56 protein-coding genes, 1 other RNA gene and 2 other annotated features (2 of these 59 only partly in view) are annotated in these 57,671 nt (G+C 41.0%); of the genes, 5 read left to right on the forward strand and 52 right to left on the reverse strand.

Going from position 1 to position 57,671, the window contains the following annotated elements:
• The 6 genes from KSU66_RS07705 to KSU66_RS07730 all read right to left on the reverse strand — a co-directional run.
• On the reverse strand, positions 1 to 25 hold the 5' end (the start) of the coding sequence (locus KSU66_RS07705) for a THUMP domain-containing class I SAM-dependent RNA methyltransferase (protein WP_269050842.1). Its footprint begins 1,103 nt before the window's first position; 25 of the gene's 1,128 nt are visible here — the first part of the coding sequence; it begins with the start codon at positions 23 to 25; its stop codon lies beyond the left edge, outside the window.
• A 153-nt stretch (positions 26 to 178) separates the two neighbouring features.
• Positions 179 to 561, reverse strand: an RNA gene (gene rnpB / locus KSU66_RS07710) — RNase P RNA component class B.
• A 76-nt stretch (positions 562 to 637) separates the two neighbouring features.
• Positions 638 to 934 (reverse strand): cell division regulator GpsB, encoded by a 297-nt coding sequence (gpsB, locus tag KSU66_RS07715; RefSeq protein WP_269050843.1) that lies wholly within the window; start codon positions 932 to 934, stop codon positions 638 to 640.
• Positions 935 to 1,009: 75 nt separating this feature from the next.
• Positions 1,010 to 2,287, reverse strand: coding sequence for a ribonuclease H-like domain-containing protein (locus KSU66_RS07720; protein ID WP_269050844.1), 1,278 nt, complete (start codon positions 2,285 to 2,287; stop codon positions 1,010 to 1,012).
• Positions 2,277 to 4,559 (reverse strand): DEAD/DEAH box helicase, encoded by a 2,283-nt coding sequence (locus KSU66_RS07725; protein WP_269050845.1) that lies wholly within the window; start codon positions 4,557 to 4,559, stop codon positions 2,277 to 2,279. The genes KSU66_RS07720 and KSU66_RS07725 overlap by 11 nt, the downstream gene beginning before the upstream one ends.
• Positions 4,549 to 4,920: a YppE family protein gene (locus KSU66_RS07730; RefSeq protein WP_269050846.1), complete on the reverse strand. Its 372-nt coding sequence runs from the start codon at positions 4,918 to 4,920 to the stop codon at positions 4,549 to 4,551. The genes KSU66_RS07725 and KSU66_RS07730 overlap by 11 nt, the downstream gene beginning before the upstream one ends.
• Before the next feature lie 291 nt (positions 4,921 to 5,211).
• Between KSU66_RS07730 and recU the strand changes: the two genes are divergently transcribed.
• Complete coding sequence (gene recU / locus KSU66_RS07735) at positions 5,212 to 5,835, forward strand: Holliday junction resolvase RecU (protein WP_269050847.1); 624 nt, start codon at positions 5,212 to 5,214, stop codon at positions 5,833 to 5,835.
• An 8-nt stretch (positions 5,836 to 5,843) separates the two neighbouring features.
• Positions 5,844 to 8,474, forward strand: a complete 2,631-nt coding sequence (locus tag KSU66_RS07740; protein ID WP_269050848.1) for a PBP1A family penicillin-binding protein — start codon at positions 5,844 to 5,846, stop codon at positions 8,472 to 8,474.
• Positions 8,475 to 8,516: 42 nt separating this feature from the next.
• Here KSU66_RS07740 and KSU66_RS07745 read toward each other — a convergent pair whose 3' ends face one another.
• From KSU66_RS07745 to KSU66_RS07815, 15 genes are all read right to left on the reverse strand, one after another.
• Complete coding sequence (locus KSU66_RS07745) at positions 8,517 to 8,858, reverse strand: YpoC family protein (RefSeq protein ID WP_269050849.1); 342 nt, start codon at positions 8,856 to 8,858, stop codon at positions 8,517 to 8,519.
• A 1-nt stretch (position 8,859) separates the two neighbouring features.
• Positions 8,860 to 9,513, reverse strand: coding sequence for an endonuclease III (nth, locus tag KSU66_RS07750; RefSeq protein ID WP_269050850.1), 654 nt, complete (start codon positions 9,511 to 9,513; stop codon positions 8,860 to 8,862).
• Between the two features lie 9 nt (positions 9,514 to 9,522).
• Positions 9,523 to 10,236: a DnaD domain-containing protein gene (locus KSU66_RS07755; protein WP_269050851.1), complete on the reverse strand. Its 714-nt coding sequence runs from the start codon at positions 10,234 to 10,236 to the stop codon at positions 9,523 to 9,525.
• A gap of 135 nt (positions 10,237 to 10,371) precedes the next feature.
• A complete protein-coding gene (gene asnS, locus KSU66_RS07760) occupies positions 10,372 to 11,667 on the reverse strand; it encodes an asparagine--tRNA ligase (protein ID WP_269050852.1) in 1,296 nt (431 codons plus the stop codon).
• Positions 11,668 to 11,773: 106 nt separating this feature from the next.
• Positions 11,774 to 12,967, reverse strand: coding sequence for a pyridoxal phosphate-dependent aminotransferase (locus KSU66_RS07765; protein WP_269050853.1), 1,194 nt, complete (start codon positions 12,965 to 12,967; stop codon positions 11,774 to 11,776).
• Positions 12,968 to 13,029: 62 nt separating this feature from the next.
• Complete coding sequence (locus KSU66_RS07770) at positions 13,030 to 13,509, reverse strand: cell wall elongation regulator TseB-like domain-containing protein (protein WP_269050854.1); 480 nt, start codon at positions 13,507 to 13,509, stop codon at positions 13,030 to 13,032.
• 66 nt (positions 13,510 to 13,575) lie between these two features.
• A complete protein-coding gene (gene dinG, locus KSU66_RS07775; protein WP_269050855.1) occupies positions 13,576 to 16,359 on the reverse strand; it encodes an ATP-dependent DNA helicase DinG in 2,784 nt (927 codons plus the stop codon).
• 379 nt (positions 16,360 to 16,738) lie between these two features.
• Complete coding sequence (locus KSU66_RS07780; protein ID WP_269050856.1) at positions 16,739 to 18,406, reverse strand: SLC13 family permease; 1,668 nt, start codon at positions 18,404 to 18,406, stop codon at positions 16,739 to 16,741.
• 138 nt (positions 18,407 to 18,544) lie between these two features.
• Positions 18,545 to 19,261, reverse strand: a complete 717-nt coding sequence (locus tag KSU66_RS07785; protein WP_269050857.1) for a response regulator — start codon at positions 19,259 to 19,261, stop codon at positions 18,545 to 18,547.
• Positions 19,258 to 20,859 carry a DcuS/MalK family sensor histidine kinase gene (gene dcuS / locus KSU66_RS07790; protein ID WP_269050858.1) on the reverse strand — a complete coding sequence of 534 codons (1,602 nt, stop codon included), beginning with the start codon at positions 20,857 to 20,859 and terminating at the stop codon, positions 19,258 to 19,260. The genes KSU66_RS07785 and dcuS overlap by 4 nt, the downstream gene beginning before the upstream one ends.
• Positions 20,860 to 20,924: 65 nt before the next feature.
• On the reverse strand, positions 20,925 to 21,437 hold the full coding sequence (locus tag KSU66_RS07795) for an adenine phosphoribosyltransferase (RefSeq protein WP_269050859.1): 513 nt from the start codon (positions 21,435 to 21,437) through the stop codon (positions 20,925 to 20,927).
• Positions 21,434 to 23,776, reverse strand: coding sequence for a single-stranded-DNA-specific exonuclease RecJ (gene recJ, locus KSU66_RS07800; protein WP_269050860.1), 2,343 nt, complete (start codon positions 23,774 to 23,776; stop codon positions 21,434 to 21,436). Before recJ ends, KSU66_RS07795 begins: the two co-directional genes overlap by 4 nt.
• 124 nt (positions 23,777 to 23,900) lie before the next feature.
• Positions 23,901 to 24,245, reverse strand: a complete 345-nt coding sequence (locus tag KSU66_RS07805) for a LapA family protein (RefSeq protein ID WP_269050861.1) — start codon at positions 24,243 to 24,245, stop codon at positions 23,901 to 23,903.
• A 74-nt stretch (positions 24,246 to 24,319) separates the two neighbouring features.
• Entirely contained in the window at positions 24,320 to 26,590 is a 2,271-nt protein-coding gene (secDF, locus tag KSU66_RS07810) for a protein translocase subunit SecDF (RefSeq protein WP_269050862.1), read from the reverse strand.
• 116 nt (positions 26,591 to 26,706) lie between these two features.
• Positions 26,707 to 27,030, reverse strand: a complete 324-nt coding sequence (locus KSU66_RS07815) for a post-transcriptional regulator (protein ID WP_269050863.1) — start codon at positions 27,028 to 27,030, stop codon at positions 26,707 to 26,709.
• A 96-nt stretch (positions 27,031 to 27,126) separates the two neighbouring features.
• Here KSU66_RS07815 and KSU66_RS07820 point away from each other — a divergent pair, with 96 nt between their 5' ends.
• Positions 27,127 to 28,644: a putative polysaccharide biosynthesis protein gene (locus KSU66_RS07820; RefSeq protein ID WP_269050864.1), complete on the forward strand. Its 1,518-nt coding sequence runs from the start codon at positions 27,127 to 27,129 to the stop codon at positions 28,642 to 28,644.
• Here KSU66_RS07820 and KSU66_RS07825 read toward each other — a convergent pair.
• The 27 genes from KSU66_RS07825 to KSU66_RS07955 form a co-directional block, all read right to left on the reverse strand.
• Positions 28,638 to 29,279, reverse strand: coding sequence for a DUF421 domain-containing protein (locus tag KSU66_RS07825; RefSeq protein WP_269050865.1), 642 nt, complete (start codon positions 29,277 to 29,279; stop codon positions 28,638 to 28,640). The genes KSU66_RS07820 and KSU66_RS07825 overlap by 7 nt on opposite strands.
• A gap of 121 nt (positions 29,280 to 29,400) precedes the next feature.
• A complete protein-coding gene (yajC, locus tag KSU66_RS07830) occupies positions 29,401 to 29,661 on the reverse strand; it encodes a preprotein translocase subunit YajC (protein ID WP_269050866.1) in 261 nt (86 codons plus the stop codon).
• 38 nt (positions 29,662 to 29,699) lie between these two features.
• Positions 29,700 to 30,839, reverse strand: coding sequence for a tRNA guanosine(34) transglycosylase Tgt (gene tgt, locus KSU66_RS07835; protein ID WP_269050867.1), 1,140 nt, complete (start codon positions 30,837 to 30,839; stop codon positions 29,700 to 29,702).
• A 1-nt stretch (position 30,840) separates the two neighbouring features.
• On the reverse strand, positions 30,841 to 31,890 hold the full coding sequence (gene queA, locus KSU66_RS07840) for a tRNA preQ1(34) S-adenosylmethionine ribosyltransferase-isomerase QueA (RefSeq protein ID WP_269050868.1): 1,050 nt from the start codon (positions 31,888 to 31,890) through the stop codon (positions 30,841 to 30,843).
• A gap of 25 nt (positions 31,891 to 31,915) precedes the next feature.
• Entirely contained in the window at positions 31,916 to 32,926 is a 1,011-nt protein-coding gene (gene ruvB, locus KSU66_RS07845; RefSeq protein WP_269050869.1) for a Holliday junction branch migration DNA helicase RuvB, read from the reverse strand.
• A 34-nt stretch (positions 32,927 to 32,960) separates the two neighbouring features.
• Entirely contained in the window at positions 32,961 to 33,566 is a 606-nt protein-coding gene (gene ruvA, locus KSU66_RS07850; RefSeq protein ID WP_269050870.1) for a Holliday junction branch migration protein RuvA, read from the reverse strand.
• A 129-nt stretch (positions 33,567 to 33,695) separates the two neighbouring features.
• On the reverse strand, positions 33,696 to 34,418 hold the full coding sequence (locus KSU66_RS07855; protein ID WP_269050871.1) for a YebC/PmpR family DNA-binding transcriptional regulator: 723 nt from the start codon (positions 34,416 to 34,418) through the stop codon (positions 33,696 to 33,698).
• A gap of 12 nt (positions 34,419 to 34,430) precedes the next feature.
• A complete protein-coding gene (locus tag KSU66_RS07860) occupies positions 34,431 to 35,321 on the reverse strand; it encodes a phosphotransferase (protein ID WP_269050872.1) in 891 nt (296 codons plus the stop codon).
• Positions 35,308 to 36,429 (reverse strand): LysM peptidoglycan-binding domain-containing protein, encoded by a 1,122-nt coding sequence (locus tag KSU66_RS07865; protein WP_269050873.1) that lies wholly within the window; start codon positions 36,427 to 36,429, stop codon positions 35,308 to 35,310. Before KSU66_RS07865 ends, KSU66_RS07860 begins: the two co-directional genes overlap by 14 nt.
• Before the next feature lie 173 nt (positions 36,430 to 36,602).
• Positions 36,603 to 37,487 (reverse strand): prephenate dehydratase, encoded by an 885-nt coding sequence (gene pheA / locus KSU66_RS07870; RefSeq protein WP_269050874.1) that lies wholly within the window; start codon positions 37,485 to 37,487, stop codon positions 36,603 to 36,605.
• Between the two features lie 18 nt (positions 37,488 to 37,505).
• Positions 37,506 to 37,961 carry an ACT domain-containing protein gene (locus KSU66_RS07875; RefSeq protein WP_269050875.1) on the reverse strand — a complete coding sequence of 152 codons (456 nt, stop codon included), beginning with the start codon at positions 37,959 to 37,961 and terminating at the stop codon, positions 37,506 to 37,508.
• 35 nt (positions 37,962 to 37,996) lie between these two features.
• Entirely contained in the window at positions 37,997 to 39,286 is a 1,290-nt protein-coding gene (gene obgE / locus KSU66_RS07880) for a GTPase ObgE (protein WP_269050876.1), read from the reverse strand.
• An 11-nt stretch (positions 39,287 to 39,297) separates the two neighbouring features.
• Complete coding sequence (locus KSU66_RS07885) at positions 39,298 to 39,816, reverse strand: Spo0B domain-containing protein (RefSeq protein ID WP_269050877.1); 519 nt, start codon at positions 39,814 to 39,816, stop codon at positions 39,298 to 39,300.
• A gap of 101 nt (positions 39,817 to 39,917) precedes the next feature.
• Positions 39,918 to 40,208, reverse strand: a complete 291-nt coding sequence (gene rpmA / locus KSU66_RS07890) for a 50S ribosomal protein L27 (protein WP_269050878.1) — start codon at positions 40,206 to 40,208, stop codon at positions 39,918 to 39,920.
• A gap of 12 nt (positions 40,209 to 40,220) precedes the next feature.
• Positions 40,221 to 40,550, reverse strand: coding sequence for a ribosomal-processing cysteine protease Prp (locus KSU66_RS07895; RefSeq protein WP_269050879.1), 330 nt, complete (start codon positions 40,548 to 40,550; stop codon positions 40,221 to 40,223).
• A 7-nt stretch (positions 40,551 to 40,557) separates the two neighbouring features.
• A complete protein-coding gene (gene rplU, locus KSU66_RS07900) occupies positions 40,558 to 40,866 on the reverse strand; it encodes a 50S ribosomal protein L21 (RefSeq protein ID WP_269050880.1) in 309 nt (102 codons plus the stop codon).
• A 12-nt stretch (positions 40,867 to 40,878) separates the two neighbouring features.
• Positions 40,879 to 40,952: a sequence feature (ribosomal protein L21 leader region), on the reverse strand.
• A 41-nt stretch (positions 40,953 to 40,993) separates the two neighbouring features.
• Positions 40,994 to 41,608, reverse strand: coding sequence for a site-2 protease family protein (locus tag KSU66_RS07905; RefSeq protein ID WP_269050881.1), 615 nt, complete (start codon positions 41,606 to 41,608; stop codon positions 40,994 to 40,996).
• A 4-nt stretch (positions 41,609 to 41,612) separates the two neighbouring features.
• Positions 41,613 to 42,161 (reverse strand): hypothetical protein, encoded by a 549-nt coding sequence (locus tag KSU66_RS07910; protein WP_269050882.1) that lies wholly within the window; start codon positions 42,159 to 42,161, stop codon positions 41,613 to 41,615.
• 141 nt (positions 42,162 to 42,302) lie between these two features.
• On the reverse strand, positions 42,303 to 43,100 hold the full coding sequence (gene minD, locus KSU66_RS07915; RefSeq protein WP_269050883.1) for a septum site-determining protein MinD: 798 nt from the start codon (positions 43,098 to 43,100) through the stop codon (positions 42,303 to 42,305).
• Positions 43,101 to 43,102: 2 nt separating this feature from the next.
• Positions 43,103 to 43,774, reverse strand: a complete 672-nt coding sequence (gene minC, locus KSU66_RS07920; RefSeq protein ID WP_269050884.1) for a septum site-determining protein MinC — start codon at positions 43,772 to 43,774, stop codon at positions 43,103 to 43,105.
• A 24-nt stretch (positions 43,775 to 43,798) separates the two neighbouring features.
• Positions 43,799 to 44,323, reverse strand: a complete 525-nt coding sequence (gene mreD, locus KSU66_RS07925) for a rod shape-determining protein MreD (protein ID WP_269050885.1) — start codon at positions 44,321 to 44,323, stop codon at positions 43,799 to 43,801.
• A complete protein-coding gene (gene mreC, locus KSU66_RS07930; RefSeq protein WP_269050886.1) occupies positions 44,320 to 45,210 on the reverse strand; it encodes a rod shape-determining protein MreC in 891 nt (296 codons plus the stop codon). Before mreC ends, mreD begins: the two co-directional genes overlap by 4 nt.
• 22 nt (positions 45,211 to 45,232) lie before the next feature.
• Complete coding sequence (locus tag KSU66_RS07935; RefSeq protein ID WP_269050887.1) at positions 45,233 to 46,249, reverse strand: rod shape-determining protein; 1,017 nt, start codon at positions 46,247 to 46,249, stop codon at positions 45,233 to 45,235.
• Between the two features lie 91 nt (positions 46,250 to 46,340).
• Positions 46,341 to 47,039, reverse strand: a complete 699-nt coding sequence (gene radC / locus KSU66_RS07940) for a RadC family protein (RefSeq protein ID WP_269050888.1) — start codon at positions 47,037 to 47,039, stop codon at positions 46,341 to 46,343.
• Between the two features lie 182 nt (positions 47,040 to 47,221).
• Positions 47,222 to 47,878: a hypothetical protein gene (locus tag KSU66_RS07945; protein ID WP_269050889.1), complete on the reverse strand. Its 657-nt coding sequence runs from the start codon at positions 47,876 to 47,878 to the stop codon at positions 47,222 to 47,224.
• An 89-nt stretch (positions 47,879 to 47,967) separates the two neighbouring features.
• Positions 47,968 to 48,723 carry a prepilin peptidase gene (locus tag KSU66_RS07950; RefSeq protein WP_269050890.1) on the reverse strand — a complete coding sequence of 252 codons (756 nt, stop codon included), beginning with the start codon at positions 48,721 to 48,723 and terminating at the stop codon, positions 47,968 to 47,970.
• A gap of 43 nt (positions 48,724 to 48,766) precedes the next feature.
• Entirely contained in the window at positions 48,767 to 50,017 is a 1,251-nt protein-coding gene (locus KSU66_RS07955; protein WP_269050891.1) for a bifunctional folylpolyglutamate synthase/dihydrofolate synthase, read from the reverse strand.
• A 62-nt stretch (positions 50,018 to 50,079) separates the two neighbouring features.
• On the opposite strand from KSU66_RS07955, the gene KSU66_RS07960 reads away from it, so the two are divergent.
• Together KSU66_RS07960 and KSU66_RS07965 are read left to right on the forward strand one after the other, a co-directional pair.
• Positions 50,080 to 50,946, forward strand: coding sequence for an ATP-grasp domain-containing protein (locus KSU66_RS07960; protein ID WP_269050892.1), 867 nt, complete (start codon positions 50,080 to 50,082; stop codon positions 50,944 to 50,946).
• A complete protein-coding gene (locus tag KSU66_RS07965; protein ID WP_269050893.1) occupies positions 50,943 to 51,749 on the forward strand; it encodes an ATP-grasp domain-containing protein in 807 nt (268 codons plus the stop codon). Before KSU66_RS07960 ends, KSU66_RS07965 begins: the two co-directional genes overlap by 4 nt.
• 56 nt (positions 51,750 to 51,805) lie before the next feature.
• Here KSU66_RS07965 and KSU66_RS07970 read toward each other — a convergent pair whose 3' ends face one another.
• From KSU66_RS07970 to hemB, 4 genes are all read right to left on the reverse strand, one after another.
• On the reverse strand, positions 51,806 to 54,451 hold the full coding sequence (locus KSU66_RS07970; RefSeq protein ID WP_269050894.1) for a valine--tRNA ligase: 2,646 nt from the start codon (positions 54,449 to 54,451) through the stop codon (positions 51,806 to 51,808).
• A gap of 87 nt (positions 54,452 to 54,538) precedes the next feature.
• Positions 54,539 to 54,780 (reverse strand) — a binding site (T-box leader).
• A gap of 226 nt (positions 54,781 to 55,006) precedes the next feature.
• Entirely contained in the window at positions 55,007 to 55,618 is a 612-nt protein-coding gene (locus KSU66_RS07980; protein ID WP_269050896.1) for a hypothetical protein, read from the reverse strand.
• 107 nt (positions 55,619 to 55,725) lie between these two features.
• Complete coding sequence (hemL, locus tag KSU66_RS07985; protein WP_269050897.1) at positions 55,726 to 57,018, reverse strand: glutamate-1-semialdehyde 2,1-aminomutase; 1,293 nt, start codon at positions 57,016 to 57,018, stop codon at positions 55,726 to 55,728.
• Positions 57,019 to 57,671: the 3' portion of a porphobilinogen synthase gene (gene hemB, locus KSU66_RS07990; RefSeq protein ID WP_269050898.1), read on the reverse strand. Its footprint extends 328 nt past the window's final position; the window shows 653 of its 981 coding nt (coding positions 329-981); its start codon lies off the right edge, out of view; its stop codon occupies positions 57,019 to 57,021.

A 57,671-nucleotide genomic window follows, 5' to 3' on the forward strand; every position in this document is an offset into this window, starting at 1 on the left:
TAGCTACTAATTTAAATTTTTCCATCAATCGTCCAACCCCTGTCCCATTACATAAAAAAATGTTGCGATTCGTGTTTGTCTCTAAACATATATATCCAATTTTTTCGTTTATATTCCAAAAGAAAAGCTCCCCCAACAAATCGGAGAGCATTCGCATTAACATTTAAACCATAGGAAATTCGATAAGCCATGTTTTGTACCCGTGTACTCAAACGGCTTACGCCTCGTACTTAGGGTGGTAATCATCTATCTACAAGCATAGCTTGTCCCTTCCTAAGTTCAATTCCTTCGGAAGAGTGCCCCTACCATAGTTTGGGTTTCTCACTCGTGGGGTTTACCGCGTTCCATCCAATCCGTTTCCGAATTGACTACGTTTCTGTGGCACTGTTCAGAGAACCTCCGCCATATCCGAAGACTTAGACGTTATTCCCGCCGTCAATTCTACAAGAGAACTTCCTTAGCTTATTTTTTCACTAAGCACGAACACTACGGTCATCTCAGAGCCGTGTGAGCATGGACTTTCCTCTACAATGTCAAGCATTGCAGCGATTACCTAAATTTGCACTATGGTCTTTTTATTATACAATACTTTTTCTTTGTAAGCAATCATTCCGATTAGATTACTGTTCAATGCGCGTTACTCTTGGTCGAACAGTTTGCTTCCAAATACATGATTCTCAAGGTTTGAGATTCGTTTTAAAAGATCAAAGTTCGTTGTTCCGGCGCTTACCGCGGCTGGGCGTTTCTGCGCTGTCAACAATTCCTCTTTTAACTTTTCATTGTCATTTTGTAAATCACTAATTGTTTTTTTAAAAGTTTGGTAGTCTTGAATAATATCATCAAGAAATAGATCGACTTCTTCTTGATTATAGCCCCGCATACCAATTTTAAATTCTTTTTCGAGAATCGTTTTTGGATTTAGTTTTGTATCCATGAAAATCGCCCTTCCATCTATGTTACATATTGTCTATTGTAACATGTTTTCTTTGGTTTTGTCTTTTCATAGTATCTAAATAAGTAATGTTGTCGATTTTTGCGCTTCCCCGGGAAATAGTTTGCGCAATATTCTAATTTCCCGTTTAGAGAAATCATTTCCCGTACGGATTCTAAATCTATTTGTTAAGTCGACATCCTTTTCTATAAAGTATTGTGCTTTCCTCGTATACACCAACGCTTTTTCTAACTCTCCCAACCTATGCTCATACAGCTTGGCTAATTCCTCCAAAGCAATAATTCGTTGGCGTCCAGTTAACTTATCGGCCGCTATTAAAAATGAACGAACTGCCTCGGCATAAGATTGATCTCTTTTCATGATAAATCCAAAGTGAAAGTGTGTTACGGGATGGTCGGTTCCATATTCATCTATTACATTTTTAAAAATGTTTCTACTTCGATCATAAACCTTTAAATCAGAAAACCATTTGCCGATATTCGTATGCGTCACAGCTGTTTCCGGTTCGTTGACGTTGAGCACTAACTCGGTTGACCTAATATAAAGCGTGACAAGAGATAAAATATCCCACTCGTTATGCAAAAGTACTTTCATTAAGACTTCTGCGCGTCCGTTTTTCACAGCATCTTGATAAATAATTGGCGCCATATAACCCGGAATATCCCCTTCACGGATAAAACCAAGTTTCTCTTCTTCAATGGTGCTTAGATTGAACCCCCCGACTTCATCTTTCCATATACGCCGTGAGCCGTGCAGTAAATCAATTTGGGCATGAGTCAGTAGCGGAGGTAAAATTGTTCGATTCATTGTCCACCGAGTGGCTACTTGTGGTATGTCAAAGCTTTTTCCGTTATACGTAACAAGCGTCATCTCTTTATCCCATAACTTTGAAGCATACAAAAAGGCTGGCTCGTGGTCTGGTCCAGGCAGAACGTATTGTGTAAGTTTAAACGTTGTCCCAACCTGCTCAATAAAACCGAGCAAAAAAATAAGAGTCCCAGCACCTTTTAGTCCCGTCGTTTCTGTATCAAAGAACACAAGCTGCTTCGAAAAGTCGGGTGACAACGGATGGTCTTCACCCGACGTTCTCCATTTGTCCATTGCTGAGTTTAACTTGGCAAGGACTACATTTCCATGCTTATAATTCCCATCATATATATTTGTTTTTTTATACACGATTCCATGGATATTTTTTTCTTTTGTAAGCCCGGCGGCTAACCAGTCTTTTTCATAAGCAGGAGCCGGCGGGAGTTCTCTTTGTGTTTCGGGAGCCACGGTTCCCTTAGACTTCTTAAGTGACTTCTTCATTTGCATTAACTTTTGTTCATACGACACGGGTTTCTCCTCCCGCCAACGCTTGAAGAAGAACTTTCACTTCTTTTTTCATTCCAATCCCGGCTTCTTGTGCACCAATACAAACCGGACATCCTTCTTTACAACTGCAAGACGATACATGATCAGCTGCCTCGCATAAGAGTGCCTTCCAACGACTATAAATCTTTTCACTTAACCCTATACCGCCGGGATAGCTATCGTAAATGAAGATTGTCGGTCGATTCGTGTGCACCGCTTTTACTTGTGGAACAACGTGGATATCTGAGCGGTCGCACCTTACAAATAGCGGAATGAATGATTGAATTGCGTAAGCCACACCCGTCATCGCATCCGTTAAGCTAGCCTCTGTCCACCCTTTTGGTACATCGAACGAATACCAAGTAGATGATGTATGAAGTTCAACTGCTGGTAATGCAATGGGACCTGAACCGATATTATCATGTGTTGAAAAACGGATTTTCTTAAAAATTGTAGGCATTGCAAGAACCGCAATATCCCCGTAGGCAATTTCATCATCACCTATCGCTTCTGTTTCGTCTTCATTCATTATTTTAAGTTCTACAGCCAAATTGGCATCTGTAAAATAATCGACGTCTACTTCGGTTACATAAGCTTTCTTTTCTTCCCAATCCAGTTTCTCAACTTGGTATTGCGTTCCTTGATGGATGTAAATCGCCTCTTCGTGTAGAAGTGTAAGTGCACTAAATCGATCCATCTCTCCAATGACCACCGTGCCTTTTGGATGTGTTTTGTCGATAATGACGACGTTTTCCTGTGCAGCAGAGCGCAAACTTACGTCACCCGCCGGAAAGCGGTCCGTCATCCAATGCCATTTTTCCGTCGTACGTATTAATATTTCTTCACCTTCAAGAAAAGCTAGTAATTCCTGTACTTCAAATTCTCCGTACGTTTCTGTCAATGAAAAAGGCAATTCGAACGAAGCACATTTTAAGTGGTCCATTAAAATGAACATATTATCCGGATGAATTCTTGCTTCTTCCGCAGCTTGACCGAGTAAATAATCAGGATGTTCAATAATATACTGATCCAGTGCCACAGACTGTGCAACATAAATAATAAGCGCTTCCTCTTGGCGTCTGCCGGCCCGTCCAGCTTGTTGGAATGCGCTTGCAACATTTCCCGGGTAACCCGTCATCACACATGCTTGCAATTGTCCAATGTCGATGCCAAGCTCAAGTGCATTTGTACTTACGACCGTTCGAATCGAACCTTCACGAAGGCCTTTTTCGATTTTTCGGCGTTCAGAAGGCAAATAACCCCCTCTATATCCCATAACAGTTTCATCAAACAACTTCTTCTTTGTAAGTTCCTTCATATATGTAACGAGCATTTCAACCCGCACGCGACTCTTAGCAAATACAATTGTTTGAATTCCTTCCTTATAAAGTAAAGATGCAAGATCCCGAACTTCAAGGACTGCACTTCTACGAATACCAAACGTTGGATGAATAACTGGTGGATTGTAAAAAACAAAATGCTTTTTACCGGCCGGTGCTCCGTTATTTGAAATTAGTTTCATTTCCGTATTTGTCAGTGCTTCCGCAAGTTCTTGTGGATTTGCAATCGTCGCCGACGTACAAATAAAGACCGGATCGCTTCCATAGTAGTTGCATATCCGCTGAAGTCTTCGAAGTACGTGCGCAACATGGCTGCCGAAGACACCTTTATACGTATGCAATTCATCGATAATAATGTATTTCAGATTTTCAAATAAAGAAACCCACTTCGTATGATGAGGCAAGATTCCCGAATGTAGCATGTCCGGGTTCGTCAAAACGATATGACCCGATTTTCTTACTTTTGACCGTAAACCTGGGGCTGTATCCCCGTCAAATGTGTAACTTAAAATCGCTTCTTCACTTGCTTCAATTAATTCGTGAAGATCAGCCAATTGATCTTGAGCGAGTGCTTTTGTCGGAAATAAGTAAATAGCCCTTGAAGACTCGTCTTCTAAAATACTTTGCAAGACGGGTAAATGATAACAAAGTGATTTTCCTGAAGCTGTTGGGGTTACTGCGGTAAATGATTCCTTGGCATATGCCAGATCAAATGCTTCTTTTTGATGGCTGTATAACTTCTTGATTCCCTTTGCAGCTAATGCTTTTTTAATCGATGAATGAAGTACTTCGGGAAACGGTGCATAGTTTGCTTCTTTTTCAGGAAGGGTTCGCGTATGGATTACATTTTCTGAAAGTATCGGATCGGTTTTCAATTGTTCAAGGACAGTATGAATCGCCCCCTTACTTGTCATCTTTCGCGGCCTCCTCTTCGAGCGCATTCAGGAATGTTTTTAAAGTATATTCTGCGGAGCGAATTGAAAGGACAAAACGCTTTAGCCCTGTTTTTTTATAAAATGATTGAACGATAAATTGTTTCATGGCATCTGTTAATGCGTCTATCTGAACAGGATGCACATATTTTGGCTTTGCTACTTTCACCCATGCGTAAGATTCTTCCGCCCACTCATCAAGAAGTTGATGGTATTTATCCGCATATGGTTTTACTTCTATGAAAAAATCGGGATCTCGGTCGAGTTCCCTCATTTCTGTATGTCGGTCAAGGCACTCTTTGCAAACAGTTAATAGTTCCCTACACTTTTCTTCTAAACTCATCTTGAACACCTCTTCAGTACGTTTCTTCTATTTTATCAGATATAGCTTCAATTCACCATTCTTGAACGAACACGTATTCCGAATCTTTTAATTTATATTAGTTGGATCTGCTGTCTGAAAAGTTGAATTTCGAATGCAAATGGAACGTATTTTAGGTAGGAACGTCCTATCAAGTGAACCAAGGAGATCAAGGAAGATAACTTCCGCCATGGGAACATCATTTTTTCAAGGTTTATCATTCAGAATATATCTGGAGCGTATGTTATGATAAAGAGATGCGAGGTGGTAAAAATGACGATACGCTATCCGAACGGAAAGAAATATACTCCCGTTCAAACGACGAAACGTCAAAATTTGAAAAACTTATCTTTTAGTAACCGAGGAAAAACATTGGAAGATGAGTTAAACGAATCCAACGAATTTTACTTGAGTCGTGACATCGCTGTCATCCATAAAAAACCTATTCCCGTACAAATAGTGAAAGTTAGTTATCCGGCCAGAAGTGCAGCCCGTATAACGGAAGCGTACTTTGGAGCACCATCTACGACAGACTACAATGGTGTATGGAAAGGCACGTATATTGATTTTGAAGCGAAAGAAACCAAAACTAAAACGTCGTTTCCATTAAGCAATATCCATGAACACCAAATTCAACATATGAAAAATGTAACGAAACAAAATGGGACGGCATTTCTAATCGTTAAATTCTCTACATTGGATCGGTACTTTGTCGTGCCTTACGACGTTGTTGAAAGTAAATGGGAAAGAATGAAAACGGGCGGTAGAAAATCGATAACACTTGCTGAGTTCGAAGAAACATCTATTGAAATTAAACCTGGCTACATTCCAAGACTTGATTATTTAAAAGCATTGAATGGCATCATGGAATCCGCTAACGAAAAGATTGAAAGGTAGGTATAAATGTGAGCGACCAAATAAAGTCAAGAACCGAATTACGTAAAAGAAGAGAATTAGAACAAAAGAAAAATAAAAAACCAAAGAGCGGAAAAGGCATCTTCAAAAAAATATTTTTAATGCTTATCATCACGGGATTTTTATTCCTTGTCGGGGGCGCGGGATTATTTGCATTTTATGCAAGTTCAGCTCCCAAACTCGACGAAAAACTTTTAAGAGACCCTTTATCCTCTGAATTACTTGATATAAATCAGGAAGTGTTTTTAACGACCGGTATCGAAAAACGGGAATTTGTGCCCTATAGTGAAATACCAGATTTAATGAAAGAGGCAATACTCGCAACGGAAGATGTGCGATTTTATTCCCATCACGGAATGGACTTTTACAGGCTTGGCGGTGCAATACTGGCAAACTTCAAAAGTGGATTCGGTTCCCAAGGGGCGAGTACACTTACCCAGCAAGTAATTAAGAACTCATTCCTTTCAAGTGACAAAACGTTGAAAAGAAAAGCACAGGAAGCATGGCTCGCTTTCCAACTTGAAAGAAAATATGATAAAGATGAAATTTTCGAAATGTATTTTAATAAAATTCTAATGTCCAAAAACAATTTCGGTTTCGGAACAGCTGCCGATTACTTTTACGATAAACCTTTAAATGAACTTGAACTACATGAAATAGCGATGTTGGCAGGCCTTCCACAAAGCCCGAACGGCCATAGTCCATTCAACAATCCTGAACGTGCTGAAAAAAGGCGGAACGTTGTTCTTGGTCTTATGTATCAACATAAAAAAATAACGAAGGAAGAAATGGAATCAGCAAGGGCGATTCCAGTAACCGATAGCCTTGTACCTGAAGAAAATAGACTAGCAAATGCGAATACAAAATACCCAGCTTTTGTTGATTTAGTGCTAAATGAGCTTGAGGCTGCTGGTCTATCTGATGTCCTTTCCGAAGGTGTACGGATTCAAACGACGCTAGATCCTAATGCGCAGTCTATCGTTGAACGCGCGATAAATGATCCAGACTACTACGCCAACGATGAATTACAGGCCGGTCTTACAGTTCTTAATACAAAAACTGGTGGAATTGTAGCCGTTGGTGGTGGTCGCGATTATGCCGACCGCTCATGGAACTTTGCTTCTCGTGAATTGCGCCAACTCGGTTCGACTATGAAACCAATTATAGATTACGGTCCAGCTATTGAATATTTAAACTGGTCAACTGGACAAACAATAGTAGATGAACCTTACAATTATAAAGGTTCTAAGAAAATACCGGTTCGTAACGTAGATAGAAAGTTTAAAGGGTCAATGACTATTCGAGAAGCGCTTTACAATTCACGAAACGTACCCGCTGTAAAAACGTATGAAGAAGTCGGTCCTGGCAATGCTGTTGGATTTGCGGCCGGCCTTGGACTTCCCTCTTCAAATGAATTCCCATCCAACGCACTTGGTGGTGGAGATTCGTATTCAACGACACAACTTGCGGGCGCATATGCCGCATTCGGAAATAACGGTGTCTATACAGAACCACACTCTATAACAAATATTATTTATCGTGACGGAAAGACAAAACGCAATTTAACACCGAAGTCGACTGTTGCGATGAAAGACTCAACAGCTTATATGGTGACTGACATGCTACGCGATGTTTTCACAAAAGGAACGGGTAAAAAAGCCAATATTTCAGGCCTTGATATTGCTGGAAAAACGGGCACGACAAGCTACTCGGACAGCGAAGGTATAAATAACGGCGTGCCTGACGTATGGTTCGCGGGTTATTCACCTGACTACACAATTGCAGTTTGGGGCGGCTACCCTACCCGAAAAACACCGATGACGACGTTTCCTAAAGAAAGAGAAGTTCCCCAGCACTTATTTAGGGATGTAATGGCTGGAATTTCAGCGGGTAAAACAAAGTCACACTTCAAAAAGCCGTCTTCTGTTGAAGAAGTAACAATTGAATATCTTTCTGATCCACTTGTTCGCGCGAATGCATCGACTCCAGAAGCCAAAAAACGAACTGAGCTTTTTGTAAAAGGAAGTGCTCCAGTCAAAATCGCAAAAGAGGAAGTTATAAAAGTAACTGGACTTAATGCGCCAAGTGGCTTAACGGCAAATTACGATGCAGATTCACAATCAGTCCTATTAAATTGGAATCATAAAGCACCTGATTCAGAAACTACAAGTGAAGATGTTCAATTTAAAGTGTTGGTCCAAGTAGATGATGGTAACCCTAAAGAGATGACGAGGACGCAAGATACAAATGTAGTATTTAGCGGGGCAGAGGAAGGTAAAACATATACATTTTCTGTTATTGCTATAGCAGGTGAACTGGAAAGTGCACCAGCTTCCGTCTCACTGTTCGTCTCTTTGTTGGATGACCCCATAGTTGAAGATGATGAGAATATCGAGGATGAAATAATAGATCCAGTCCCAGATCCAAATCCAGTTCCGGACGAAGATATTGATACTGATGTTCCCGGAGATGGAGGAAACAACAATAACGGCAACAACAGTAATAGTGGTAACGGTAACAATAACAATGAAAATCCCGACACGCCAAACGATAATACGGATGGTCGGGAAGAAGAAACACCCGCTCCTGGGGATAGCGACGAAGAAGTCACTACCCCTTAGCAGAAAAAAGCTGAAGTCTAACGCATTTATAGCGTAAAGACTTCAGCTTTTCTTTTTAGTTATTGATAACCTTGCTGCTTTTTTTCTCGTTTCAGCATATAATGCGTCAAGCTGAATGTAAGAATAATGACTCCTAATACGAGCTTTTACAAATTCAAATCGTTCGTCTCCATTTAACGGGAAAAGAGTATACTCATAAAGCCCGCTACGCTCACCTTTTTCTTTCCCGCCAAATTCAAGAAGGTCAGAATAATTTTGAATTGCTTCTTCCATTAATGCAACGGCTTGCGGATCCCGAACAGCGAAAAATGCTTTAATTTGTTCTTTGATCGATTCCCATTTTTCATAGTAAGGAGCTACTTCTGTCTTGTCAAAACGGTTCACTTTATTCAGCCTCCGCTTTCATCCTTTTCTTACCTTCTCGACAAATCGATAACAAGGGACAAACACTACAACCAGGATTCTTTGCTTTGCAATGGTAACGACCGAAAAAAATTATTTGATGGTGTGTATCCGTCCAATTTTCTTTCGGGGTCCAACGCATAATTTTCTCTTCCACGACAAGCGGTGAATCTTTCCACCTGTTCATGCCTAAACGTTTTGCAACACGCTCTACATGCGTATCTACGGCGAGCGCCGGAATGCCAAATGCATTCGATACAACGACATTTGCCGTCTTTCTGCCAACGCCTGGAAAAGTCATCAGTATATCCCGATTCGCTGGTACTTCGCTATTGAATTGTTCAATAAGTATTTGACTAAGCCCTTGAATATTTTTCGCTTTGTTCCGATACAAACCAATCGAACGGATGTCAATTTGCAGTTCCTCAACGTCCACAGCTATATAATCTTCTGGCGTTTTGTATTTTTTAAAAAGTTCTGCAGTCACTCGATTGACGAGGACATCTGTGCATTGGGCAGATAATAATGTTGCAACCAATAGTTCAAACGGATTCTCATGCACTAATTCGCAATGTGCGTCCGGAAACATTCTTCCAAACTCTTCAAGACTAAATTCCCATAACTTCTTCGTTAGCATTCCCTCACCCTAATCTCGTTCTTCCAGCCAATTATAAAACGGGACTCGTTTTACTGTGGCCACTCTTTCCTTTTGTTGCGAAGGACGTATTCCTACACTACGAAATTTTTTCGTATGGCTTTCAACTTGGTCCAATGTTTTGACGTTCTTCTTTTTCCACTCGAAAAGAATTCGATCTATATACCTAAGACTTAGTTTTTCGGCAAGTACTGCTTCTTTTAATGCGGCTCGAATAATTTCGACAGAATGTCCATCATCATCTAGCCACATTGAAATAGATTCACTTTCCATTGGTGATAAAAAGCGGCCAAATTCCTGCTCAAATAATTTAAAAATCTCGCCTTCAGACATTTCTTGGTGACCCTTTTCTACCTCTTCCTCAGCTAGCACAACTTTATCTGTTAAGCGGCTCCACAAAGGGTGTAACGAGAAAGTTTCGTATAAGACACCAGATGCATCTTCACTTTGTCCAATTCGAAGAAAACCATGTTGCATTAAACGCTGTAAGATCATAGACACTTCGTTTTCCGTCAAGCTCATACGTTTTGAAAAATCGGATGGTGTTGGAAATTCATTTCCGGCGGCTTTAAAGGAGGTCATTTGCATGATAAGCATGGCATCTAAATCATTTATACCTAAACTTTTATAGTTGCTAAAAAACAATTGAGAAACATTCACATTTCCCTGTTCAATCCAAATTCGGAGTCGATCTTCGTGTTGCATGTCCGAACTCCTCTCTTATAATATACGTTCAAAAAGAGGATGGAAAAGGCCGAAGAGTACTAAGTAGCACAAAGTAAGCTACTGATGTAATCTTACAGCAATCTCCATCGAAATTTTTAAACAGTCTTTTCGATATTAAGGGTATAACCTATTTAATAACCGTGGGAATGGAATCGTTTCACGGACGTGCTCTGCACCTGAAATCCACGCTACCGTACGTTCTAATCCAAGACCAAAGCCCGAATGCGGAACTGCACCGTATTTACATGTATCAAGATACCAAGCGTATGCAGATTCGTCCAAATTATGCTCTTTGATGCGCTGTTTCATAAGCTCGTAATCATAAATACGTTCCGAACCACCGATAATTTCGCCGTATCCCTCAGGCGCGATTAAGTCCGCACATAAAACGACATCATCCCGTTCCGGATGTGGCTGCATATAAAATGGTTTTATCCCAATCGGATAGTGAGTGATGAATACCGGCATGTCGAAGCTTTCCGCGATTGCCGTCTCATGGGGTGCTCCGAAATCGTCTCCCCATTTAATATCATCGAATCCATTATCATTTAAGTACGTAATCGCGTCGTCATATGAAATTCTTGGGAATGGCGCTTTAATCTTTTCAAGTTTAGATAAATCGCGATCCAATCTTTCAAGTTCAAGCGGACAATTTTCAACCACTGATTGAACAATATGTGTGATGTATTGTTCTTGCACCTCTAAACTTTCTTCAAATTGAACAAATGCCATTTCAGGTTCAATCATCCAAAACTCAATTAAATGACGACGTGTTTTGGACTTCTCCGCACGGAATGTTGGTCCAAATGAGAACACTTTTCCTAAAGCCATTGCTGCTGCTTCCAGATATAGTTGACCAGATTGGGAAAGATACGCATCTTCGTCGAAATACTTTGTTTCAAATAGTTCTGAAGTACCTTCTGGTGAAGAACCTGTCAAAATCGGTGGATCTATTTTCGTGAAGCCATTCATGTGGAAAAATTCGTACGTTGAACGAATGATTTCATCGCGTATTTTCATAATCGCATGTTGTTTGCGTGAACGGAGCCATAAGTGACGGTGATCCATTAGAAATTCGGTTCCATGTTTTTTCGGAGTAATTGGATAGTCAACTGCTTCATGAATGATTTCGACATCACTCACTTGAAGTTCATAGCCAAAGCTAGAGCGTTCATCTACTATTACTTCCGCCGTAATATACAAAGAACTTTCCTGTGTAATCGCACGTGCTTTTGCAAATATATCTTCGCCGACTACTTCTTTTACAACGACACCTTGGACAAATCCAGAACCATCACGTAATTGTAAAAATGCAATTTTACCACTTGACCGTTTATTTGCTAGCCATCCACCAATTCGAACCGTTTCGCCCAAATGATTTGGCATTTCTTGAATCATAATCGTTTTCATAGCAACCTCCAAAAGTTAACTCATTATTTTTTCGTTATATAATATACATTGAAATAAAGAATCTCCCTAAAAACGCTTAACGCTTGGGGGATAACTTTCGCCTTTGTTATTCTTTCCAGTTTTCTTCTACAAATGCATGAATTCTTCGAATCGCTTCTTCTATTAGCTCAATTGATGTTGCATAGGAAAGTCGGATTGTGTTCGGGGAACCAAATCCTGAACCTGGAATAATTGCCACATTCGCTTTCGTTAATAGTGCTTCCGCAAAGTCATCTACGTTTTTATAGCCCGTATGCTTTAAGGCTTCCGTTACTTCCGGGAGAAGATAGAAAGCGCCTTGTGGCTTAATAACGTTGAATCCCGGAATGGCTGCAAGTTGCGGATATGCTTTTTCAAGTCGAGATTCGAAATCTTTCCTCATCACTTCAACAGTATCCTGTGGACCATTGTACGCTTCGACTGCTGCATACTGCGATGTCGTCGTAGGATTCGAAGTAGAGTGGCTTGCAAGATCCGTCATTGCGTTGACAACCGTTGCATCTCCGGCTACATACCCAATTCTCCAACCTGTCATGGAATGTGATTTTGAAACGCCATTAATAATAAACGTTCGCTGTTTTGCATCGTCCGATAATTGAGCGATTGAAAAATGCTTCTGACCACCATAAATTAGTTTCTCATAAATTTCATCCGAAACAATCCAAATATCCTTTTCTTTACAAACATCTGCAATCTCTTGAAGCTCAGCTTCAGAGTAAATCATTCCAGTTGGATTTCCCGGTGAGTTAATAATAATAGCTTTTGTTTTACTAGTAACGGCATTTTTTATTTGCTTAGCAGTCACTTTAAACTGTGCTGCTGCAGTTGCCTCGATATGTACCGGTACTCCGCCTGCAAGTTTCACTTGCTCTGGATAGCTTACCCAGTATGGCGTTGGGATGATAACTTCGTCACCCGGATCCAAAATGACTTGAAATAGCGTGAATAAAACGTGTTTTGCCCCAATTCCAATCATTATTTCATTTCTTGCAAACGTTAGATTTTGGTCTCTTTTCAACTTCTCAATAACTGCGTCTTTTAATGCAGGTAGTCCACCAGCCGGTGTGTATTTTGTTTTTCCATCCATCATAGATTGATATGCTGCTTGGAGTATATTTTCTGGAGTATTATAATCGGGCTCTCCAGCACCAAGTCCGATGATATCAATTCCTGATTCTTTCATTTCTTTCGCTTTCGCAGTAATAGCAAGTGTTGTTGATGGTGTTAGTGTACTTACTCGTGAGGCTAATTTTTTAGTCAATCCAATCGCTCCCTAATAGATACTTATTGAAAAGTTCGGTGGAAATCACTTTTAAATCATCATTATAAATTTAAAATTCTTTTCCACCATTGTCCGTCTTCAAACACTACATAAACATAGCTTAGTTTACCGTTTTCACTTTTGAATGCTACTTCCCAGACGGCACCGACTTCCTCCATACCAAGCGTTGCGTGAAGAATTTTATATACTTTAAGTTCATCACTAACAATCTTCACCGCTTGGTCTGCCGTAATTCCATCTGAAACTTTCACTTCTTTAAATTCGTCTTTTTTTATTTCGTCGATAAATACCGCTTTTTTTTCACCATCTTTATCCGCACCAAAAACAGTCACTCCAGAATGGATTCCATTGTAAAGCTGTGCGTAGTCCGCCGTGACGATTTGACCAGACTGAATGGCTGTTTCGATTGCCGACTTTTTTGCAGAAGCCATCGGTTTGTTTGCGGTAAGGAAAACAGTAACTATGATAATGGATGACAAGGCGAAAAGAAAAACAGTTATAAATTTAATCCAATTTAGCATAATCTTTCACTTCCTGTACTTCGTAAAACGTGTTTTTACAATTCATTGGATAGCCTGCTTTCTTAGTCATACTTGTTTATTATAACAATTTTCAAGCTCGTTCACCATCACTTCAAGCGATACTTTTTTTACGGGCACTTTCGGTAGTGATTCTATAAAGCGAGAACCATACGATTTCGTCTCAATCCGTTTATCAAGTATGATGAAATATCCTTTGTCTGAAGATGTTCGGATCAGTCGACCAAAACCTTGCCTTAACCTCATTACCGCTTCTGGTAATGCATACTCAGCAAAAGGATTCAGACCTTGTTCTGTTAACTTTGCTGCTTTCGCCTTAAATATAGGGTCCGTTGGTGATGAAAAAGGCAGACGGACAACGATGACTGCAGTAAGTGCATCGCCAGGCACATCGACACCTTCCCAGAAGCTGTTCGTTCCAAACAGAACTGAATTATCGTATTGCCGGAACGATTTCAACAGCTTCATGCGGCTTCCGGATGTGATGCCTTGTGCGAAAATTGCATACTCATCCAACTGCTCGCTCTCCATAATTAGGTCATAGGTTTTTCGCAACATATCTTGTGAAGTAAATAGGACAAACAACCTTCCGCCTGTCGCCATAACGGTTTGAATAACTGTATCAGCAACTGCTTCAATATAATCCGGTTGGGAAACTTGTTGAATATCAGGCATATCGGCAACAATAAATATTTCCGCTCCTTCATAAAAATGAGCCGGAGCATCAAATGTTACTAATGGAACTGCCCCATCAAGTCCTAATTGGTTTGGAATGTATCTTAAATTATCCTTTATCGACAATGTTCCGGATGTCCAGACAATTCCTGTATTCTCCATTTTCATACGGTCTACTAACTTTGTAATAGTAGCAGTCCCATCTATTGGATGTTTAATAACTGACAGGCTTCCCGGAATACTCCGCCTATCCTTTTCGACCCAAACTGTAAACTCAGTCGCATCCAGATCTAAAAATATCTCAATCCATTCGCCGGCTTTAATTTTAATTTCACGAATCCAATAATTCCACTCTGAAAGAATAGCTTGCTCAGTAAGTGTCATATTTTCTTTATGAACAACTAATTGGTTCGTCAAGGCATCCGCTTTGTCTAGATAATCGGACATCGCTACGGCAACTTTTTCAAAATAGACTTCTGCATTTTTTAATCCTGCGAGTGAATAGATTTTACGATTTCCTTTTTGTTTATCTTTCAAAGGCGGATTGTGATAGGCAATACTTCCAACCGCTGCATCGAAGGTAGTCGTAAAGCTTTCAAATGACATGCCAAGATTTTCTTTAGTTCTACTCGTAGATGTACCGAACCGTGTACTAAGTTCAAATATTTGTTGTAGCAATTGGCCGTCCGTGTCTGAACCGACTTGCCCCATGACATATTTCCAATTCGTATAAGAAAAAACCGTCTGATTGAGTTGGGACGTAGTTTGCGCTAACTGGTGGGCTTCATCGACTACAAGACCCGCCAATGAATTAAATAACACTTGCCCCCGATTAAGATCGGCAAGCAACATCGAGTGATTCGTAATGATTAAGTTTGAATGTGAGCATTCATTTAGCAACACGCTATGGTAATCGGCGATTTGCTCGTCGGGTGCCATTACATTTGACTGCTTACGGATACGGTCAACAAACAGCTGACCTCCTCCAGAAACATTCAATTCATCTAAATCCCCGGAATTTGTCTCAGTAAGCCATACGAGAATTTGCATAATTGTAAGGGTTTCATCGTATGATTCGTCTGCAATTCTAAGCAATTCCTCTAGTTTTCCAAGAGAAATATACTTTTCCCTACCTTTTAACACTGTCGCTGTGATGTCCACACCTAACATCTTATTCAGTCTTTTAATTTCATCACTTTGGATTTTATCGGCAAGGTGATTCGTAAAAGTGCTTATAACAACGGGCTTTCCTGTTTCAATTGAACGGATAGCAGCGGGCAATAAATAAGCTACCGTTTTCCCTATTCCTGTTGGTACTTCCGCGATGACTTCAGATTCGCTTTCCAACGTTTCCCAAACCAAGTCCATAAATCTAAATTGTTGCTCCCTGCGTTCAAACCCAGGAAATCCGGTTTTGAATAACTTTGTTTTCACTTCGTCATCTGAAGGATAAATAAGTTCTTTGGAGTTCGTATATTCCGCCCTGCCGATTTTCCGATACGGTATCCCCCGAAAGTTTGAATATGCGTCACTGGTACCTTTCTTTCGTGCTACTTTCAATGCTTCGTGAAAAAGAGTTGACACATCCGTTTTTAACTGGAATGAACGGCGATGTAAAAGATTCAACGTATCTTCAGGTAGCAATTTAAGCTTTTCATAACATGCCAGAAAAAGATGTCCAGTTGCTTCCGCATCGTCATCAGCACGGTGCGCAGAAGGAAGCGGAATCCCAAGTTCTTCAGAAATATCTTGTAATCGGTAACTTGGTGAAGCCGGGAAAATAATTTTCGATAATTCGACTGTGTCCATTTTTTTACCCGTCCATAGCGGAATTCCACAACGGGCAAACTCTGCTTGGAGAAATGATAAATCAAAATCCGTATTATGGGCAATAAAAACAGTGCCTTCTAGATGGGCACTCACTTCTTTTGCTATATCCTCAAAATAAGGTGCATCCTCCACGTCTGCATCGGAAATAGACGTCAATTGACGGATGAATGCAGGAATTTTTTGACCCGGATTAACAAATCGGGCATACTTCTCCGCTATTTTCCCATTTTTTATAAATACGATTGCGATTTGAATAATCCGATCACCTTTAGCTGAGGAATGACCCGTCGTTTCCAAATCGACAACCGCATACGTCTTCGTATCCATTCAATCAACAACTTCCTGTTAGTAATGCTACTATAAATTGTACCACATTTTAACCCAACGCTTATACCAGAACGACTAAAAATGTACTACATCGCCATTTTAAATGAGAGATAGCGCTTAAGAAGTTTCGGGCCACCTATATAAGCTGAACTAAAGGATCCTCCTCACAACAACTCCCTCTTCCCCCTTGGCGCTAGGGGATGGCTCATTGCTTCGGCTACCCCAGTAGTCGCCTTGGCTGGAGATTACGTGTAAATCATAAGTTCAACCTATAATAAGTAGAAACGTTTCTTACTATATTAAAAAACCGAATACAAAGTAGCCAATGCTACTTTGTATTCGGCCTTTACCTGTTTCCAAAATATCGTTCTAGTGATGTTTACTTGATGAATTCTAACGGAACAACATGTAAATCGATTCCCCAGAAAAGTGGCAGTAAATAATAAGTAGCCATAATGATTAATACAAGTACAAATATATTAATGATAAATCCAACCCGAACCATTTCAATAATCCTTAGCTTTCCAGTACCAAATATAATTGCATTCGGCGGTGTTCCAACCGGCAACATGAATGCACAGTTTGCAGCCATTGCAGCGGGAACCATTAATGCGAACGGGTGAATATTCAATGATACTGCAAGAGCAGCCAAAACTGGCAGGATCATTGTCGCTGTCGCTGTATTCGATGTAAATTCCGTCAATACAAGAACAAGTAATGATGAAAGTGCGATAATTGCTATTAGATTTAAACTGTCAAAGAAAGTAAGTTGTGTTCCTATCCACTCAGATAATCCCGTTTGGCGGAAACCAGCCGCAATCGCAAGTCCACCTCCAAATAGTAGAAGAACACCCCATGGAATTTCTTTAGAATCTTTCCAATCAAGTATACGTGTTCCATATTTTTTCGAAGCAGGTATAACAAATAAAAGAGCCATCGAAATTATGGCAATCATTCCATCTTTTAAACCGGGAATAATAGAAATCCATATGAATTCGCGAGTGATCCACATGAAGGCTGCAAAAGCGAACACCGCAGCGACCACTTTTTCTTCGAATGATGTTTTCCCGAGTGCTTTGCGCTCATTCTGGATAACTTCTTGTCCTCCGGGTAATCCTTTTATACTCATTTTAAATGCAAATTTCCCTAAGTAAATCCATGTAAATAGAAGAAGTACAATAACAATTGGAACAGCTACCATCATCCAACCAGCAAATGATATTTCTACATCGAATAGCTGTTTAATTTGTGCCGCTAAAATAATATTGGGTGGTGTACCAATAAGTGTCCCTAGACCACCAATTGTTCCCGCATATCCAATCCCAAAGATTAGTGCTTTCTCGAATTTCGGCAAATCTCTTTCTTCGGGTCTGCCTTTTAATGCTGAAGCGACCTGCGCGGTAATTGCCAATCCCATTGGAATCATCATCATTACAGCTGCTGTATTCGATACCCACATGGAAAGAAATGCTGTTGCAACCATGAAACCTAGTAAAATCCGTTGGGTACTTGTACCGATGAATGCAATAATTGCCAAAGCCATTCGTCTATGCAAATTCCATTTTTCCATAGCAGTTGCGATGAAAAAACCACCTAAAAATAAGAAGATAATGTCATCGCCATATGCCGAAGTAACTGTATCTGCGTCCAACGCACCCGTTACCGGCAGTAAAAATATTGGCAATAGCGATGTAACCGGAATTGGAATGGCCTCTGTTATCCACCACGTTGCGACCCATAACGTTACCGCTAATACAGCTTTCGCTTCTGGACTCATTCCTTCAGGTGAAAAGAAAAACATTGTCAATACAAATAATAACGGACCAAGAATTAATCCAATCAGTTGTGCTTTTGAGTAAGCTTGTCTGTGCTCTTTATTTAATGGTTCCTGGGGCATTTGAGGAGCATCTTGACTAGCCCCCTTTGTATGAAGATTTTCTTTAACTACTTTACTATTTTTCTTATAGGCAAAGACATTTAACAAGTTTTTCGTTTGTCTATGTGAATGCCAAAGACCTTGCCATACATTTGTGGCCATTTCTCTCATGATTCATTCTCCTCCTTGAAAACGCTTTCACTTATTAGTGTTAACTATAAAGTTTGAAATGAAGGAAATATATCTTATATAACTAATCTAACCCTTTTGTAACTAAAAAAACAAAGGAAGAAGAATCCTTCCGTTGCTTTACTTTGTAATAAATGAATGAAGTATATCCATTTTTTCTATATTTATTTTGTACCTATGAAGCGGGCGTCCGGTTTCTTGATACACAACATCCACTACTAACAAGTTTATTTCAACTAAATGGTTTAAATATTTCCTCACGGAAACACGTGAAATTCCGGTTTCTTCCGCCAGTTCCGCAGCAGAGAACTTATTCTTTTCTCGATTAATAATTTGCTTAACAATACGGGAAAATGTAACGATTGTCATCCCTTTTGGGAGGTCAAACATATCTTTATCTGTTCTTTCTGGCATGAGAAGAAACGAATCAATTTCATCTTGACTAACTGTTAACGTACTTTTAAGCAATTGGAAATGGCGTTGAAATTGTAATAGGGCGTCTTGAAAACGTTCGAAACTAAACGGTTTAATAAGATAATCGACGGCACCGTATCGAAGAGCTATTTGGACGGACGCCTTGTCATTCGCTGCCGTAATAATAATCACATCCACGGGGTTTCTTTCATTTCTTAATTCTACTAAAAACTCTAATCCGGTAGTCGCTCCCATATAAACATCGAGAAGGATAAGATCCACCCGGTTTCGTTTTAAAAACATTTTTCCCTCTTCAACATTGCTAGCTAATCCCGAAACGTTAAAACCAGGAATACTTTTTAAGTAAATCGAATTAAATTTCGCTACCATCGGATCGTCTTCAATAATTAGTACGTCAATCATTCGGCTTCACCTTCATATGGAATTTTGACATGAAACTCCGCACCATATCCTTTTACCGAGGTAATTTCCAACGTACCTCCAAGGTCATCAAGTGCTTTCTTTGTGAGATATAAACCGTATCCCCGATTTTCACCTTTTGTGGATAATCCTTTTACAAATAATCCTTCATCATTTCCTAAAACTAAACCGTAACCATTATCTTTTAAACTAAAATGGAATTCATTGTCGATATAATTAATCGTCATTCGAATGCTTTTTTCTTCCTGATTATTTACTGCCTCATACGCATTGTCGCATAAATTACCAAGTATCGTGATTATTTTGTCCATTTGTTCGATTTTCCTTAAAATAGGCAATGGCTTCTCACCTGCAAGTTCAACATCAAAATTGGATTTTCGGAATTCATTAAGCTTATTTAATAAGTACCCAGCAATCACGGGATCTTTTACAATACGAAAAACAGATCCGCCTTCCTTTTGGTACGTATCGGAAAGGTAAGTCGTGTATTCATTCAGATCTTCATAGGACTTCGTGTGAACCATCGCTGAAATAACATGGAGCTTATTCATAAATTCATGGGATTGTGCTCTTAACGTTTCCGCATAAGCCTTTGCACCCGAAAGTTGTTCAATAAGTGAAGTGATTTCGGATTTATCCCTAAAAGTAACAAGTGCCCCTACAAGATGATTATTCGACACAACCGGGACTCTGTTGGCGATAATATCGATTCCATTCAACTTTTGCTCTTGATCATACACAAGCCTTTCATTTAACAACACGTCTTTTAACAGTGAGGGTGGTAAATAGGTTTGAACTTTTTGACCAATCGGATGTTCTGCTAACCCTGCCTGCTGAAAAAGATGAATTGCTGCTTGATTTGCGACAACAATTTCCTCCTTATCGTTAATCGCTACAATTCCCTCTCTTACAGATTCTAGCATTGCTTCGCGCTCGCGAAGCAGCTTAGCGATTTCCCTCGGTTCAAGACCAAATAATGTTTGTTTAACCCGTCTTGCCAAAAAGATAGCCCCAATAACGCCAATTAAAAGGCCAACACCAATTCCTATGTAACTCGTTTGCACACTTTGAAACACAGTCAACTGAATTTGGTCCAATAAAATACCTACAGCTACGACACCAACAATCTCATTGCCAGACCATACAGGCGCAAATGCTCGCATCGATTCGCCAAGTGTTCCTTGCGCTATCGAAGTATAACTTTCCCCTTCAAAAGCTCTATCTTCATCGTTGCCAACAAAATATTGACCGATTCGTTCTTCAACCGGATGGGATTGACGGATATGATCTTTGTTTATGACAACAATATATTCCACATTTGTATCGGCTTGAACCGCGCGAGTAAAAGATTGGATATCTTCTTTCGGACCCACTCCCGTTAAGCCGTCAATAACAAGTTTTGTATGACTAATTGTACTCGCCAAATCCATAACTTTTTCTGCTTGGTACTCCCTCGCGTTATCGGCTGATTTACTTCCTATCAAATAGCCCGTTACTGATAATGAGACAAGTACAACTGCGCAAACGAGAAGTGTTAGCCAAGTTCGGAGACTAATATGTATTTTTTTAAATACTTTCATATAATAACGCTCCTGTTTAACTTTTTTACAGAAAAGCCCCCTGCAGTTAAGCAGAGGACTATTTATTAATAAGTAATTAGAGCACGCATGTCGTAACCTTTTAGCTTTTCTTTTCCGTCTAAATAAGATAATTCAATGAGAAACGCACATCCCGCAACAATTCCACCAAGTTTTTCCACAAGTTCGATTGTCGCGCCTACCGTACCGCCCGTAGCCAGTAAGTCATCGACAATCAGTACGCGCTGTCCTGGTTTGATGGCGTCTTTATGGATTGAAAGTGTATCTTTCCCATATTCAAGATCATATTCTACGCTGATTGTTTCGCGTGGCAATTTACCCGGTTTACGAACAGGTGCAAAACCAACTTCAAGCGCATAAGCGACTGGACAGCCGATGATAAAGCCCCGTGCTTCCGGCCCCACAATAATGTCAGTTCCTACTTCATGAGCAAACTTAACAATCTCATCTGTTGCAAATTTATACGCTTTTCCATTATCCATTATAGTCGATATATCTTTGAAGCTAATACCTTCTTTCGGATAATCTGGAACGATTGTTACATAGTCTTTCAAATTCATTGTTGTTCCTCCTTATCGACAGCTTCGTTACGAAATGTATCGAACCATCTTTTCAATTCCATATAAGGTGCATAAAGCAGCCTTTCTTCAAGTTCCATTTGTTGCTCACGCTCTTTATATGCGGGAGCTTCTGCCAAATCACGTTTACCAGGTGCTTCGACAACAGATGCAAAACCATTTTCTATCTTAACAAATCCTAGCTCAGAAAACACCTTTGTCATGAAATAAACCGCATCATTTTTCCAACTTTTATGTTTCGTTAATTTTTCACCATTATTAACAAAGTCGAAACTACCTCGTGTTTTCAAGAAACTATAATACCATCCAAATTGTTCGCGCCCTGGTAAACCATCAAAGTATTTTGACTCAGGCACATAAAAATGTGCATATACACGGTCTGGATTTGCACTTCTCACGATCGTTTCCAACAAAGAGGAATCGTTTGGTATATCAAGAAAAACGATATTATCGGCATCTATCATTTCATCTTTACCGTATTCATACATAAATATATCATTTATCGATGGCTTAAAATATGCTTTTGTCTTTTCTTGAAATGCGATAAATACCGTGCGGTTTTTCGGAATCGTATGCAACCATCTCGATGGTTCATGGATACCACGTAAATCAAATAACTGCCATTCATCGGACCTAATATCACTGATTAATAATTGTGGTTTTTTATTGCCATTCCACTCATTCACTTGCAAATCGCCCGCAACGGATAAATTTGCGCCCGGCGTTATATGATCCGCAATTTGGCCGATACCAAAGCCAATTGCATCCAACGTATCCCCACCATTTGCTAACTCAAGCTTCAGATGATTTTTCGCGGCACCGATTTTGCGCACCGATTTTGCGGACAAGTTTTCCAACATATAAACCGGTTTTACAAACCCCATTCCGAAAGGACGCAGTAATTCAAGTGATTCAAGTACCTCAACATCAATCTCATCAATCGTAAGTGGAATATCAATGCCTAGCGAAGGTCTTAACATTTCATCGGTTAAAATACTTTCGGCTTGAAGGTTCAAATTTGTGCGCAACGCCTGAATATCCGTAATGTTTAATGACATACCCGCGGCCATTGGATGTCCTCCGAAATGTGGAAGAATATGTGCATTTTTGGTAAGTTCTGCATGCATATTAAATCCTTCGATACTTCTCGCGGAACCTTTTGCTATACCTGTTTCTGGATTGACCGAAAGAATAATCGAAGGACGATAATATTTTTCTGTTAAGCGTGAGGCTACAATGCCTACAACGCCAGAGTTCCAGCCTTCATGTGCAATGACGTAGACAAGTGGAATCGTATCGCCATACATTCCCGCAATCATTTCTTCTGCCTCTTCGGTCATTTTAGATACAATTGCCTGTCTTTCTTTATTTAAATTATCCAGCTCTTTCGCCAGACCCGTAGCAACTGTTACATCCATCGTCTTCAATAAATCAACCGCGGGCGACGCATCGCCTAAGCGCCCTACGGCATTAATGCGTGGGGCAATCATGAAACCGATTGACTCTTCCGTAAGACCCGATTGTTCGACTCCTGCAACCCTTGCAAGCGCTTGTATTGCGGGTCTCTTTGACGTACGCATTCTTTTAATGCCTTCTTTGACAAAATAACGGTTTTCATCGCGTAACGGAACGAGATCCGCAACTGTACCAATTGCAACAAGTTCCAAAAGCTCTAAAGGCGCCTCACCAAGAAGGGCACTGGCAAGTTTAAAAGCGACACCGACACCTGCAAGTTCATCAAATGGGTACGTTCCTTTAGGATGCCGCGGATGAATAATTGCATCCGCTTCCGGCCACTGTTCGCCCGCTTCGTGATGGTCTGTAATAATTACGGACATCCCGAGTGTTTTGGCAAAAGCCACTTCATCGACACCAGAAACGCCATTGTCGACCGTAATGAGTAAAGAAGCCCCTTTTTCATATATTTCCTGGAAAAGGTCTTTATTCGGACCATATCCGTGTTCAAATCGATCCGGTATCACAAAGAATACGTCTGCACCAAGTTGTTCCAAAACCGTCATTAGCACAGTGATACTTGTTACTCCGTCGGCATCGTAGTCTCCGTAGATAGCTATTTTCTTATCGCTTTGTATTGCTTTGTGAATTAATGCAACTGCGTTTTCCATATCATATAGTAAATATGGATCATGAATAGATGATTCATCCATATGTAAAAAAGATTTCGCTGCCTTCGGGTCTGTTATTCCCCTTGAAGTTAATATCTTTGCGTGAACCGTCGGGATGCCTAATTCCGCTGTTAACAAGTTCACAATTTGTTCATTCGGTCTTTTAATCGACCACTTTTTCATTGATTCAATCAAAACTTTCACATCCTCTTATTCATTATAACGGAAGGCTGGTCGTTCTTAAAGCGACGACCTACTACACAATGGAAACCCATAAAAAACACCGTCTCCGGAAATGAATCCGTAACGGTGCATCTTGTTAGTTCGAACTATCTTCGACTTGAATTTTTTTCGATAACGTCTTACTCGAAACCTTTTGGAGTTCGGCAAGTTCATTTTGTTGGCCTGCAATTAATATTTCCTTTTCGGTGTTTTCTTTTAGTAATTCTTTAATGCGACGACCCGATTGTATCCCTTTAAACATTGCAATAAACATACTAATTGCTGCACCTAACAAAGCTGAACATAAAATAATAAGGACAAGTGGCCACTCGGCTTTTCCAAAAACATAGTTGACTTGCACCGCGTCGACATTCACAACAGCAAATACGGCAATGATAACTGCAAACAAAAGCCCTAATACCAATTCCCACTGAACCTTCATTGGACATTCTCCTTTCCAGCATAAAAAAACAGGGTATATGTAATTATACCCCGTTCGATATTAGAGTGAAACTTTTATACAACCGGTTCGTCTGAACCCCATTGTTTTTTCGTTTCATCTACTTTAATTGCACCTTTTTTGTTGATTTCGCGTTTTTTCAAATCAAACCAAATTTGGGCAGAAATGAAAATCGAAGAATACGTTCCTGCAATGAGTCCAATCAGAAGAGCGATTGAGAACGTCTGAATCGATTCTGCTCCGAGTAACATCAATGCTACGACAACAAAAACAACTGTAAGTACAGTATTCACGGAACGTCCAAGTGTCTGACGCAACGACTTGTTCACGATATCTGCAAGTTCTGCTACATTATCAATCCGTCCGCGATGATTAATATTTTCACGTATACGGTCAAATGTGACAATCGTGTCGTTGATGGAGTAACCAACAATCGTAAGTACCGCAGCGATAAATGTAATATCGACTTCTAGGCGCAAAATACTAAATATAGCTACCATGAAGAACACGTCGTGAAGCAGTCCAATAATCGTGGCGACGCCCATCCGCCATTCGAAACGGAAAGCAACATAGATTATGATGCCGAGCATGGCGTAAAGCAATGCAGAAATTGCATTTTTCGCAAGTTCTTTACCAACCGTAGGTGAAACCGTTGATATATTCGGGTCTACACCATATTCTTTTGCAATATCCGATTTGAATTTATTTACTTCTCCTTGTTTAAAGTCGTTTTTATAGCGAATGACACCCATATTACCCGTGTCACCTGAAATGACGATGTCATCTGATGGATGTCCAATTTCCTCAAGGTATTTAGTAATATCTTCACTTGCCACTGGATGATCAGCGAGGATTTCAACACGTGTACCGCTGGAGAAGTCGATACCTAGATTTAATTTAAAAATACCGAGCACAACAACACCCGTAATTAGCAATACTGCCGAAATCGTATAAAATCTTTTTCTTGTCCCAACAAAATCCAAACGGTCAAATTTCGTTGTCAGTTCTAATGTTTCAATTTCATCTTCAATAGGATGCACTTTGCTTTTCGAAATACCGAACCATCCCGTTTTTCCATCAAGCAAGCCACTATTGACTAGCAATCCTAAAAGTAAACGTGATCCCCATACAGCGGTCAAAAAGCTGACAAGAATACTGATGATGAGTATGAGGGCGAATCCTTTAACGGAACTTGTCCCGAAAATGAATAGAACAACCGCTGCAAGCAGTGTTGTGATATTCGCATCAAGAATTGCAGTAAACGATGACTTCGCCCCTGCTACGAACGACGTCTTCACAGATTTCCCAACACGCAATTCTTCACGTATTCGTTCATACATTAAAATATTTGCATCGACAGCCATACCAACCCCGAGCATAAGTGCCGCAATACCTGGCAGTGTTAGCACACCATTAATGAGCGTGAACACAAGTACAACTAGGAAAATATAAACCGATAACGTAACAACTGCTATTAAACCTGGCAGTCGGTAATATAACAGCATGAACACAAAAATAAGTGCGATACCGATAATTCCCGCATTGACCGTCTTGTTCAACGCTTGTTCACCGAATTGAGCCCCGACTGATGTCGAATAGACTTCTTCAAGGTGAACAGGCAATGCACCCGCATTCAAAATTCCTTTTAGCTGCTTCGTTTCTTCTACGGTGAATGAACCTGAAATTTGTACCGTTGATGAATGTATTGGATATTGAACATTCGGTGCTGAAACAAATTTCGGATCTGGTTTTAGTACTTCGGCTGCGAATGAGTCGACACCCTCCTCAAAATCAAGCCAAATAACTAATTGGTTATTCGGAGCCATTTGAGAAACTTCTGTCGTTATTTCACCAAACTTGTCCGCTTCTTTCATTTCTAAAGTGACAATAGGATATCCTTTGTCATCGAAATCCGCTTTTGCCTTTCCTTCTTTCAAATCAGTCCCATCGAGAAGTAAACGATCATTCACGTCTCTAAACGTAAGGTTTGCCTGAGTGGAAAGCAGTTCCCGTGCAGACTCTTGATTTTCTACTCCGGCAAGTTGGACACGAATTCGGTTACCCGATTCCACTTGGATATTCGGTTCACTGACTCCGAGCGCGTCAACCCGATTTGTCAGGGCATCTGCTGTATCTTTAACATCGGATTCCGTAATTTCCGGTCCATCTTTTTTAAGTGGTTTGACTTGATAAAGAACTTCAAATCCACCTTGTAAGTCAAGCCCCAGTTTTACAGTTTTTAATATAGGATTTGCTGTTGTTCCAATCGTCGCTCCAAATATGACGAGTAAAAGCAAGAACGATAGTATCCGTCCTCTTGTTTTCATAATAAAATTTCCCCCTCTAAATGTGAAAGCCGCGCAAAATACTATGTACATTCTAAAACACAATAAACCTAATTATGAAACAGGAGTTTCAGCGTGTCAAATAGAGTTATGCTTTTCTATAACTTATTTGTTCTTGGTTTTTCTTTCTTAAGTAAATTTTGCAGCTCATCGCTATTAAGATCCGAAAACCAGTCGGAACTTCGTTGCGCTTCAATCTGAATAAATGTCATAAAAGCCGCAGGTAATAATTGTAGTATATCATTTGCAATCTCATACGTCCGCATCGAACTGACGTCTTTATTGCGCCACTTCTTTTGGACACAATATGTCCATATATCTACTTCCGTTACTGTTGTATAACCGTATAGATGGAATTCGGTCATTTTGCTTTCAATTGCCGGAAGCATATTGGTATAGATTTGTTCAAATTGGAGTTCCATCTTCTTCATTCCTTTCATGAACTGTCGTATCCGAGAACTTTTATGCATAGGTTTAGTGTATATGAAATGGACGGAATTGAGAAGGAGTTGTTCAATTTGGCTTCATACATCCGCGGCACGGTGATATTAATGGCTGCAGTTTTTCTTTCTAAATTATTTGGATTTATCTACCGTATTCAATTTATGAGAATCGCGGGCGAAGAAGCAGTCGGGATTTATATGACGGCTTACCCTGCATTTATTTTCTTCCTATCCCTTGTGCAACTTGGGGTTCCTATCGCAATCGCTAAAGTAATTGCTGAACTTGATGCGAAAGGTCAGTCCGCTAAAATCCCTTCGGTTATGAAAAGCGCGACATTCATTACGATACTAACTGCTACCGTTTTTATTCCGGTTTCTATTCTTTTTGTTCCTTATTTAGCGGGGACACTACTAAGCAATCCGGCGTCTGCGTCTGCATTATACGCGGGAATCGCGATTGTTCCAATCGCTGCAGTCGGCGGACTTATACGCGGATACTTCCAAGGAATTGCCCGTATCGAAGAAACTGCATGGTCTCAAATTATCGAGCAACTTTTCCGAATTATGCTTATTACTTGGTTTTTGCCAGTCATTTTATCTCCCGACAGTACCGCTATGAACGCAGCATATGCCATGGTAATCACGCTTTTTGCCGAAGCGGCTTCGGTTATTTATCTTTTCTTCAAATATAAACAGCAAAAAAGACGCAGTCCAATTAGCAACGAAAAAGTACAAAACTATCCCTTTGAACCCATTCTCGCTGTCGCATTGCCTTCGTCTGGTAGTCGATTATTTGGAACATTTACGTGGTTTCTTGAACCAATCATCTTTTTACGTGCCCTCTCTTTGTCCGGTATTACAGCTGTGGCAGCAACGTCTTTATATGGAATTATCTCAGGGGTTCTTATACCTCTCTTGCTTTTCCCAGCTTTTATTCCTTACGCGCTGTCCGTTGTTCTTGTCCCCGCGGTAAGTGGCGCCGTAGCGTCTACAAACAAAAAGAAACTTCAAGAACGTATTCACTTGGCGCTTCGGTTGTCAGCGTTAACGGGGACGTTTGCCGCTGCCGTATTTTTCGTTCACGGACAGGCGCTTGCGGAAAAGTTATTTCACATTACAGAAGGGGGTTCTTACATGTCCCTCTTAGCACCTATTTTCTTTTTTTATTATATCCAAAGTCCTTTATACTCTATTTTGCAAGCCACTGGGGATGCCAAAGCCGGAATGATGAACTCGGTATATGGGGGAATTGCAAAACTTGGGGTGATGTTCATACTCGCTTCTCAACCTGGACTCCAAGAAACTGGCGCCGTCCTTGCCATTGGTTTTGGTGTACTGATTACTTCATTTCTTCACATTGCAACACTTCGGAAAAATAAAGCAACAGCGACTGGATTTTCGATGTTTGCTTTGCCTTACGCGGCTTTCATAATAACGGCCATTGCACGTCCTATATTCATTCCCATCGGTGATTTCGGACTTTTTACGGAGTGCGCGATCACGTCATTGTTCCTTCTAGCTATTCTCATTTTAACAGGTCAAGTGAAAAGAAAGGACTTTCTATTATTCAAAAAGCTGCTGAAAATTCATTGATACTTTTCTTTTAGCTGATACTTTATTTTTTCATTTTCATAGGAGCAATAAAATACTTGTGCACTGTCATTAATGCCTTGCGACTTTAACTCATTAATTAACCATGCATCTGTTTTCCCAATTATTTCAACATGCCTGCTTTGAATAACACCATCCGTAACAAGCGCTAAAACAGGTTGAATGCCATCGTGTTTAAATACGGAAAGGTTGCCAGAAGGCTCTAAAAAGGCAAATGAAACTTCATGAACGGAACCAATTTGTTGTTCTCTTAGTTGCTGAAACAAATCATCCAAATTATAACGTTGTTTCCTCATTGCACCTTCAATTATTTTTCCATTTCGAATGATAACCGTTGGGTCACCGTCCACTAGATCTCTAAACTTTTTACTTTTTAATGATATATAGGAAGATACAAACTGAATAACGAGAAGGATAAGAATTGGTATAATCGACAATATCAGTTTTTTGTGTGGCTCTTCGATAGCGAAAACTGCGACCTCCGCCATAATGATAAAGACGACAACATCAATCACACTCAGCTCTCCAACTTCTCGTTTTCCCATAATACGCAAAACTATTAAAAGCAGTACATACATAAAAAAGGTCCGAAAACACGTTATAAGCAATTCATTCATAAGCATCCCCCTTTTGCTAAGGATGCCCACTACACTTTGTAATATATACGCGAACATAAAAAAGGCAGTAGCCACAGAATCGAACCTGTTTGGCTACTACCTTATTGAAGCATTTTTTCGATTAGCTGTTTACACGCCCAACTGCTTGACGATCAAATTGAAGCGTCGTCGTATCGGACACCTTTAGATAAATTGTCGAATCATCAACAGCATCTATCGTACCGTGAATTCCGCCAATTGTAATAACCGCGTCTCCACGTTTTAATTCGCTTTGCATTGTCTTGGTCGCTTTTTGTCTCTTTTGTGCCGGTCGGATGAGCAAAAACCACATTACAGCAAACATCGCGATGAACGGCAGTAGATTCATTAAAGTAGCATTCATTATTATCCCCCTTTCAACCTGTTTTCATTATACAAGATTCAGAAGTTTTTTGCATTCGGTTTATTCAATCCGTAGCTTTCAAAAAACTCTTCACGGAAATTACCGAGGCGATCTTCACGTATTGCTTCACGAACTTGTTCCATTAGATTGACTAGGAAGTGCAAGTTGTGGTAAGAAGTCAATCGAATTCCGAATGTCTCGTCCGCACGTATTAAATGACGAATATATGCACGGCTGTAATTTTTACAAACGTGACACGTACATTTTTCATCGAGCGGACGGAAATCGCGTTCGAATTTCGCATTTTTAATATTCATACGCCCTTCGCTCGTCATCAATGTACCATTTCGTGCAATACGCGTAGGGAGTACACAGTCAAACATGTCAATCCCCCGAATCGCTCCATCGATAAGAGATCCTGGTGATCCAACACCCATTAAGTAGCGGGGCTTGTCTTGCGGTAAAAGTGGTGTCGTAAATTCAAGTACTTCGTTCATCACTTCTTTTGATTCGCCGACTGAAAGACCACCAATGGCATACCCCGGAAAATCAAGCGACACAAGATCTTTTGCACTTTGTGTTCTGAGCGCTTCAAATTCTCCACCTTGAACAATTCCGAAAAGACCTTGATCATTTGGACGAGCATGTGCAGTCAAGCACCGTTCCGCCCATCTAGATGTCCGCTCAACGCTTGCTTTCATATATTCAAACGTTGCGGGATAGGGTGGACATTCATCGAATGCCATCATAATATCCGCACCGAGTGCATTTTGAATCTCCGTTGCTTTTTCAGGGCTTAAAAAGAGTTTGCTGCCATTCAAATGATGCCTGAAATGGACTCCTTCTTCTTCAATGGTTCTGAACTTACTTAGTGAAAATACTTGGAAGCCGCCTGAATCTGTTAGTATCGGTCGATCCCAGTTCATGAATTTGTGCAGACCGCCTGCTTCTTTCACGATATCATGCCCTGGACGAAGCCATAAATGATACGTGTTGCTTAAAATAATTCCCGCACCAAGTGCTTTTAATTCTTCTGGTGACATTGTTTTTACTGTCGCCTGTGTACCGACTGGCATAAACGTAGGTGTTTCAAAAGAACCGTGGGGTGTATGGACAATCCCAAGACGTGCCCCAGTTTGTTTACATGTTTTTATATGTTCGTAACGAATTGCTGGCATATTAAAATTCCTTTCTTTCCGGAGGTTTTATAAACATCGCGTCGCCAAAGCTAAAAAAGCGATAGTTTTCCTCTATTGCTTTTTCATACGCTGAAATGACATGTTCACGCGTTGAAAGTGCTGAGACAAGCATAATTAGCGTTGATTTGGGTAAATGAAAATTCGTTAACAGTCCGTCTAAAATACTGAACTCATAACCCGGGAAAATAAAGATCGACGTCCACCCGCTTGATGGTACAATTTTCCCCGCATTCGCCGTACCGATTGTTTCAAGCGTTCTTGCAGACGTCGTACCAACTGCAATGACTCGTCCACCGTTGGCCTTCGTAGCATTTATCGCATCTGCCGTACTTTCCGACACATTGTAATATTCCGAGTGCATCGTATGATCCGCGATTGTATTGACGCTGACAGGTCGAAACGTTCCAAGACCAACATGCAATGTAACGAATGCAATACGGACTCCTTTTTGACGAATCGTATCTAAAATTTCATCCGTAAAATGGAGGCCTGCCGTAGGTGCAGCAGCCGAGCCGCGTTCTTTCGCAAACACCGTTTGGTAGCGCTCCTTATCCTCCAGCGTTTCTGTAATATAAGGAGGTAATGGCATATTCCCAAGCTCATCTAGAATTTCGTAGAAAATTCCTTCGTAAATGAATTTAAATACACGTCCACCTTGTTCTAAAATGCCCGTACATTCCGCCTTCAAACGACCCTCACCGAACGATACAATGTTTCCTATCTTAATACGTTTTGCTGGCTTAACAAGCGTTTCCCACTCGTCAGATCCTTGCTCTTTCAGTAAGAGCACTTCAATCGCCGCGCCTGTTTCCTCTTTTACACCCATAAGCCGTGCAGGAAGAACCCGCGTGTCGTTTAAAACGAGCAAATCACCTTTTTGTAGTTCGTCAACAATATTTGAGAACTTTTTGTGTCGTAAATCCCCCGTCACTTTATCGAGCACCATTAGCCGACTTGCCGTCCGGTCCTGAAGCGGTGTTTGAGCAATAAGTGATTCGGGTAAATCAAAATCAAAATCATTTACATCCATAACTATTTCCACCTTTTATATTCTGTTAATAATCTGTCTCGTCTGGTGCAACATAACCAAAATGATCATAAGCAAGTCGCGACACCACTCTACCACGCGGTGTTCGTTGGATGAAACCAATTTGTAGTAAATATGGTTCGTATACATCTTCAATCGTCACAGATTCTTCGCCAATACTTGCAGCGATTGTATCTATACCAACTGGCCCACCGCGGAATCGTTCAATCATTCCTGTTATTAACTTATGATCAATATGATCAAGGCCATGGGAGTCGACTTGCAGCATCTCAAGGGCTTCCTGAGCTGTTTGCAAAGTAATGTTTCCGTCCCCTCTTACTTGTGCATAATCACGCACACGACGAAGGAGACGGTTTGCAATCCGCGGCGTCCCACGAGATCGTTTAGCGATTTCGTTTGCTGCTTGTCGGTCGATAGATACTTCGAAAATATCCGCGCTTCGAACGACAATCTCCGTTAATGGTTCTTCGTTATAAAACTCCAAACGTAGCGGAACACCAAAACGGTCGCGTAACGGGGCCGATAATGCGCCCGCCCTTGTCGTTGCACCGATAAGTGTAAACGGTGGTAAGTCCAATCTAATCGATCGTGCGGTGGGCCCTTTGCCTACAACGATATCCAGACAGAAGTCTTCCATTGCGGGATACAAAACTTCTTCAATAGATCGGTTCAAACGATGAATTTCATCGATGAACAAAACGTCTCCTGGTTCAAGTGAAGAAACGACCGCTGCTAGATCGCCTGGGCGTTCGATAGCGGGTCCGCTCGTCATTCGAATATTGACATCCATCTCATTAGCTATAACAGTTGCTAACGTCGTTTTACCAAGGCCAGGAGGTCCGTATAATAGAACGTGGTCTAAACTTTCACTCCGGCCCCTTGCCGCCTCGATAAAAATACCGAGATTATCCTTCACTTTTTCCTGCCCTATATATTGGCTTAGAAACTGTGGTCTAAGCGACTGTTCAAATCGCTCATCAAAATTCGTTGTTTCTCCTGACATGACACGGTCCTCCATCGTTCAACCCCCTTTTCTTTTAACGCTCAATCGATTACTTTCTAAGTAAAAGCTGAAGTGCTTTTTTCATATAGCCTTCTGTATCTAGCTCTTCTAGCTCTTCAAGTTTCGGTTTCACTTTCGTTAGTTCTCGCTGCGAATAACCAAGTGCTTCAAGTGCAAGAATCGCTTCATCAAGTGCACCGTTTTCAGCCATTGTCAGCAAACTGAATTCATCATTCGGCATGTCGATTTCACTGAATAGATCATGTAATTTACCTTTTAAGTCAAGAATCATTTGACGGGCCGTCTTTTTTCCGACACCCGGAAATTGGACAAGAAACGCTTCGTCTTCTCGCTCAATAGCTCCAATTACTTGGGAAGGTATGCCGCTCGCAAGAATTGCCAATGCACCTTTTGGCCCAATGCCAGAAACAGTAATTAGCTTTTTAAATAATTCCCTTTGCTCAAGCGTCTTAAAACCGAGCAGCAACTGAATATCTTGCCGCACATGCAAATATGTGAACACTTGTTGAATTTCTTCTGTTTTATGAAATGAATACGGATTCGGCGTCATAATGAGCCAACCAACACCGCTTTGCTCAAGCGTAATATATTCGGGCGTCACACGCGTGACTTGCCCTTTTATGTAATCGTACACAAAATAACCCCCTGATAACTATACGTCCGATTATAACATACGAACGCCCTTTCTACCGATTATCCATTTCGCAATGAACTTAGAACAGGAAAAATGGCCGCTGTATTAGCGGCCACCTTGAATAAGTGCTTAACCTTCAGCATTATGATAAACGTCCTGAACATCTTCGTCATCTTCCAGCATTTCAATCATATTGTCGAATTTCTCTTCATGTTCTTCAGTAACCGCCGTATACATTGACGGAATCATTTCGATATCCGCGGAAATGAATTCAATTCCTTCAGCCTCAAGAGATGCCTTTACTTGCAAGAAATCAGTTGGAGTTGTCACGATTTCGAATCCTTCTTCTGTCGATTCGATATCTTCGGCGCCCGCTTCCAACGCTGCCATCATAACCGCATCTTCATCAGTTTCTTCTGTCCGCTCAATAAACATGCGGCCTTTACGATCAAACATATATCCAACCGATCCACTTTCTCCAAGGTTTCCGCCGTTTTTACTGAACGCCAAACGTACATTGGGTGCCGTACGATTTCTATTTTCTGTCAAACAGAAAACAAGAACTGCAACGCCACCGGGACCGTATCCCTCATAGATGATTTCATCATAGTTTTCATCCGAACCTGCCCCCGTTGATTTATCGATTGCACGTTTTATAATGTCGTTTGGAACGTTCACACTTTTTGCTTTCTCAACGGCAAGACGAAGCGCTGGATTCATATCTGGATCCGGGCCACCTGCTTTTGCCGCTACAAAGATTTCTTTAGACATTTTTTGAAAAACCTTACCGCGTTTTGCATCTTGTGCGCCTTTACGGTTTTTAATATTATTCCACTTGGAATGTCCTGCCATATTGTAAACCCCCTAATTTTTCATCCGCTCTACATTATACCATAATTTTGGCCAATGTGAGAGTGCAGACTTCGTAAAAGGGAGTAGGTTTTTCACCTGTTTTTCTTGGCTCGTTGGTGACAACGTAAAGAAATGAAGCCATTCACGAAGCAATTCATTTGGAAATAAAAGCAGTGATTTTGAAGAGTCATCTAACTTTTGTAATGAGGGTTGTTCATTGATAAGAAACTCAATGTCATATTCAATTTGTGGAAGTACTCGGTGAACCCATAATGCAATTTCGGTACCCGCGGGCCCTGTGCTTGCAAGATCGAAATCGATGAAACGAATAATTCCATCTTTATCCCGAAGTATATTGTGGTGAACAACATCGCCGTGAAGCAATGTTCCATCTAAATGATCCCGATACGTTTTTTTTACTATGCTTAGTGCATTTACGGCATAAAATAGAATTTCATCGACTGCACTTTTTCCGATGTATTCCTCGCAAGCAACACTTACTTTTCGAAAACGGCTAATTCTTTCTTCCCACTTTTCAACTAGCGGGTATGGATGTAAGTAAACAGATGCAGCCCAGTCGACTCGACTTTTCGTTTCATGTAGCCCTTGCAATGCGGCAAGTGAATCGGTACGATCCGCCCTTTTTTTAAAGTTAACTGGCCTTACCCCGTCAAGCCACGGTTGAATAAATATTAGGCTATCTTCCGTTGGTACTACTGGTACAATATGTGGGAACGAAACCGACCCAAGTACATCGTGGATATGATTCACTTTCACCGCAACGGAAGAGGAGTAGTACTGCTTAACGGAAAAACAAGCACCCTCTCTTTCTAGCTTCCAGACGTTCTCCTTGATCTTCTTCAGTTTCCCATCTGTAATCATACGCCGCTCAGTATGACCCATACCAATTATGCCTGTGTTGTGGATAAGGCATCATTGGGTATGGCATCGCTTGAATTGGTTGGCTGCACGCATTGCAAAAATTCATTGGTGCTTGCGCTGGCATTGAATAAGACCCACCACAACCACAATTTGAAGCAGGAGGACATCCGCAAGGGTTCATCGGCATTTGCATTGGCGGATAAGGCATCATCGGTTGTTGAAACTCCGGCTGATTGAACTGCTCTTGTTCAATCGCTGATTCTTCTTGCTGAATAAATTCAGGCGACGGTTGAGGAGCCGGTCTGTTAAACGTTAATGGTTCTTCAAACGGAAATTCTGGCGATTCAAGCATTTTCCAACCATATGGAACCGAATTTTGAACGGGTTTTGGCATTGGAATAGGTCCCGTACTTTCAAGATAGGTTTCATCATCGATTCCAAAAACCGGCTCTTGAAAAGTGGGTGACGGCATCGGTGGTGGAGCCGCCGGCATAGGTACATGTTGAATTTGTCCCGGGTGTATAAAAGGATGACAATCCGCATCGAAAATAGGCATCCAACCACATGGAATAGCATAAATTGGGTGCATCTGCGGTGGCATCGGTGGCATTGGGTGCATCTGCGGTGGCATGGGTTGCATCGGTGGCACTGGTTGTACTGGCGGTATTGGCGGTGTCGGTTTCGGAATTGGTGTTGCTGGTTTGTGTTCTGGTCTATGTTCTGGTTTGTGTTCTTGTTTGTGTTCTTGTTTGTGTGCTGGTTTGTGTTCTTGTTTGTGTTCTTGTTTGTGTGCTGGTTTGTGTTCTTGTTTGTGTTCTTGTTTGTGTGCTGGTTTGTGTTCTGGTTTGTGTGCTGGTTTGTGTTCTTGTTTGTGTTCTGGTCTATGTTCTGGTTTGGCAGGTGTTGTAGGCTTTACATGCTCTGGACCTGTTCCGCCACCTTTCACATGTTCTTTTCCCTCACCTTTACTTCCTGAATGTTTTTCGGGTAGAAATATTTTCATACCTGGCACGATATAATCCGGGTTTGCTAGATGCGCATTGACTCTTTTCAATTCCTCAAACGGAATTCCATACTGCCTTGAAATTTTCCACAATGTATCCCCTCTAACAACAACATGAACTTTCACTAAAAAACTTCCCCCTTCCATCAATCCATCGTATGACCGAATGCTCGCCCTTGTGATGCGAAATTCCAACGAGGCATTCCCTCTTGCCATTTATATGCGAAAAGAGCTTATTTATGCGGAATTAAAAGTTGAAAACTTCACAATTCAAGCAAAAAAAGCCGCTCACCCTTCAATCAAGGACGAGACGGCTTTTGTTCGTATGTAAAATAACTTCCAAGAGATCGTACAACACAATTAAGTGCAATTAGTTCTTCCATTGCACCTTTCATCATTGGATGCTCCTCGGATTCAAGTACATCAATAATGAAAAAGTATTTTCCAAGGCCCGTCTTCAGCGGACGAGATTCAATTTTACTTAAATTGAGCCTACGCCACGAAAAAACCGATAGAACTTGATGAAGAACCCCTGGACGGTCATCCTCAGGAAGCTTAATCATTAGCGTTGTCTTTGATAAGGAAGAATGATTTGGATTTTCCAAATTTCCTTTACGTAAAGACAATACGACAAACCGTGTATGATTAAAATGAAAATCATGGATGTTTTCTTCTACAATATGTAAATCATATTTTTTAGCTGCAAGTCTATTTCCAATCGCTGCAATTTTTTCATCAGGATTTTCTGAAATGTATTTCGCCGCTGCAGCAGTCGATGTCGTTTGAATGAGTGGAACTTTTCGGTAATTATATATAAGATACTTATGGCACTGGGCAAGAGCATGTGGATGGGATTGAACTGACTCAATTTCATTCACAAAATCGATTTGCTTTTTATTTACCATAAGGTGTTGCTCAATCGGGATGGACACTTCTGCATTAATGAATAGTTCGCTCCCCTTCGACATGTAGTCGATTGTTAAAGGGACTGAACCTTCCAATGCATTTTCAAGTGGGACAACGGCATAAGCAACAATACCAGCCGTCACCGCCTCGATACAGTCTGGAATCGTTGGTTGCGGAGACAATCCCGATGACCCAAAAAGAAAGTTTGTTGCAATATGTGTGAATGTTGCTTCCGGACCCAAATAGGCAACCGAAGGAGTAAATTGTTTTTCTTCCACTCTAATAGCCTCCTAAAATTAAAGAGCCCCCGAACTAACTAATGTGACTGAGTCGACAAAATCAGGCGTTTTCAGTCGTTGTAGGAGCTCCTCCATTGTTATTAGCATTTCTGTAACATCTAGCGACAATGTAATATTCGCCCTCGCTTGGACTGGAATAGTTTGGTGAATCGTAAGGACATTGCACTTCGCTTCCGAGACAACTCCAAGTAACATCGCAAGAGATCCTTTACGATCCTCAAGTTGAATGAAAATCGTAAGTATTCGCTCGCGTGCAATCGATTCAAAGGGGAAGACCGTATCGCGGTATTTATAAAATGCACTTCTAGACAATCCTACCCTTTTTGCGGCTTCCTGAATTGTTGTTTCATCTCCATTTGCCAAAAGTTGTTTAGCTTCGATTGTCTTTTGCATCGATTCAGTAAGCACATCTTCTCTAACTAAGTAAAAGCGACCTTCACCTAACTGTTTCATGCCCTATCCCCCTTTGCCAAGGTCTGTTCTATTACTTACTCAAGGAATTCGAATTCGAAATTAAGAAGACGAACTGTATCCCCATCTTTTGCGCCACGCTCACGAAGGGCGTCATCGATTCCCATGCCGCGCATTTGACGAGCGAATTTCCGAACAGATTGGTCAAAGTTGAAATCAGTCATTTTAAAGAGACGTTCAATTGTATAACCAGACAATACAAATGCACCGTCGTCATCACGAGAAATTTCAAAGTCTATATCGTCACCTTTATGCTTGTAAAGAACAGCATTTTCATCGTCTTCTATAATCTCATTGAGCGAGAATTCCGAAGTTACTTCAAGCAAGTCTGCTACCGCAAATAAAAGTTTATCCAAACCTTTTCTTGTAAGTGCTGATATTGGGAATATCATCGCATTGTCATCTGCAAGTTTTTCTTTAAATAAACGAAGATTTTCTTCCGCATCAGGCATATCCATTTTGTTTGCAACAATAATTTGCGGACGTTCGGTTAGTCTTAAATTGTATTGTTCCAGTTCTTCGTTAATTGTATTGTAATCCTCATATGGATCGCGTCCTTCAAGTCCCGACATGTCTATCACATGTATTATAACGCGTGTACGTTCGATATGACGCAAGAACTGATGACCAAGACCAATTCCCTCATGTGCACCTTCAATAAGCCCAGGAAGGTCAGCGAGCGCAAATCCACGGCCATCCTCAATCTCAACCATCCCAAGGTTTGGAACGAGCGTTGTAAAATGATAATCAGCTATTTTAGGTTTCGCCGCAGAGACAACAGAAAGCAATGTTGATTTACCAACGCTTGGAAATCCAACTAATCCAGCATCTGCAAGTACTTTAAGTTCCAATGCAATTTCCCGGTCATGTCCAGGTTCGCCCATTTCCGACAGTTCAGGTGCCGGGTTTTGTGATGTTGCAAATCGGCTATTCCCACGACCTCCACGACCGCCTTTTGCGATGACGGCAGTTTGTCCATGTTCAACTAGGTCTGCAATTATAGAACCATCTTCTGCATCTGTTACGACTGTACCAGGTGGAACTTTGACAACCATATCAATAGCATTTCTACCGTGTTGGTTTTTACTACCACCATGCTCCCCGCGAGGTGCTTTAAAATGGCGTTGGTAGCGAAAATCCATCAGCGTACGAAGCCCTTCGTCTACGATAAATACAACATCGGCTCCTTTTCCTCCGTCACCACCTGCTGGACCACCGTATGCGATATACTTCTCCCGGCGAAACGCAACCATCCCGTCTCCACCGTCGCCACCTTTAACAAATATTTTTACATGATCGACAAACATTAATTTTCCTCCTAATTCCCACTAATTGTGAGCTTCCATAGATTCTTTAAAATTGTTTCTTCTACATGAAAGCCTTTTTCGACTTTCGGTAATTGTTGTTTTTCGATTAACGGACCTTGGATTGTAATATCTATCAACCAATCAGTAGACGTTGCACGAACTTCGATACTTGCTTCGTATTCAAATGATGCATCAAGCAGTTCTTGTATATCACTAAATACATATGCAAGATAAGATGCAACAGCTAAATCATCCACTTTACGGACTCCCGATTCGATTGTGCAAGAAAGCTTTGTTTGAAATGCAGTGTACATCCAACTAAATGTACTAATCCATTGTTCTGTCTCGGGAAGTCCAAGCTTCCCCAACATCGATACTTGCCGTATATCGTTCGTAGCATTTAAAATTGCTTTTTTTGCTTTTAAAGGTTCACCAAGGTCGATGTACATTAGAACAAGTTGAAGTTCATTTAAAAAGTCATGGCGCGAAAATTTTAGCGCATCCAATGTGGTTAGCCTCGATTTCCCCATTATTCACACTCCACCATTTTTTTCATAAACCTAGTATAACATTTTTTACGATGAAATAAAAAAAGGACTGCACATTAAATGCAGTCCTTCTTGTCAGTTGATTACGCTTCTTGTGCTTCAGTGTAAACGCTGACTTTCTTTTTATTGCGGCCGAGACGCTCAAAGCGCACGACACCATCAATTTTCGCGTAAAGAGTATCATCACTCCCGCGACCAACGTTCTCGCCAGGATGTATTTTCGTTCCGCGTTGACGGTAAAGGATTGATCCGCCTGTAACAAGTTGTCCGTCTGAGCGTTTTGCTCCTAGACGTTTTGAATGAGAATCACGACCGTTTCGAGTCGATCCTACTCCTTTTTTCGATGCGAAAAACTGGAGATCTAAACGTAGCATATGTGCCACCTCCTACTTTTTGAAGATGATTTTTATATGTTGCCCATAGTCGTGTTCAATCGTTTGTAAAGAAACAATCATCGCTTTAACAATCAACTGTATATCGTGATCATCTTCTGGAGATTGTGGAAGTGAGATGCTCAAGTACCCACCATCTGATCCTTGACGGATTTTCGGTGTCTTGCCTGTAAGTGAGATAATTGCATTGACTGCACCGAAAGATACGGCCGATGCACCTGCACATACAAGATCTTTTCCATGTTCTGCAAAATCTGCGTGGCCTGTCATCTCAAATGAATGGATGCGACCCGATTGGTCTTTATTAACAATAATTTTAATCATGTCGACCTTACAAGTTAATGCCGTCAATGACGACTTTAGTAAATGGTTGACGATGACCTAGCTTTCTGTGGTAATTCTTCTTCGGCTTATATTTAAAGACTGTAATTTTCTTAGCGCGACCTTGTTCAACAACTTTCGCTGTTACAGAAGCCCCTTCCACGAATGGAACGCCAACTTTTACGTCTTCTCCACCTACGAATAATACTTTGTCAAAAGTAACAACGTCGTTAACTTCACCAGCTAACTTCTCGATGTAAACTTCCTGACCTTGTTCAACTTTAATTTGTTTTCCGCCAGTTTCAATAATTGCGTACATACTTGCACCTCCTCTTAAACTCAGACTCGCCTTAAAAGGTGATCCGACTGGATACTTAAACCTTTTCAGCGCGGTTGTAGCACGGGTGCGCTACAAACAATAACATTTGAATATTACCACGTATAATTCACTTCGTCAACTGTTTTAATTTTAATTCTATAAATGCTTTTTCATATTTACGATAACGAAAGGCCGAAATGTTTTGGATTAAGAGAAAAATTGCTAGTAAAATATACGGAATGGTTGTTGGGAGATGAGTGATTAACAAAATGATAGCCGCGGAAAGAAATAAAATCGAGTAGATAATCATTATCGTTCTTGTGTTATATTTTGTATCTCCTGTTTCAAGCAATGCAACAAGCGCCTGTCCACCATCAAGTGGGAGAATGGGCAACAGATTGAGTAGCAGTAAGCCAAGTTGAATTCGTACGAATAAATCGCCACCCGGAAATGAAATAAAGAGAGAAAGAAGAAGAAGAATGATTGTTGCGATAGGCCCCCCTAGCGCGACAAGCAAGCGGTCCTTTTTTGGAGCCAACAGACGACCCGGTATAACAATTTCTCCTCCGTAAGGCATGATTATGCACGATCGCACGCGCATTCCCGTTAATTTGGCGGCGATAAGATGACCAAGTTCGTGAAGTAGGAGCGAGATAAAAACGAGAACATAGACAGACAAACCACCTACAATCATTAGATACAAAAAAACCGGCAACAGCACTGGATGCAAACGAAATTTCATTCGCTCATTCCGCTGAACCAGAAAGATATGCCGGCAACATAGAGGAATCCAGCTTGGCCCCGCCTTGTTTTACCATAAGAAATATTGCACCTACATCCATAAGGGCAAGTGTGTCCCCTCTTTTCACCGTTGTATATGGTAATTTGGAAAAAGTGCCAACAAAGCCGTAAGTGACTTCGTCACCGCTATCGTAAAGTACAGTTACAGTCTTGCCCGTTCTCCGTGTATATCCCGTGAAGATGATTAAACCATTTCCTTGCGCTTCAATCGCTAGTGGGCTCTCATAAGAAATAAGGACACCGTCTTTGTATGGCTGCATTGACTCATACAACGAGAGCGGTTCTCCCTTTTGACTTACAGATACTGCGACTTGGTCTCCATCCGACTCTTCCAGTATCGATGCTACCCATTTTTTCATCACTAAAAAATCTTCACCAGTTGTGATGTATTGCGTGACTGGCTCATCGATTACTCCTTTCTCTTCCAGTTTCGTCACCCCGATGACCCCGATGGTTAGTACAATCGCAAAAAACCACTTCGTCCGCCATTTCATCCGGTCACACCACCCGTTTTTTTTAGTATATGACAAAGGTGGTCGGAATATTATCCGGAGAAGATAGGGACAACCATCCAAAGGATCTCCCGTGAAAAAACCCCCAACGCCTTATAGAAACGCGTCGAGGGTTTTCAATCTTTATTTAGAGAAGATAGATTTCAGTTTCCCGAAAAATCCAAGTTTCCCCGTATCTAAGGACATCAGTGGAACGGATTCACCAAGAATTCGGCGGGCAATGTTACGGTATCCTATTGCTGCAGCATTAGATGGATCCATTACAATAGGCTCACCTTTGTTGGATGAGGAAATTACACTTTCATCGTCCAGTACAATACCAAGTAAATCAATAGATAAATGCGTTGTTATTTCGTTGACATCAAGCGCGTCGCCGCTTGAAACAAGCTGGCGCTTAATGCGATTAATAATAAGTTTTGGTGGTTCAATATCTTCTTGTTCAAGGAGTCCAATAATCCGATCTGCATCACGGACTGCTGAAATTTCAGGTGTCGTTACAACAATTGCACGATCCGCACCTGCGACTGCATTTTTGTACCCTTGTTCAATCCCGGCTGGACAATCTATCAAAACATAATCGTAATCTCTTTTTAAATCATCGACTAGTTTTTTCATTTGTTCGCCATTTATGGCATTTTTATCCGTTGTTTGTGCAGCTGGTAATAGAAAGAGCGCACCTTCAAATCGTTTATCTTTCACAAGTGCTTGGTGCACTTTGCAACGCCCTTCAATTACATCTACTAAGTCATAGATAATCCGGTTTTCGAGTCCCAGAATAACATCAAGATTTCGAAGACCAATATCCGTGTCGACAAGACATACCTTCTTACCTTGAAGGGCCAATGCAGTCCCAAGATTTGCAGTAGTTGTCGTTTTACCAACCCCGCCTTTTCCAGACGTTATTACGATAGCTTCTCCCACACTTAGCTTCCTCCTTTGAATGATGACAACTCTGGCCGTAGAATCCGAAGCTCTTGCAACCGGTCAATCACGATAAATCCATTTGTATGCAAATAAGCACATTCCATCTCTGGATGTTCAGATAGGATGGTCAGTTCATCCGTCATGAGTTCAATTTTGTCTGCAATCATAAGATGGGTCGCTTCAAGCCAAGATGCCGCAATGACCGCTTGCTTATTCCCATTCGCACCTGCATGGGCAATACCTTTTAATCTACCAAGGACATATACACTTCCGCCAGCAGTCACGCGACCATTGGGATTGACATCCCCAATAACGACAAGATCCCCTTCGGCTTCGATAACTTGTCCAGATCGAACAATCCCTATATATGTTTCCGATTGGTTTTCAACTATGCGTCGATTACACTCTTCCATCGTGACGACATCACTTTGAATTTTCGACACGCGTAAGTTCGGAGAATTATGAATAACGTTCATAATTTCCTTCAAATCTTCTTCATTGCAATAGCGATTGCCGATATGCACTTGTACTTCTGAAAGTCCTTCTAAACCATCCTCCGCCACTTTCTCGCGAAGTTCAGTTAGCAAATCCGAATAAGCACACTTATCATCAAGTCGAAGGACAAGTCCATCTTTTGTCCCTTTAATCGTCACATATTGTTGTTTAGTCATCAGCATCACCCCGCATCCTCTCACTTACAACGCATCTCTTTCCAACTTCAAAGCTCTTTTATAAACAAAAGAGTTAAAGATCCATCCGAACATAATCACAAATAATGAATTTGCAATCATTGTAGGAATCAGCCTGCTGAATATAAATTCCTCAGAACCAATCGTTGTAAGCGATATTAAACTCGCAAAAACATATGACAACGTCTCGAGAAGTGCAACGAGAAATAAAGACAAAAACATCACAGTTACAATGTGACGATGCACTTGCCGAATAATCATCGCTGCAATAAAACAAATCAAAGGATATAGAAATGCATATAACCCAATAATATCAATGTAGAACATATCATACAAGAGACCAAGCACAATTCCGTAAACGACTGCACGCTTTCTGCTATCGTAAACCGCCAAAAAAATAAGTAATACAATAACAAATCGAGGAACGAGTGTATAAAGCGTCCCCCCAATTTCAAGCGGCGAAAAAAGACTGAAAACAGGTTCAAGAAAGAATAACACCATAGCAATAAGAGGGATGATAGACCGGATCATGATCCATCTTCCCCCTCTTCGCCAACAGTCCCATTTCCATCGGCACCGTCAACTGAAAGTGATTTTCGCTTTGCAACGATGACGTGATCAAGCATTGAAAAATCCGATGCCGGACGAATGTACGCCAATTTTGTAAGACCGTAATCATCTGTTGACACTTCCGTCACTTCACCAATAGGAAGTCCTTTTGGAAAAACGCCTCCAAGACCGGATGAAATTACTTTTTGTCCCGCCTCCACTTCAAAAGTCGAGTCGATCCGTTTCATAATAAGTTCTCCACGTTTACGATCAAATCCTTCAATAAGTCCGAAAGCCGACTTCCCTGCTATAACTGCGGAAACACGCAACTCTTTGTTTTCCGTTGTCAGTAATTCAACAGTAGAATTAAACTCACTAACAAGTACTACTTTCCCAACTAAACCTTGCGCAGTCATAACAGCCATATTCTTTTCAATCCCGTGAATTTCACCTTTATCAATAATAATTTTCTTTTCCCATTGATCTGGATTCCTTGCAATAACTGTTGCATGAATTGGATCATACTTTCGTAGATTGTCTTCTTCCCCAATGATTCCAAGCAATCGTTTGTTTTCTTCTTCAATATCAACCAGTTTTGCTTGGTTGGATGCATATTCACTCAGTCGTTCTTTTAGTGCTTTATTTTCTTCATATGTATTCATGATCCCGTCGACGTTCTCGATGACATTTGTTATGTAATACGCCGGCTTCGAGAAAATAGATTGACCGAAGCCGACGACATCTTTCACTATTCGTTCTGGAAGCGAGGCGTTATGCCGGTCTCTCAGGGTGAATGAAATTAATGCTACGAGGACAATAACGCCCACTAGCAGTAAGATCAGTCGTTTATTTGAAAAAAATCGCGGCATTGCCCGTATCCTCCCTTATAATTTATCTAGTTTGCATTTTTTTAATAACTTCAAAGTTATCCAACGCTTTACCAGTTCCAATCGCAACACAATCAAGTGGATCATCCGCGATGAAGACAGGCATGTTTGTTTCATCCGAAATTACTTTGTCCAAATTACTTAATAGCGCACCGCCACCTGTGAGAACGATTCCACGTTCCATAACATCAGAGGATAGTTCTGGTGGTGTCGTTTCAAGTGTTTTCTTTACCCCTTCAATAATTTGCGTAATTGATTCGCGTAGCGCATCCGCAATTTCATCGGAAGTGATTTCAATCGTTTTCGGCAGTCCTGTTAACAGGTCACGTCCTCGAATTTCCATCTTCTCTGTTTTCCCAGTAACCTTGGCAGAACCGATTTCAATTTTAATCGCTTCAGATGTACGTTCACCAATTGTTAAGTTATATGTTTTACGAATATAACTAGTAATCGAACTATCCATCGTATCTCCACCAACTCGTATCGATTCGCTTGTAACAATTCCTCCAAGTGAAATGACAGCAACCTCAGTCGTACCTCCACCTATATCGACGACCATACTACCGGTAGGTTCCCAGACTGGTAGATTTGCTCCAATTGCAGCCGCAAATGGCTCTTCAATTGTAAATGCATCTTTAGCACCCGCTTGACGTGATGCGTCTGTAACCGCACGTTGTTCAACAGATGTAATGCCATATGGGACACAAATCATCACGTTAGGCTTTTTCCATGATCCGCCAGACGCTTTCAATGCTTCTTTCATATAGTGTTCAATCATTGCTGTTGTAATTTCAAAATCTGCGATAACTCCATCTTTCATCGGTCGCGTTGCTACAATTGAGCCAGGTGTACGACCAATCATATTTCTTGCTGCGCTACCAACTGCAACAATCTCCCCTGTATGTGTGTTTTTTGCTACAACAGAAGGCTCCCGAAGGACAATGCCTTTTCCTTTAATAAAAACTAATGTATTTGCTGTACCGAGATCTATCCCGACTTCTTTTGCTCCAAAACCAAACAAATGTGTTCTTCCTTTCTTTTAAACCGCTTATTTACGGTGTTCATTAAAGCATACACCACAGTATAACGGATTAGCTAAGAAAGTTACAGTGTCACATGTACCCTTTTTCTTGAAGACTAATAAATTTGTGGTCACCGATGATAATATGGTCGACCAACTCAATGCCCATAATCAACCCCGCTTCGATTAAACGCCGCGTTACTTCGATGTCTTCGGGCGAAGGCGCAGGGTTCCCAGAGGGGTGATTATGTGAGCAAATTATGGATGCCGCGGATCGTTTCACTGCTTCGCGGTAAATCTCGCGCGGATGAACAATCGCAGAATTTAAAGAGCCAATGAAAATCGTTTGTTTATGAAGTACTTCATTTTTGACATTTAAAAATAAAACGACAAAATGTTCCTGCTTAAGCGAGGACATATCCGTCATTAAATACGCGGCCGCATCTTCGGGTGAACGAATTGTGTACCGCCTTTCTGAATGTTTTTGATAAAGCCGCTTACCGATTTCCGCGGCCGCAAGAAGTTGAACCGCCTTTGCTTCCCCGACGCCATTAATAGTCGTAAGTTCTTCGATTGTTACATCTTTTAAATCTTGAATTTTATCGAATGAAGATAACACTCGGTTCGCAAGGACAAGCACAGATTCTTTTCTAGTACCCGTTCGAAGTAAAATCGCAATAAGCTCTTGGTTCGATAAACTTTCGGCACCTTGTCGAATGAGTCGCTCCCTAGGTCTGTCCGCTATATGGACATCCCGAATCATCATTTTAGGTTGAAGGTCAACGTGCATTTTTCAAAGCACCTCCTTCTACTTTATCGACATTGAGTATTTGTACACATTCGGCTACTTCCAAATTATCAAACATGGTTTTAATCATAATACTCCCTCCTTTGTTCGATCATAACTTATATAGAGGGATGCGAAAATTGCGTGAAATTCCTAGAAATTTCAATTCATTCCACTATAGACTATCAAAACGTAAATTTTATGCATTCCTTCTTTAATGAATAATGTGAAAGCAAATGCGCTCGAATGACTCGTATATCGTTGGTAAACGTAGTTATAGCAGTTATATTTTTTTCGAATTCGTCCGCGGTTTCCATACCTTTTTCACCAGTCGAAGTTTTTATTTTGGTTATATCGTTTGTTGAAAGGACGCTTTCAAGTTTTCCGGCTCCTACCGCCGCACACGCAGCCGTATTTACGAAGAATCGTTTCTTAAAACTTTCTTCGGAATCACTATCTATAATTTCAGCTTCCGATAAACCAATTGCCGTCCAAACAAAATATTGTTCGCCCTCTTTAATGACTGCCGCAGCTGCAAGTAATGGGTTCTCCGAAACAAAAAGTGCGGCTGACTCTTGAGACGTAAACACACCGTACTGTCTTGCAAAAAGTTCAATAGAACCCGCAGGAGCAGGAACTGATACAGGTGCTTTCACATCTTCTCCAGTAGGACCGGAAATCGGAATCTCATCCTTTCCCGCCTTCGTTTTCACTTCCGCTTGCTTGCCATTCGTCCCCATAAGTATGAAACCAATAAGTGCTACAGCAGCAATCCCAATAATAACTCCGTGAAGCATAGCCATAAACACTGTAACTTTTGAATACTGTTTGCCAAACTTCATTCTTAACCACCCCGTTTTAACTAACCGTAGCAGAATGAAGATGAAAAAAAGCAAGACGCTTGTCGCCTTGCTTCAGAAAATTTTCCGACTTAACTAAACAGATTCCCATACCATCCGACAAGTTGAGAGCCCCAGAAAAAAACAATGACCGCCGCCAGTGCAATTGATGGTCCAAACGGAATCGGCGTCTTTCGACCTTGACCGGATCTTTTCAAAATGATTAACCCAAGTATTGTGCCAATCAATGCTGCTAGAAATAGCGTAAGTAACGTATTTATCGTGCCAAGTACAAGACCTAAGACGAAAAACAATTTGATGTCCCCTCCACCCATGCCGCCTTTCGACACGACTGCAATAAGATAAAGAACACCAAACCCTACGACTGCACCTAATAGGCCGTCCCACCAAGGCGCGAGTGGCGACAATAGCCTTGCAATGTACAATGGGATGGCAAACGGCAAAAGAATCCTATTCGGAATAAGCATATACGCGATATCGGATACCGTAATAATGACCAGCATGGATATAAATAAAATAGCGACAACGAGTTCCGGACTAAAGCCTAATATATAGTAGGAAAGCGCAAATAAAATACCTGTCATAAATTCTATAAACGGATAAATGAAACTAATTTTTGAACCGCATCCCCGACACTTCCCTTTTAAAAATAAATAAGAGAAGACCGGTATAAGATCAAGTATTCCTAGTTTCCGATCGCATGTTGTGCAACTGGAAGGTGGTAATGCAATTGATTGCTTTTTTGGCACACGAAGTCCAACTACGTTAAAAAATGAGCCAAGAACAATGCCGTATATAAAGAATAATCCCAGGATTACATACTCCATTTATTCACCCATTTCTTATAAATAATATGTATTACTTATTGCATTAAATCAAAGTAAATTTGCCACTTTGATCTTTGACTTCATAGTTTAGGGTTGCTAAAAGATAAAGTGAACCCGTAATTATAATCTTATTCTCATTTTCTTCACATAATAGTATAGTATCATTTTCGACAACCGTCACCCTTTTATTACCGTGTTTACAGCTTTCTAGTAAATATTCACCCATTGCCGCATCTGGGTGACTAAATGTAAGAAATCTAAATGATGACGCTACTGGAATAAGTTCGTCCAATGTTCCCTGAATATCTTTTCCTTTTAACATACCAATAATGAAATCCACTTTTTCACCTGGGAACTCCGATTGTATCGTTTTAGCTAATGCTTTTGCAGCAGCGGGATTATGTGCACCGTCAAGAAAGACATCGGAATAAACTTCTTGGAATCGGTGTGGCAATTGGGTTGTTTCAAGCGCATTTGAAACAGCACGTTCCGTAAGTCCTATTTTCGCGAGAAGAAGTGCTTCAATTGCAATCGCCGCGTTCACCGCTTGATGTTCGCCTTTCATTTTCCTTCTTCGGACAGTCATATCTTGAAGCCCTTTAAATCGTTCATTCCCGTTTTTCTCCATAACAAATTCAACTCCGTAAGAAAATAACGGACTGTTTTTTTCTTTTGAAATTTCTTGGACCACTTGCCGGGCTTCCCTTGAGAGTTGTCCTACAACTACTGGTGTATCACCTTTAATAATTCCGGCTTTTTGCCAAGCAACTTCCCCAATTGTCGTACCAAGAAATGCGACATGATCCAATTCAATCGATGTAATAACAGCAACGAGGGGCTTGACGACATTCGTACTGTCCAATAGCCCCCCCATTCCAGTTTCAAGTAATACATAATCTGGTTTGAGTCGTCCAAATGTCACAATTGCAGCCACTGTAAGAAGCTCAAAATCTGTTAACATTTCACTAAGTCCTACATCTTTCATTTTCTTGAATGACTCATTTAACTCAGCCGTCGTAATAGGCTTGCCACCAATTCGAATTTGGTCGTGAATATCGATAATTGCCGGCGATGAAAAAACGCCTGTCGTATAGCCATGTTGTTCTAAAATCGCTTCCATAAAAGCAATCGTTGAACCTTTTCCATTTGTCCCCGCTACATGAATGATTTTTAAACTTTTTTCCGGATTCCCTAATTTACTAAGCACCTGTTCAATCGCTTTAAGTCCTAGTTTTATCGTTTGATCGCTGTTTATTTCCCAACGTTTTTTATATTCATTTAGTTTTGGAATCATTGCAGTGCCCCCGTATGGTAATATTATTATAGATAAAGTATATCATGGTCGGAGGAATACAAATGAGAAGTTGTTGGGTAATTTACAATGGAAGTTTGACACACGATAAATTTAAGGATCAAGCAATTTTAATAAAAGAAGCCGCTGAGCGCTCCGGTGTACGTTCGGTTATAAAAATGAACTATGAAGTACTAATGGACTTGGAAACGGCATTTGAAGAACGGCCGGATTTTGTCGTATTTCTTGATAAAGATACACTTCTAGCTCGCTTTTTAAAAAACGCAGGCATTCCAATATTTAATGATCCCGATGTTATTGAAACATGCGACAATAAAGCGAAACAATATTTGGAGTTGGCAAAGCACGGCATACCTATGCCAAAAACAATTATTGCGCCTAAAATATACCCTTCTTTCACTATTAAAGATTCGGGATACTATGAAAAGATCCTTCTTGCACTTGGTTTGCCAATGATTATTAAAGAAGGCCATGGCTCATTTGGGATGAGAGTGTATTTAATCGAAACGAAAGAAGAATTTCATGAAAAGGTCGATGAATTACGCGGCGTGGATTACGTATTTCAACAGTTCATCGAAACAAGTCGGGGACGCGATATTCGAGTAAACATCGTTGGAAACGATATTGTAGCGGCGATGTACCGCTCTTCAGAAACTGATTTCAGAGCGAATATAACAAACGGTGGAGTTGCTGAAGTTATTGAATTGACAGAAGAACAAAAAACACTCGCCATACAAGCTGCACATGCAGTTGGTGCTGAGTTCGCAGGTGTCGACTTATTATTTGGGGAAAAGGAAACGCCTCTCGTTTGTGAAGTGAACGCAGCCGCCCATATACGTAATATTTACAACGTCACAGGCATTAATGTTGCCGATGCAATGATTGCTTATATTTTGAGGCAGCTGGCATGAAGGGTTATGTGTATTACTCTGAAAAAGAATCTGTAAGAAATCAGCTATTTATCGATGATTTGATGAAAGAATCCCAATCGATTGGGATTGAATTAAACTTGCTCGTCGGAGACGAACAACCCGATCCAAAAGCAAACTTCATATTATTTCGCGATCGCAATCCAGCCCTTGCTGCAACGTTTGAATTGAAAGGTTTCCATTTATTCAACCGGGCACAAGTAAATAAAATTGCGAATGACAAATTACAAACATTCCAATTGGCTACCCTACTTGGCGTTCCTGCGGTACCTACGAAAAAGATTCTACATATGGATGAAATTGCTGCGTATCCAGTTGTATTAAAAACTGTTGACGGGCATGGCGGAGACGAAGTATTTCTTTGCTCCTCTGAAGATCAGGCGAAAACGTTTTTCAGACAGTTTGCTAATCATACGTTAATTGTCCAACCGTATATCGAATCAGGTGCACGTGACGTTCGGGTTTTCATAATCGGCGATGAGATTGTAGGTGCCGTTAAACGTACCGGAAGCGGTTCTTTTAAGTCTAACTACACATTGGGTGGCTCAGTCGAAAAGTATATATTATCGAGTTGGCAGGAACAAGATGCTCAAACAATAGCACGCGCCATTAAAAGTGATTATATCGGTATAGACTTTCTGTTGTTACCCGACGGCAGATGGCTACTCAATGAAATCGAAGATCCCGTTGGAGCTAGATCATTTTACGTTACACATAATAAGTCGATAGCGGAGATTTTCATGAAACATATTAAGAAAAACAGTCAACAACTTTTGCCCCATTAATAATTTAAAAAATGACCCCGTCGGCTGTTCCCAACGGGGTCATTTTTATTTTCTACTTACAGTTCTTTCAATTCTTGCATACGCCTCTTAACAGTTGCGTGTTTTTCAAGATAGTCTTTTTCTTTTGCACGTTCTTCATCAACAACAGCCGCTGGCGCATTCGAAACGAAACGTTCATTCGACAATTTGCCTTGAACGAGCTTCACTTCACTTTGCCATTTTTCAAGTTCTTTCGCTAGGCGAGCAAGTTCTGCCTTCACATCGATTAGACCTTCAAGCGGTAAAAACAATTCCGCCCCCGTAACGACTGCTGACATTGATTGTCCCGGCGCAGAAATTTCTTTACCAATTGTTAGTGTTTCCGGGTTACAGAACCGTTCAATATATGCCCGATTCGATTCTAAAATAGCTACCGCTTGTTCATCTTTCACCGAAATATAAAGAGGAACTTTTTTACTCATCGGTGTATTCACTTCTGCACGAATATTGCGCACAGAACGGATAATATCCATAAGCAGTTTCATATCAGTTGCTTGTTCTTTATTCGAAAGAGACGCATCTACTACTGGCCACGCAGCGATTGTAATCGATTCACCTTCATGCGGCAAGTTCTGCCAAATCTCTTCCGTAATGAACGGCATGAACGGGTGAAGCAAGCGCATTGTATTATCAAGCACATAGGCTAAAACAGAGCGTGTCATAAGCTTAGCCGCTTCGTCCTCGCCTTGCATTGGCAATTTCGCCATCTCGATATACCAGTCACAGAAGTCATCCCAAATGAAGTTGTAAAGCGCACGACCCACTTCGCCGAACTCATATTTCTCCGCAAGTTTTGTTACTTGTTCTATCGTTTCATTCAAACGAGTTAAAATCCATGCGTCCGCAACAGATTTCTCACCAGACATATCGATTTCATCATAAGTCATGCCGTCCATATTCATCAATGCAAAACGGGAAGCATTCCATATTTTGTTGGCGAAGTTCCAAACTGACTCTACTTTGTCCATTGAGAAACGAATATCTTGTCCAGGCGATGCGCCTGTTGAAAGAAGATAACGAAGTGCATCCGCTCCATACTTTTCAATAACATCCATCGGGTCGACGCCATTATCAAGTGATTTGGACATTTTACGTCCTTCCGCGTCACGCACAAGGCCATGAATGAGTACATCGTCAAATGGACGTTGCCCCGTAAATTCAATCCCTTGGAAGATCATACGAGACACCCAGAAGAAAATAATATCATACCCTGTAACGAGCGCATCAGTCGGATAATAACGTTTGTATTCTTCGTTTTCGCCATCCGGCCAACCCATTGTTGAAAATGGCCATAATGCGGATGAGAACCATGTATCGAGAACGTCTTCATCTTGTTTCCAGTTTTCAATATCTTTTGGTGCTTCGTGTCCTACGTATACTTCGCCTGTTTCGTTATGATACCAAGCAGGAATTTGGTGGCCCCACCAAAGTTGACGTGAAATACACCAGTCATGAACATTTTCCATCCATCTGAGATATGTATTCTCAAAACGACTCGGAACGAAATTCACTTTCTCTTCCCCTTTTTGCAAGTCAATCGCTTGATCTGCAAGAGGTTGCATTTTCACGAACCATTGTGTAGACAAATACGGTTCAACAACCGCGCCGCTTCGTTCCGAGTGACCTACTGAATGTAAGTGTTCTTCAATTTCAAACAACACACCCATTTCCTGAAGGTCTTTCACAATTTCCCTACGGCAATCAAAACGGTCCATACCGTCATACTTGCCCGCAAGCTTATTCATAGTACCGTCTTCATTCATAACAAGAACACGTTTAAGGTTATGACGGTTCCCAATTTCAAAGTCATTTGGATCATGTGCTGGAGTAATTTTCACTGCTCCGCTCCCAAATTCCATGTCGACATAATCGTCCGCGATAATTGGAATTTCACGTCCGATAATCGGAAGTTTTACGGTCTTCCCAATAAGGTGTTTGTAGCGTTCATCCTTAGGATGTACAGCCACCGCTGTATCACCAAGCATTGTTTCAGGACGTGTTGTCGCAATTTCAATGCTTCCTGTACCGTCAGTAAGTGGGTATCGCATATGATAGAATGCACCTTGCACATCTTTATGGATAACTTCGATATCGGATAGAGCCGTCTTCGTTGCCGGGTCCCAGTTAATGATGTATTCACCACGGTAAATAAGATCCTTATTATAAAGGGTAACGAATACTTCTTGAACCGCTTTTGAAAGACCTTTATCAAGCGTAAATCGCTCACGTGTATAATCAAGGCCCAGGCCAAGTTTCGCCCACTGTTCACGTATATGCGATGCGTATTCTTCTTTCCAATTCCACGTCTCTTCAATGAATTTCTCACGACCGAGATCGTATCTAGATTTCCCTTCAGAACGGAGTTTCGCCTCTACACGAGCTTGTGTTGCAATGCCTGCATGATCCATTCCCGGAAGCCATAATGCATCATAGCCTTGCATTCGTTTCATACGTACTAAAATATCTTGAAGTGTAGTATCCCAAGCGTGGCCAAGGTGAAGCTTTCCGGTTACGTTTGGTGGTGGAATAACGATTGTATAAGGTTCTTTATCACTTTCTGGTTGCGCTTCAAAGTACTTCCCTTTTAACCACCAGTCATAGCGGCCTTCTTCAACTGTCTTTGGATCGTATTTAGTTGGCATTGACAAGTTTTCATTTGACATATAAATTCCTCCTTAGTTTTGGATGCTTAGAAAAACGTAGGGCTAGCGCCCAAAGTCTGGACACAAAAAAACTCCATTCGTCTTAAACTAAAGGACGAAGGAGTTGTTCGCGGTACCACCTTTATTCGTGCACAAAAACATGCACCTCAACGTAAATAACGGCTTCTAACCGGTTTCCACTACTGATGCTATCCAAAGTCCGGATAAACGTCTTGTTCATGGAAACTGCTCATGGGTGACATTCAGTAACTTGTTTACAGGGCCTTTCACCTTTGGCACCTTCTCTAAAGAAAACAAAAATCACGTACTATCCCATTCATCGCATCTATATGCAGTTGATTTTAGTATAGCGGAACTGCGATATGCTCGTCAAGTAACTAACGAAAGGATTGTGTTATGAGAAAAGGATATAACCCTTACCTGCTACCTCCATGGCTTCGAAAAACAAGATTTTGCTGCAAAGGCTTTATTATTCCCATTACTATTTTTCAACTGTTGCGGTTACTCATCTTACCGACTGCTGGTGATTTTCTACTTTTTTGCTTATTAGCCGGTTTAGCCTTCGCGCTCTACAAAAACATCATTTGAACGGAATGTCGTCGCAGAAAAACCATCACCTAATTCAAAAATAAATGACAGTACTTCGTCCTCATCACTAAAAGTAGAATTATTTAGAATCGCCGTTGCTTCCTCTACTGCAACGGCTTTTGCAACAACTTCTTTTTCTTTTTGTTCACTTTTCAGTTCAACTACCGGCTCCTCTAACACGACGGCTTTTTTGTAACTACATTCTACGTCCCAAACAACTCCACACACGCCTTGCCCGTCCACCTCAAACGATGAACTTACAACAGCTACGTTAAGTGGATTGCCTGCTTCTGCCGGTAAATCTACATTTAGAGGAACAGCGTATTCGAAATAACCCGTTTGCCCGTCAAGTTCAACATCTTCGATTAGAATGGCTTCTTCAGTCATCTCCGACTTATTTCCCTCTTCACTAAAAGATACATTCGCGGCGATATGATAAATTCCAGTTAGCCGGACTGCATCATCATCTCTTTCTTCCGTGAACCTTGGAGTAACACTAACCGTTTCAGCACCTATAGGTAATCCTGCAAATGCCGGAAAAATAAAACGTTCTTTCATTTCCCATTTCACTTTTTTCATTTTAGTCCTCCTCCATATTCCTTTACATACAATTGTATGTCTAAAATCATGTGAATAGAAGAAGGTCCAAAAAAACGTTCCACGAATAAATTCGTGGAACGTTTTACTTATTTTGCGAGTTTTTCGAACACTGTATGGAAAGCAGCTACTGTTTTTTCGATATGTTTTTCTGTATGTGCTGTAGATAAGAACATTCCTTCAAACTGTGAAGGTGGAAGGAAGATCCCCTCCTCTGCCATCAGTTTATAATATTCCGCAAATAGGTCAAGATGCGATGTTTTTGCTATATCGTAATTTGTTACTTTTTCATTTGTGAAGAAAAAGCCAATCATCGATCCAGCACGATTTACTGTATGTGGAATATTATATTTTTCTGCCGCTTCACGGAAACCAGCTTCAAGCTGATCACCAAGTTTTACAAATTGCTCATATGAAGCTGGTGTTAGTTTTTTCAACGTTTCAATACCCGCAGTCATTGCAAGTGGGTTTCCAGATAATGTACCAGCTTGATAGACAGTTCCCGCTGGGGCAACATGCTCCATAATTTCACGTTTACCGCCGTACGCGCCTACTGGAAGTCCTCCGCCAATTACTTTACCTAGACATGTAATATCCGGTGTAATCCCGTAGTGACCTTGTGCACAGTTGTAGCCTACACGGAAACCAGTCATTACTTCGTCAAATATTAGAAGTGAACCGTTTTTCTCTGTTAGTTCACGTAATCCTTCAAGGAATCCCGGCACTGGTGGGACAACTCCCATATTCCCAGCAACAGGTTCTACAATAATTGCAGCGAGGTCGGCACCGAATTCGTTTATCGCGACTTGAACACTTTCTAAGTCGTTATAAGGAACCGTAATCGTATTTTTAGCAACAGATTCAGATACGCCTGGGCTATCTGGAAGACCTAATGTCGCAACTCCTGATCCCGCTTTAATGAGCAATGAGTCAGCATGACCGTGATAACATCCTTCAAACTTCAAGATTTTATCGCGACCTGTAACACCACGCGCTAGACGTAACGCACTCATTGTTGCTTCCGTTCCAGATGAAACCATTCGAACCATTTCGATGGAAGGTACCCGTTCGATAACAAGCTTTGCTAGGTCATTTTCCGCAAGTGTAGAAGTACCAAAACTTGTTCCTGTTTCAGCAACACGTTTCAATCCTTCAACAACGTCTGGATCTGTGTGACCAAGAATTAGAGGTCCCCATGACAAAACGTAATCGATGTATTCATTGCCATCGATATCGGTAATGTCGGCACCTTTTCCACTTGCCATAAAAATCGGATCCATATTGACCGATTTAAATGCACGAACAGGTGAGTTTACACCACCCGGCATAAGGTTTACCGCTTCTTTAAATGCTTTTTCTGAATTCTCATATCTTTTCCCCAATTATTTCTCCTCCAACCAGCGCGCTGCATCTTTTGCATGGTACGTCATAATCATATCTGCACCCGCACGCTTTATACTTGTCAACGTTTCAATTACGATATCTTTTTCATTTACCCAACCGTTTTGGGCAGCTGCTTTCACCATTGAATATTCTCCACTTACATTATACGCAACAACTGGCAACGTAAAATTATCTTTTACATCACGAATAATATCTAAATATGAAAGTGCTGGTTTAACGATTAAGAAATCTGCACCTTCAGCAACGTCTGATTCCGCCTCACGCATTGCTTCAATACGATTCGCCGGATCCATCTGATACGTTTTTCGGTCACCAGATTGCGGAGATGAATGTGCTGCATCACGAAATGGCCCGTAATAAGCTGAAGAGTATTTTACAGCATAAGACATAATTGGAATACTTTCAAAACCAGCTTCGTCAAGTCCTTGACGAATTGCAGCAACAAAGCCATCCATCATATTAGATGGTGCAATAATATCAGCCCCGGCTTCCGCTTGACTCACCGCGGTACGCGTCAGAAGCTCAAGGGATGGGTCATTTAACACATTGCCATTTTCGATAATTCCGCAATGTCCTTGGTCTGTGTACTGACAAAGACATGTATCTGCAATGACAACAAGACCGGGATGAC

Source organism: Sporosarcina sp. G11-34 (genome assembly GCF_026931025.1).

Bases quoted from the DNA above. Each gene is read 5' to 3' on its own strand.
- mreC (WP_269050886.1), bottom strand. From the start codon at position 45,210: ATGCCGCGATTTTTTTCAAATAAACGACTGATCTTACTGCTAGTGGGC.
- KSU66_RS07885 (WP_269050877.1), bottom strand. From the start codon at position 39,816: ATGGGGAAATCGAGGCTAACCACATTGGATGCGCTAAAATTTTCGCGC.
- KSU66_RS07725 (WP_269050845.1), bottom strand. From the start codon at position 4,559: ATGACAAGTAAGGGGGCGATTCATACTGTCCTTGAACAATTGAAAACC.
- KSU66_RS07895 (WP_269050879.1), bottom strand. From the start codon at position 40,550: ATGATTAAAATTATTGTTAATAAAGACCAATCGGGTCGCATCCATTCA.
- KSU66_RS07905 (WP_269050881.1), bottom strand. From the start codon at position 41,608: ATGAAATTTCGTTTGCATCCAGTGCTGTTGCCGGTTTTTTTGTATCTA.
- KSU66_RS07825 (WP_269050865.1), bottom strand. From the start codon at position 29,279: ATGAATGAATTGCTTATAACGTGTTTTCGGACCTTTTTTATGTATGTA.
- yajC (WP_269050866.1), bottom strand. From the start codon at position 29,661: ATGAATGCTACTTTAATGAATCTACTGCCGTTCATCGCGATGTTTGCT.
- KSU66_RS07815 (WP_269050863.1), bottom strand. From the start codon at position 27,030: ATGGAACTCCAATTTGAACAAATCTATACCAATATGCTTCCGGCAATT.
- rplU (WP_269050880.1), bottom strand. From the start codon at position 40,866: ATGTACGCAATTATTGAAACTGGCGGAAAACAAATTAAAGTTGAACAA.
- KSU66_RS07980 (WP_269050896.1), bottom strand. From the start codon at position 55,618: ATGAAAAAAGTGAAATGGGAAATGAAAGAACGTTTTATTTTTCCGGCA.
- KSU66_RS07910 (WP_269050882.1), bottom strand. From the start codon at position 42,161: ATGAAATGGCGGACGAAGTGGTTTTTTGCGATTGTACTAACCATCGGG.
- KSU66_RS07805 (WP_269050861.1), bottom strand. From the start codon at position 24,245: ATGAAGGTTCAGTGGGAATTGGTATTAGGGCTTTTGTTTGCAGTTATC.
- KSU66_RS07780 (WP_269050856.1), bottom strand. From the start codon at position 18,406: ATGAGAGAAATGGCCACAAATGTATGGCAAGGTCTTTGGCATTCACAT.
- obgE (WP_269050876.1), bottom strand. From the start codon at position 39,286: ATGTTTGTCGATCATGTAAAAATATTTGTTAAAGGTGGCGACGGTGGA.
- KSU66_RS07965 (WP_269050893.1), top strand. From the start codon at position 50,943: ATGAAGGGTTATGTGTATTACTCTGAAAAAGAATCTGTAAGAAATCAG.
- rpmA (WP_269050878.1), bottom strand. From the start codon at position 40,208: ATGCTACGTTTAGATCTCCAGTTTTTCGCATCGAAAAAAGGAGTAGGA.
- asnS (WP_269050852.1), bottom strand. From the start codon at position 11,667: ATGAAAACGATTATGATTCAAGAAATGCCAAATCATTTGGGCGAAACG.
- KSU66_RS07755 (WP_269050851.1), bottom strand. From the start codon at position 10,236: ATGCAACACGAAGATCGACTCCGAATTTGGATTGAACAGGGAAATGTG.
- secDF (WP_269050862.1), bottom strand. From the start codon at position 26,590: ATGAAAACAAGAGGACGGATACTATCGTTCTTGCTTTTACTCGTCATA.
- queA (WP_269050868.1), bottom strand. From the start codon at position 31,890: ATGGATGTAAATGATTTTGATTTTGATTTACCCGAATCACTTATTGCT.
- KSU66_RS07875 (WP_269050875.1), bottom strand. From the start codon at position 37,961: ATGAAACAGTTAGGTGAAGGTCGCTTTTACTTAGTTAGAGAAGATGTG.
- nth (WP_269050850.1), bottom strand. From the start codon at position 9,513: ATGCTAACGAAGAAGTTATGGGAATTTAGTCTTGAAGAGTTTGGAAGA.
- gpsB (WP_269050843.1), bottom strand. From the start codon at position 934: ATGGATACAAAACTAAATCCAAAAACGATTCTCGAAAAAGAATTTAAA.
- KSU66_RS07950 (WP_269050890.1), bottom strand. From the start codon at position 48,723: ATGGAGTATGTAATCCTGGGATTATTCTTTATATACGGCATTGTTCTT.
- recU (WP_269050847.1), top strand. From the start codon at position 5,212: ATGACGATACGCTATCCGAACGGAAAGAAATATACTCCCGTTCAAACG.
- ruvB (WP_269050869.1), bottom strand. From the start codon at position 32,926: ATGGAGGACCGTGTCATGTCAGGAGAAACAACGAATTTTGATGAGCGA.
- KSU66_RS07955 (WP_269050891.1), bottom strand. From the start codon at position 50,017: ATGATTCCAAAACTAAATGAATATAAAAAACGTTGGGAAATAAACAGC.
- KSU66_RS07770 (WP_269050854.1), bottom strand. From the start codon at position 13,509: ATGCTAAATTGGATTAAATTTATAACTGTTTTTCTTTTCGCCTTGTCA.
- mreD (WP_269050885.1), bottom strand. From the start codon at position 44,323: ATGATCCGGTCTATCATCCCTCTTATTGCTATGGTGTTATTCTTTCTT.
- KSU66_RS07860 (WP_269050872.1), bottom strand. From the start codon at position 35,321: ATGGGTCATACTGAGCGGCGTATGATTACAGATGGGAAACTGAAGAAG.
- minC (WP_269050884.1), bottom strand. From the start codon at position 43,774: ATGACTAAACAACAATATGTGACGATTAAAGGGACAAAAGATGGACTT.
- KSU66_RS07945 (WP_269050889.1), bottom strand. From the start codon at position 47,878: ATGAAGTTTGGCAAACAGTATTCAAAAGTTACAGTGTTTATGGCTATG.
- KSU66_RS07730 (WP_269050846.1), bottom strand. From the start codon at position 4,920: ATGAGTTTAGAAGAAAAGTGTAGGGAACTATTAACTGTTTGCAAAGAG.
- dinG (WP_269050855.1), bottom strand. From the start codon at position 16,359: ATGGATACGAAGACGTATGCGGTTGTCGATTTGGAAACGACGGGTCAT.
- dcuS (WP_269050858.1), bottom strand. From the start codon at position 20,859: ATGAAAGTATTTAAAAAAATACATATTAGTCTCCGAACTTGGCTAACA.
- KSU66_RS07855 (WP_269050871.1), bottom strand. From the start codon at position 34,418: ATGGCAGGACATTCCAAGTGGAATAATATTAAAAACCGTAAAGGCGCA.
- KSU66_RS07970 (WP_269050894.1), bottom strand. From the start codon at position 54,451: ATGTCAAATGAAAACTTGTCAATGCCAACTAAATACGATCCAAAGACA.
- KSU66_RS07795 (WP_269050859.1), bottom strand. From the start codon at position 21,437: ATGAATTTGAAAGACTATGTAACAATCGTTCCAGATTATCCGAAAGAA.
- tgt (WP_269050867.1), bottom strand. From the start codon at position 30,839: ATGCCAGCAATTCGTTACGAACATATAAAAACATGTAAACAAACTGGG.
- radC (WP_269050888.1), bottom strand. From the start codon at position 47,039: ATGCACGTTGACCTTCAACCTAAAATGATGATTCGGGATGTCCATATA.
- KSU66_RS07960 (WP_269050892.1), top strand. From the start codon at position 50,080: ATGAGAAGTTGTTGGGTAATTTACAATGGAAGTTTGACACACGATAAA.
- KSU66_RS07785 (WP_269050857.1), bottom strand. From the start codon at position 19,261: ATGATTGACGTACTAATTATTGAAGACGATCCGATGGTAGCGAAATTT.